Consider the following 52,005-nt stretch of genomic DNA (forward strand, 5'->3'; position numbering starts at 1 on the left):
AAGCCAATGACCGTCGAAGACAACGGTGGTTTGGAGTGTGCTAAGTGTCATTATTAATTGAAAAATCATCTCCTGGGACAACATGAAAGAAAATACTAAAATATATTGGAAGGGAATTGAGCAACTGAAGAACGACCCTGAGTTCGTTAAGAATGCTGACAAAGAATTTCCAGAATATCTCCCAATTAGTGAAAATGAAAATGGAAACTCACGTCGTGATTTCCTGAAATTGATGGGATTTGGAGTCGCCGCCGTTTCTTTGGCAGCTTGCGAGGCTCCGATAAGGAAGGCGATACCCTACCTTAACAAGCCAGTAGATGTCGACCCTAGTGTTGCCAACTACTATGCTTCTACTTACATCAATGGTAGCGACTACTGTAGTGTGGTAGTTAAAACAAGAGAGGGTAGGCCTATCAAAATTGAAGGCAACAAGCTTTCGAAATTCTCAGGCGGGGGAACAACTGCTCAGGTAGAAGCAAGTGTGCTTTCTCTTTACGACAAGCAAAGGCTGCAAAACCCGATGAAAGCTGGTGCAGCTGTCACGTGGGATGCGCTTGATGCTGAGGTAAAATCCAAACTAGGAGAGATTGCTGCGGCTGGCGGGCAAATTAAAATAGTTACACATAGTATCGTAAGCCCTTCAACAAAGAAGGCCATTGCTAAATTTATAGCAGCTTACCCAAGTACTCAGGTAATTACCTACGATGCGTCGTCTTATAGCGGAGCGTTGAATGCTAATCTTTCATCATTTGGTATTCGTGCGTTGCCGTCCTACAACTTTAATAAATCAAAGACCACTGTTTCCTTTGGAGCAGATTTCCTGGGAACATGGTTGAATCCGGTGGCTTTTTCGAAGCAATTTGCGGAGACCAGGAAACTTGGGCCTAAGAAGAAAGAAATGTCGAGGCTTTATAGCTTTGAATCAAATCTTTCCCTTACAGGAGCAAACGCTGACTACCGGTCGCCTATCCGTCCTTCAGAAGTTGGTCTTTACATAGGCAACCTTTACAACCTCATTGCCGCTAAGGCAGGGGCACCTGCTATTTCGGTAGCGAAGGTTGATGATACAGTTACTTTGACCAAAGCAGCCAACGATCTTTGGGCTAGCAAGGGAGCCTCGATTGTGGTGTCGGGCGAAAATGACATCAGTGTTCAGACTGTTGTCAACGCAATCAACAACCTACTTGGCAACTACGGAAGCACTCTTAGCTGGGATGCTCCCGTGATGACCAAACAGGGAGACGACGCTATGATGGATGTCTTCGTTACCGACCTGTCTCAGGGATTGGTGAGCGGCGTTATCTTCTTCAATTGTAACCCGGTATACGACCACCCTAAAGGTGCAGTAATTGGTTCGAGCCTTTCTAAGGCCAAGTTTACCCTGTCGACTTCCGATAGAGTAGACGAAACGACCTCTCAGGTGACTTATGTAGCTCCTGATAATCACTACCTGGAATCATGGAACGATGCTGAGCCAGCTAAAGGGCAGTATAGTCTTTCGCAGCCAGCCATTAGCAATATATTCAACACCCGTCAGGCACAACAGTCTTTCTTAACCTGGGGCAATGTATCCACTTCTTACTTTGATTTCATAAAGGAAAATTGGAAGGAGACACATTTTGCCAGCCAAACCGAGATTGGCGATTTCCAGACTTTCTGGGATCAGTGCCTATATAATGGCGTGTTTGAGGGTGATGCAACCTCTACAATGAGTGCTGTTGAGTTTTCAGGCGATGCCAATGCTGCTGCTACTAAAATAGCTGGCAAATACAAGAAAGGCACTGGTTTAGAGCTCGTAACTTATGAAAGTATAGCGATAGGTGCTGGCGAGCAGGCCAACAACCCGTGGTTGCAGGAGATGCCCGATCCACTTTCTAAGGTTTGTTGGGAAAACTACATCAGCATGTCTCAATCTACTGCCAACGAATTGGGCATAGAGATGAAGGAAGGTTTTACCACGAAGGTAAATGTGAAAGCTGGGATAGCCACGGTGACATTGCCAGTAGTGGTTCAGCCAGGCCAGGCAGCTGGCACTGTAGGGGTGGCCCTCGGCTATGGCCGTACGAAAGCAGGCAAAGTAGCTGATGGTGTTGGGGTGAATGCCTTTGCATTGTTGAGCTCAAATAGTGAAGGAATCGTTTATTCTGTGGCTGGCGTAACCATCGAGCCAACAGGAGAAAGCTATAGAATTGCGCAGACACAAACGCACCAGACTTTTATGGGGCGTGAGACAGTTATTCAGGAGGCTACTCTTGCTGAATACAAAGCTGATGCATCTGCCGGCCGTTACAAGCCAATGATATCGAGCTATTCAGGCCCTAAGAAACCTAATGCGGTATCTCTTTGGAAAGGCCATGAATACAACAACCACCATTGGGGCATGGTGATTGACCTCAACTCTTGTACTGGCTGTGCTGCTTGTTCAGTGGCTTGCCAGGTGGAGAACAATATTCCGGTTGTTGGAAAAGAAGAAGTCGTCAACCGTCGTGAAATGGCATGGTTGAGAATCGACAGGTACTACAGCAGCCAGGGAAACAAAGAGGACAAGTCGATGGAAGGCTTGAGCATGCTGGAAAAAGCATCTGAAAACCCTGAAGTAACCTTCCAGCCAATGATGTGTCAGCAGTGTAACAACGCTCCCTGTGAGACTGTTTGCCCGGTTGCTGCCACCACCCACAGCACAGAAGGTCTTAACCAAATGACCTATAACCGTTGTATCGGTACAAGATATTGCGCCAACAACTGTCCTTTCAAAGTACGTCGCTTTAACTGGTTCAAGTACCACGACAACCGTCAGTTCCCTGATAACACTTCCATGAACAATGAGCTTGGCAAGATGGTGTTGAACCCTGACGTGGTGGTTAGAGCACGTGGTGTAATGGAAAAATGTTCTTTCTGCGTGCAAAGAATTCAGACTGGTAAGCTAAATGCCAAAAAGCAAGGCCGACGCCCTGTTGATGGAGAGATTTCAACAGCTTGCGCTACTGCATGTCCTACGGAAGCCATCGTATTTGGTGATATGAAAGACTCTAACAGCAGAATTTCTCAGCTACTTCGTCTTTCTGCTACTGAAGAAGGAGACACTGAAGTGAAAGAAGAAAGAGCTTACAATGTGCTCGAGGAAATCGGCGTGAAACCAAATGTTTGGTATTTCACCAAGATTAGAAATAAAGAATTAACTGATAATCAAGCCTAAGATCGATACTATGCAAGCAGTAGCATCAGTAAGAAAACCTCTGGTAACCAATGGAAAGACCGTCCATGATGTTACCGAAGACATTTGCTCCAGGGTAGAGCAGAAGCCAACCAAAACGTGGATGGTGGCCTTTACGTTTGCTTTGGCACTTCTCATCGTTGGTGGATATGCTGTTTACCGCACCGTTTGGGATGGTATAGGCATGTGGGGTCTTAACAAGACCGTTGGTTGGGCTTGGGATATCACAAACTTCGTATGGTGGGTGGGTATTGGTCACGCAGGAACGCTGATTTCTGCCATCCTTTTGCTTTTCCGTCAGAAGTGGAGAATGTCGATCAACAGAGCGGCAGAGGCGATGACTATTTTCGCTGTAATCTGCGCCTTGATGTTCCCTATTTTGCACATGGGCCGTCCGTGGTTGGGAATGTACTGGGCTATTCCACTTCCGAACACTTTCGGATCGCTTTGGGTGAATTTTAACTCACCGCTACTATGGGACTTTTTCGCTATTAGTACATATTTCTCTGTATCCCTCGTTTTCTGGTACATAGGTCTAATTCCCGATTTTGCTACTATAAGAGACAGAGCAACAGGGCCAATAGCCAAAGCGGTTTACGGTGCCTTGAGTTTTGCCTGGGATGGCGCCGCCAAAACATGGTCCAGATATGAGTCTGTAGCACTGATCCTTGCGGGATTGGCTACACCACTGGTACTTTCGGTTCACACTATTGTATCGTTTGACTTTGCTACCTCCGTAATACCTGGCTGGCATACCACGATTTTTCCTCCCTACTTCGTTGCAGGGGCAATCTTCTCTGGTTTTGCTATGGTGTTAACACTTCTTTTGGTTACCAGAAAGGTGTACAAACTCGAGGATTATATTACCATTGAGCACATCGAGTTGATGAACATCGTTATTATCATCACGGGTTCTATTGTAGGTGTGGCATACATTACTGAACTTTTCATCGCCTGGTATTCAGGTGTTGAGTACGAGCAGTATGCGTTTATCAACAGGGTGTCTGGCCCTTACTGGTGGGCCTATGCTTCCATGATGACCTGTAACGTTATTTCTCCGCAGCTTTTCTGGTTCAAGAAGATTCGTACCAACCTGGCTTCCACATTTGTGCTTTCTATTGTTGTGAACATAGGTATGTGGTTCGAGCGGTTTGTCATCATCGTTACTTCTATCCATCGTGATTATCTACCATCTAGCTGGGCAATGTTTTACCCGACCAGATACGATGTGGGTATGTATATGTTCTCCTTTGGATTTTTCTTCACAGCGTTCTTATTGTTTGCTAAGTATTTCCCGGTGATCAACATTGCTGAAGTGAAGAGCATTATTATTTCTGATTCTGAAAAAGCAAAAAAATAATCCGATGTCATCAGATAGTAAATACATACTTGGGGTTTATGACAATGAGGTGACCCTGTTGAATGCGGTTAAAGCCGTGAGGAAGGGGGGAGTTAAAATCCACGAGGTTTTCACACCTTTTCCTGTACATGGGTTGGATATCGCCCTGGGCTATAGGATGTCAAGACTTCCGATAGCTGCTTTTCTTTTCGGTTTGTTGGGCACCAGCCTTGCCCTTACAATGCAGATCGGCATGATGACAGTTGATTGGCCAATGATCATTGGTGGTAAAGACTATCTTCCATTGCCATCCTTCATCCCGGTAACTTTTGAGCTTACAGTGCTTCTGGCTTCATTTGGCATGGTTGGGACTTTCTTTGTGGTAAGTAACCTCAAACCCTGGGGAAAGCCGAAGATATTTGATATCAGAAGTACAGACGATAAGCATATTATGGCCATCGATTTGTCAAAAAACAAGCTTTCAGAAGCTGATATTAAGAAAAGTCTGAAGGACAGTGGTGCTTCTGAGGTAAATGAGAAGGTATTTTAAAAAGACACAGGAGATGATAGGAAATAATCATATTGTTAAGAAACTATTTCAACTGTCTGGGTTGCTATTGTTGGCCGGATGTGCTGCTAAGGGAGATTACCCTGGTGTCGAATACGCCCCTCAGATGTATCATTCTGTGCCCTACGAGCAGTTATCGCAGATACAGGATGAAGAGGCCGGTAGATGGTTGACATCGCTCGACGAAGGTCCGGCTGAGTTTTATAATTCTAACCCGCTTAATCCGAGTGGCATGACAATGAGAATGCCTGTGGAAGGAACGGTTAAAAGAAACCCAAACGGCTACCTTCCTTACAGAATCCCTAAAGATTCATTTGAACTTGCTGGCAGGGTGATGAAGAATCCTTTGGATTCAACTGCTTCGGTTATTAGTGATGGCAAAGCACTTTTCCTTCGCTATTGCCGCCATTGTCATGGAGACACAGGGCAAGGTGATGGCCCTGTAGGGAAAGTGTACAAGGGGGTGCTTGCTTATAACTCTGCAGCGGTAAAAGATGCACCTGCGGGACGCATTTTCCACGTAATTACCCACGGAAAAGGAAGAATGTATGCGCACGGTTCTCAGGTAAGCGTGGAAGACAGGTGGAAAATAGTTAGGTATGTACAAACTCTTCAAAGACAATAATTAATTCTTTAAGCCAATATCCATGACTGAAGAAAGATACGAATTTACATCCACTGCTAAGAAGAGGCTAATTATTACCCTCGTTGTAGGGCTAGCAGTACTTGCGCTGGGCATCATTATGATGAGCTCGGGTGGGGGACATGATGCACACGGTGCAGAGACGGCTGAGGCAGCTGAAGGGGGGCATCACGCCTTTAACTGGATGCAAAGAATTTGGGCTAATTTGTGGATCAATAACGTCTTCTTTGGTGGACTTGCTCTCATTGGCGTTTTCTTTGTGGCGATTCAATATGCAGCGCAAGCAGGCTGGTCAGCTGGTATCGTAAGAATACCATTGGCATTTGGTGGCTGGTTGCCTATTGCATTTGTGTTGATGTTAGTTACCTACTTTTTAGGTGGACATGACATCTTCCATTGGGCTCACCACGATTTGTACGATCCAGCATCTCCTGATTTTGACCCTATTCTCGATGGCAAAAAGGGTTTCTTTTACTGGCCTATGAGTGAACACCCGTCGGTGCCAGTATTCTGGTTGTTTCGCCTCGTGTTTTTCTTTGGTGTTTGGTATTTTATTTTCACTAAGATTCGTTCTCTGATGTTTCAGGAGGACGAAATGGGTGGAGACTCCTACTGGTTCAGACTTCGCAAGCTTTCAGCCATATTTCTGGTATTCTTTGCTTTCTCTTCTTCAATTGCTGCGTGGGACTGGGTTATGTCTATTGACCCCCACTGGTTCAGTACGATGATGGGATGGTATGCATTTGCTAGCTGGTGGGTGAGTGGCCTGGCTCTTATCACCTTCGTTGTTGTATTGCTGAAAGATAAAGGGTACCTGAAGATAGTAGATGCCAATCATTTACATGACCTCGGTAAGTTTGTGTTTGCGTTCAGTATTTTCTGGACTTACATCTGGTTTTCGCAGTTCTTCCTGATTTACTACTCTAATATTCCTGAGGAATCGATATATTTTGTGGAAAGATGGAAAAGCGGTCACTACGCACCGTTCTTTTACTTCAATCTTGCGATCAACTTCTTCTTCCCATTTCTGGTGTTGATGACCAGGGACTCTAAGAGGCATTCGAGAATACTTAAGATAGTTTGCCCGGCAGTGGTTTTCGGTCACTGGATGGACTTCTATTTGATGGTTACTCCAGGGACACTGAAGGATAATGGTGGTTTTGGATTAGTGGAAGTAGGGATGCTGACCGTTTTCGTCGCTGCTTTCTTATATGTAGTTCTTTCAAACCTTTCTAAAGCACCATTAGTTGGTAAGAATCACCCTATGTTGCAGGAAAGCTTACATCATCATATTTAACTGGAAAGGTAAAAACATCTGCTATGTTCAATGCGGTAGTAATTATAGGTTTAATCTTAGTGGCAATCATCCTGTTCACATTGTTCAGGGTCAGCACACTTGTCGATGTGCTAAAAGGTAACTCTAAGAAAAAGGTTACAAAAAGTAACGGGGTAAATGCAGGGCTGGGTATCGTATTCCTGATTGGTGGGTTACTGCTGTTCTTCATTTATTCATATACGGAGTTCGACAGATACAATCTGCCGTTGGCGTCGGAACATGGCGCTGTAACAGATCAGCTTTTCTGGGTTACAATGGCGATAACAGGAATTGTTTTCGTTATCACCCAAATTTTACTTTTCGGTTTCGGCTGGAAGTACAGATATAAGGAGGGTAACCAGGCCTTGTTTTATCCGGATAATAATAAGCTGGAGATGATGTGGACTATTGTTCCCGCAATTGTTTTGACGCTTCTTATTTTTTCTGGCTGGAGAGCATGGGTGAGCATTACCGACAAGGCTCCCGACGAGGCAGAAGTTGTTGAAGTCATGGGGTATCAGTTTGCCTGGTCTGTTCGCTACCCTGGCAAAGACAAGCAGCTTGGGGATTTCGATTTCCGTCTTATAGATGCTGAAAATGCTATGGGAATGGATTTCAAGGACAAAGCATCTTTTGATGACTTTATTCCGAGAGAAATTCACGTTCCTAAAGGAAAGCCGGTGAAGTTTAATATCAGAGCGAGAGACGTGATACACAGTGTGTATGCTCCTCATTTCAGGCTACAGATGAACGCAGTACCCGGTATGCCGACTACTTTTTGGTTTACGCCAACAAAGAGCACTCAAGATATGAGGGAGGAAACTGGGAACCCGGAATTCAACTATGAGTTGGTTTGTAATAAAATTTGTGGAAAGGGTCACTTTGCGATGAGGTACCTCATCGTTGTTGACGAACCTGCCGATTACTATAAGTGGTATAATGAGCAGCAGGCGTGGCTGGCTAAAAATCCATCGTATCTCTCGAGCGTTCCTCAACACTTGAAAGAGGTGGCTATAATTTCTTCTGGAATGGAAAACAATCCAGAAGTACAGGCTGTTACTGGCCTTGAAGAAGAGGAAGAAATGGTAGGAGCATTTTAAATTAAATTTGTTATGTCAACAACAGCAGTACATACAAACGAACATATAGGTCACGACGACGCTCATGATCATGAGCACCACGAGCTAAATTTCGTAGAGAAATATATTTTCAGCACTGACCACAAGACAATCGCTAAACAGTTCCTTATCACCGGAATTATTTGGGCGCTTATTGGCGGTGGATTGTCTATCATATTCCGTTTACAATTAGGTTTTCCAGACATGAACCTGGAATGGCTAAGGCCAATTCTGGGCAAATGGATCACGTCAACTGGACAAATTGATTCCGAATTCTACCTGGCCCTTGTTACTATGCATGGCACCATCATGGTGTTCTTCGTGTTGACGGCGGGACTGAGCGGTACCTTTAGCAACTTCCTTATTCCGCTGCAAATTGGCGCAAGGGATATGGCTTCCGGCTTTTTGAACATGTTGTCGTACTGGTTCTTCTTTGTATCAGGGGTTGTCATGTTCATTTCCTTCTTTATTGAAACCGGACCGGCATCAGCTGGTTGGACTGTATACCCTCCTTTGAGTGCATTGCCAACGGCCATGCAGGGATCGGGACTGGGAATGACACTTTGGCTAGTGGCCATGGTTTTCTTCATAGTGTCATCATTGCTGGGCGGTATTAACTACGTTACTACAGTAATTAACCTCCGTACGCAGGGCATGTCGTTTTTCAGATTGCCGCTGACGATATGGGCTTTCTTTTTGACGGCCGTTATTGGGATACTTTCTTTTCCAGTGTTGTTTTCTGCGGCTTTGCTACTGGTATTCGATAGATCATTTGGAACTAGCTTTTATCTTTCTGACATCTACATAGGGGGAGAAGCTCTGCCAAACGTCGGTGGTAGCCCAATACTTTACCAACACTTGTTCTGGTTCCTGGGACATCCGGAGGTATATATTGTAATTCTTCCTGCTTTGGGAATCACCTCGGAAGTTATTGCTACAAATTCAAGAAAGCCTATTTTTGGCTATAAGGCGATGATTTTGTCGCTGCTTGGAATCACTATTCTTTCGTTTGTGGTTTGGGCACACCATATGTTTGTGTCAGGGCTAAGTCCATTCCTTGGATCTATCTTCATGTTCCTGACATTGATCATTGCGGTGCCAAGTGCTGTAAAAGCGTTCAACTACCTCACGACACTTTGGAGAGGAAATATAATATTTACGCCAGCTATGTTGTTCTCTATCGGCCTGGTTTCATTCTTTATCTCTGGTGGTTTAACGGGAATCTTCCTGGGTAACTCTGCAGTAGATATTAATTTGCACGACACTTACTTTGTAGTAGCTCACTTCCACCTTGTAATGGGTAGTGCGTCCTTCTTTGGAATGATGGCAGGTATCTACCATTGGTTCCCTAAGATGTTCGGTAGAATGATGAATGATAAGTTAGGGTACATACACTTCTGGTTGACCTTTGTTGGTGTTTATTTGGTGTTCTTCCCGCTACACTACATTGGTATGGCAGGCTTCCCTCGTCGTTATTATTCGTTTACCAACTTTGATGCATTCCAGGATTTCACTGACCTGAACACATTCGTGAGTGTGGCTGCCATCATTACTTTCTCGGCGCAGTTTATCTTCCTCTTTAATTTCTTCTACAATATATTCAGAGGCAGGAAAGCACCCGCTAACCCATGGGGAAGCAACACATTGGAGTGGACTACACCAAGAGTGCCGGGGCACGGTAACTGGGAAGGTGATATCCCTAAGGTTTATCGCTGGCCATACGATTATAGCAAGCCAGGTGCTCCAGAAGATTTTATACCGCAGCACATTCCTTTGACGGAAACACCAGAGTCGAACCTGCCACACGAAGTAGAGCAGTTGAAGGAAGAAGGGATAGAAGTGAAAGCTGCTAATGCAGGAAAAGCCTAAGTCTCTAAGGAGATACAAGCAACTTACTATAAGTACTATCATTGCCGTCTACCTTTTGATTTTGGTAGGCGGCATTGTTAGAAGTTCGGGTTCCGGCATGGGTTGCCCCGATTGGCCAAAATGTTTTGGCAACTGGGTGCCCCCAACCAGTGTTGATCAACTCCCGATCAATTACAAGGAAGTTTATTCCGAAAAGAGACATCAGAAGAATATCCGCCTGACAGGCTACCTCGAAAAGTTAGGTTTTTCCGATACAGCCGACAAGTTGAAGAACGATCCGTCGGTAAGGGAAGAGGCTGACTTCAATCCATTGAGAACATGGATAGAATATGTGAACCGGCTGGTGGGAGTGGTGATAGGGATGCTTATTTTCGCCACTTTTGTTTACTCCATTCGATTCAGAAAGACGCAGCCGAAAGTATTTATATTTTCGTTGCTGGCATTTGTAGGGGTAGTTTTTCAGGGTTGGGTAGGCTCAATTGTAGTTTCTACTAATTTGCTTCCAGGAGTGATCTCCTTTCACATGCTACTGGCACTGCTGATCGTTATGCTGCTTATATATACCTATTTTACGGTTGACCCACCCGTAGCCGACAAGGAAACAGACGGCGACTCGAAAAATGTAAAATGGCTATTGCTGGGATGTGCAGCGCTGTTTATTGTTCAATTGATTGTGGGTATCAACGTAAGAGAAGGGGTGGACTCCGGGCTGTCTGCCGGGATAGAGCGCAGCGCAGTACTTGAATGGATCGGCTTTAAGTTTTATTTCCACAGATCTTTTTCATGGGCGCTGCTTATCGGACATGTGCTACTGACGTACTTCTTGTGGACGTCTTCGTCGCTTTCATTTTCCGTTAAATTCTCGGCAGTTTTGACGCTGGTAGTATTTCTTGAGATTGTTTCGGGAGCAGCGATGGGTTATTTCTCCATTCCTGCCTTTATACAGCCGATTCATTTGCTTTTAGCAAGCGTAGTGTTCGGTTTTCAGGTATATTTGTTCCTCCGCATCAATAGAAAAGATGCGCTCAATATTAAACACTCGATTTGAATCAGACTTCTTACATATCGCCGGGTTTTATCGTCATTGGGAGGTTAAAGGCCTACTACGAGTTGCTTAAATTCAGGCTCTCTTTTTTGGTTGCTTTTTCGTGTGGCTTCGGCTACTTACTGGGAGCCAGAGGCGCCGTTGACTGGGCTACTTTGGGCTTTTTGTCGCTTGGAGGTTTTTTGATCTCAGGCGGCAGTATCACCATCAATCAGGTGATAGAGAAGGATCTCGACAAACTGATGAAGAGGACGATGGGTCGGCCCTTGCCTACCAATAGGGTAGGAGTTGGCGAGGCCGTTGTTTTTGCTGCTGTGGTAATAGCCATGGGGCTTGGGCTGATCCTTATTTACGCCAACCCTCTTACTGTGGTGCTGTCTGTGGTGTCAATGGTGTTGTATAGCTTTGTTTACACCCCTCTGAAGCGAGTAGGACCTATCGCTGTGTTTGTGGGAGCAATTCCCGGAGCACTTCCTCCTTTGCTGGGATGGGTAGCTGCTACGGGTGCTATCACACACGAAGCGTTGATCATCTTTGGCATCCAGTTTATCTGGCAGTTTCCGCATTTCTGGGCGATTGCCTGGGTAGCAGATGAAGATTATAAAAAGGCAGGATTTAAACTGTTGCCTTTCGGCGGAAAGAAGGATTTCACGACGGCTGTGAACATCATGATTTACACGCTTTTTTTGCTTCCGCTCGGGTTGTTGCCTGCTTACTTTGGCATCACTGGTATAAATTCTGCCGTGGTAGCTACTATTTGCGGTGTGTTGTTTCTAAGCCAAACCTTTATCCTGATAAGGGACTGCTCCCGGGAGGCAGCGCTGAAGCTGATGTTTGCTTCATTTATTTACCTGCCAGTTGTTCAAATAGCCTTTTTACTAGATAAATTATGATGAGCGCCAAAAAATCAGATATGGAAACTCCCGCTCAGGTGCTATCGATGCACCCTAGGAAGTTTTTGCTTTGGCTTTTTATAGTATCTATCGTAATGATATTTGCTTCACTCACCAGTGCGTATGTGGTGAAGCAATCAGAAGGAGCCTGGCTGATTTTTGACCTGCCTCAGGCCTTTATTTACTCCAGCATTGTTGTGCTGTTGAGCAGTGCCACTATGCAGTGGGCCTACTGGGCTGCTAAAAAAGACAATCTTTCTCAAATTAAGATAGCTGTTGGCGCTACGTTGGCGCTTTCTTTGGTTTTTCTGATTGTGCAGTACCTCGGCTGGGGGCAGCTAGTGGACCAGCAGGTTTTCTTTGTGGGTAACCCGGCAGGATCTTTTATCTACGTTTTGACAGGTTTACACGCCTTTCACCTGGCGGCAGGTATTGTTTTTTTGATTATTGTTTTAATTTCGACCCTGAGATTTAAGGTACACTCAAAAAGTATGACCCAGATTGAAATGTGTACAACATTCTGGCACTTCCTGAGTGGACTTTGGATATATTTGTACTTATTTTTATTATTAAATAATTAATCTGAACTAATCGTCTATGTCTAGCACTGCAGTAGTTGCATCCGATTCTGACAAGGACCTCTGGATGGGAGGTAATGAGCCCCTTAAAGCGAGCTATGGCAAGCTTATGATGTGGTTCTTCCTGCTTTCCGATGCCTTTTCTTTCTCTGGCCTTTTGATTGCCTACGGAATGATCCGTTTCAGCCACCCTGCTTTCCAGGGCAGCCCCGACGAATTCGTTTTCTCGCAGGAGTACTGGCCAATACCTGAAAAAGTATTTGAAGCTGTTCCTTTCCTTCACGGAATCTCATTGCCACTTGTGTTTGTGGGCATCATGACTTTCGTACTGATTTTGAGTAGTGTAACCATGGTGCTTGCTGTGGAAGCTGGTCAGCGTATGGACAGGAAGGGCGTGGAGAAATGGATGCTTTGGACGATCCTGGGCGGACTTGCTTTCCTAGGCTGCCAGGCTTGGGAGTGGACGCACTTTATAGTAGGTACAGAAGAGGGTGGTAGATTATTAGACGGTACTTTCATTCATGGCGCCAACCTTTCACAAAATCAATATGGCCCCCCTAACTTTGCGGCCTTGTTCTTCTTTATTACAGGTTTTCACGGCTTCCACGTATTTAGTGGTGTGTGCCTTAACTTCCTTATATTCTACCAGGCAACAGTTGGCAAGCTTGAGAAAGTGGGGCATTACGAAATGGTCGAAAAAGTCGGTTTGTACTGGCACTTTGTAGATCTTGTTTGGGTATTTGTATTTACCTTCTTCTATTTGGTTTAATTTTCCGTTCTATAAACAATTAGTAAAATGTCAGCAGAACATCACGAAGAATCAACAGTTGTAGTTCAGCCAGTCGACAAGGCGAAAGTCAGACTGTTCATGAAGGTAACACTGATCTTGTTCGTTATTACGATGATTGAGTTTGCCATAGCCTTTACTGTGGATGCAGGTATTTTGAGGACAGCGGTCTTCATTGCTTTGACTATCGTAAAAGCGTTTTACATAGTAAGCGAATTTATGCACCTTGGCCATGAAGTAAAGACCCTTATCTGGTCTATTTTGATTCCTTTGATATTTCTGGTATGGCTCATCATAGCATTGATTTATCAGGGCGGTCAAGTGCTGTTGGTGCGATAAGTTTAGCTACGTAAAAGATATTAGCATGCCGGTACACCTACCGGCATGTTTTGTTTGTACCCACATATCATTCATGAGCAAGCTGACAAAGGGAATTATTCTAATTGTAACGCTGGGACTGCCGGTGTCTATTTATCTCTTTCTTCAAGCTTTCGGTGAAAATATGTATGCGCTGCCGTTGTATCCGGAGACGTCATATACCTCAGCCGATTGCGGAACAATAACGGTTGATTACACTGTTAGCAAGCTTACCTGCGACAGCACCGATGTAGTGGTGCTGGGCGACCAGCAAACCTATCTCTTTCACTTTCCTGACCCTTCTAAAACGGATATAGCAGGTGAAATGAATGAAATGAGAAGGCTGGTGGAAGAAACCAAACCGCTGGATTATCGGTTAATCACCATGAGCAATGAGGAGCAAGTGGATAAGTGGGATAAGCTGGCTGCTTCGCAAGCGGAAACCAGGTATTGGGTGGTGACTTCAGCCTGTGCTGGCAGCATGGAACAGCTGATGAATTGTCAATTGCTGCTTTCTCAAGCTACCCTTGATACTGTGGGTTCGGAGAGCAGAATGGTGTTGGTAGATAAGGTTGGCCGGATCAGGGGTTTTTACGCCAGTGCTGAAAAGGGTGAGATGGATAGATTGTTAGTTGAGTTGGATGTTTTAATGCAGGAAAAATGAGTGCTGTTTCAAATACTACGCCTAATTATTTGCGCTGGATAAGCGTTGTTTCAGTGATCATTCCGGTGGCAGTGGCTGTATTGATATTCATGCCAACAAGACTAAATGCTGGTGAGTGGGTGAAATTTTTGCCCCATTTAAATGCAGTGATCAATAGTGCAACGGCGGCCTTGCTGTTGCTAGGTCTGTATTTCATTAAGAACAAAAAGGTGGATCACCACCGGGCAGTGATGCTGGGTGCATTTGCGTTGGGTGCTATTTTTCTTGTTTCGTACATTATTTACCATGCGTCTGTGCCGTCGGTGAAGTACGGCGACACCAATGCCGATGGGATGCTTTCGGAGGCGGAAATGGCGGCAACGGGCAATGGCAGAACGGTTTACCTGATTACCTTACTGTCACACATAGGACTTTCTATTGTTGTGGTTCCTTTTGTGCTTATGGCATTGTACTTTGCACTCACCGGACAGATCGAAAAACACAAAAAGGCCGTGAAGTTTGGATACCCGATCTGGCTTTATGTGTCAGTTACCGGAGTGATTGTCTATTTTATGATCAGGCCTTTTTACACATAAGAGAACTGAGGGAAGTCAAAGACTGTTAGTTAGCATATGAAAGTATTTATCAAAACCCTTTTTGTTGCTGTGGTGCTTCTTTTGACCAATGTGGATAGCCGGGCGCAATGTGCCATGTGCCGGTCAACGCTGGAGGCAAACATGAGCAATGGAGAGACGGCCAATTTTGCAGCGGGCCTTAACTTTGGCATACTCTACTTGTTTTTCACCCCTTATTTGTTGTTAGCAGTGATTGCCTTTTTTTGGTACAGAAACAGCAGGAAAAATGTCAAAAACCTCCGCCCTTCAGGCAATCGTTCATGGTAAGTGCCCCCGTTGCCGGTCTGGCAACATGTTTGTTGAGCCGAACTTCAGGTTAAAAAACTTTGATAAAATGCCGGTTAAGTGTGAGGTTTGTGGCCTTCGCTTCGAGCCGGAGCCCATGTTCTACAATGGGGCCATGTATGTAAGTTATGCTATTTCCGTGGCGCTGACCATCATAGTAGGGTTTTCAATCTATTTCATATTTGACAACCCTGACATGTGGGTTTACATGGCGGCAATCATCACTGTTGTGTTGCTTTTGTCGACAACTATGTTCAGATATTCCAGAATTCTTTATCTTCATGCATTTGGTGGCATAAAATATGATGCATCTTTTGGTGTGTCGACCGAAGACAAATAGGTAAGATAAAACTGTTCCATTTGGCCTCCCATGTAGTAAGCTATAAATATCTTTTCATTGCAGCCCTGTTCGGGGCTTCTGCGTTCTTCTATTGGTATTTTGTTGGTAAAAGCTCTAAGAGAGGTCAGGAAGCCTACGAGCAAATCAGTGAGCGGCTGGTCAGCCAGCTACAGCTCATTGAGAGCGATCTGGCCAATGCGAAAAGCAGCGGGAAGGTGCCAGGCACGCTGCAATCCAATTACCCTATACAGATTTACACGAATCGGTCGCTCACCGGGCTGAGCTCCAATGCTTTCGTGCCCGACTACAGGGTGATTGAGGGTGACTACCAAATTCAGTATTTGGAATGGGAGGGCAATAAATTCATAGCTCTGAAGGAATATACCGAAAGAGCAGGGGTTCGGAAGGAGTATGTGGGCGTGCTGCCCATCTATCGTAACTTTCCAATTGAGAATGAACTGATCAGAGGAGGGTACGATAAGGGTATTTTTGACGAACTGAGGGTTTTCGTTTACGACAAGGAGGTAGAAGGAAGCTTCGCCTTTAGCTATCATGATCAGGTAGTATGCTATTTCACCATTCAGTCGCCGCCAGCTGTTTCGTCCCGTTTTGACCGCTTCCTTATCTTCAGCTTGCTTTCTGTGGCGTTTGTGCTGGGTTTTTTCTTCTTCCAGCGATCCGCATCCAACCTGGCAGAAAACGGCAGACCTTATGCAGGCATAGCTTTATTGCTTGCAGGAGTAGTGTTTATCCGCTGGCTGCTGCTGGCTACCAATTTCCCGTCTTCGGTTTACCAGTTCGACCTGTTCAATTCTCGGTACCTCGTTATTTCTTCGCTCCACAAGTCATTGGGTGATCTGATTATCACCGCCTTTTTGCTTGCCTACTTTGTGTACTTTACTTCCAATGCCGTTTTTCGAAGCGACGCCTACGCTTATTTCTCCGGTGCCTCTCAAAAGGTAAAATGGTTGATCACTATTGTGGTCATACTGCTGGGGTATGGGTTTATGGGGTATACCTACCTGCTGTTGCAGGAGATATTTAAGAACTCCCAAATCCACCTCGACGTAAACCGTAGCATTCACCTCGATATGTTTCGGATGGGCACGCTGGTAGTATACTTTCTGTTTTGCTTCAGCTATTTTCTCGTTGCTCATGCTTCCTATATTCTGCTCAAGCACTTCAGAGGTACGTCGCCAGGGATTGTCTGGCTGGTTCATCTGGCCACGGCTGCCATTTTGTTCCTTGCGGCTCTTATCATAGATGGTGATTTAGCCATTGTACCTGTCCTGCATGCCGCTTACTTCTCCATTATTTTTTGGTTCAGTTTGCCTGAGTTTATTAGGCCGATCCAGTTTCAGGCCTTCCTTTATTTCTTTCTGGCGGCGGCGTTTTCGTCTATTTTGGGTAGCTATTCAATTTATAAATACAGCGAATTTGAGAGGAATGTGCAAAAGCAAAAATTTGCCAATAGCCTTCTGATAGAAAATGATATCCAGGGCGAGTTTCAGCTCGATGGCATTATGAAGTCGATCAAAAGCGACATCTTTATTTTGACCCGCATGATGAGCCCTGTGCTGGCCAAGGACATGATAAAGCAGCGGATTAAGAGGCTTTACATGAATAGCTACTTCGACAAGTACGATGTGCAGGTGTCGATGTATAACTCGAAAGGCGATCCTTTTCCCAACGAGCCTGGTGTCACTTTCTCAGCGATAAAGGAAACCTATGACAAGCCGATTTATAAAACCGACTATCAGAATATCTTTTTTGAGAGTAACTTTTCGCCGGGATCCACCAAGCGCTATGTGTGTTTTATTGGCCTGGAAAGGTATGAGAAGACAATAGGATATATTGTTTTGCAGCTTCGCCTGAAGAAGTATCTTCCCAGCACCGTATACCCACGCCTGCTGGTGGACGAGCGGTTTATGAATGAGCCGGCCGATGAAAACTACAGCTACGGTATTTATGAGGGCACAAATCTGCGGTATAAGTCGGGGACGTTCAACTATATCACCAATCTGTCTCAGGGTATTTTTGACAGGAGTAGCTTGTATACCACTGGCCTGGAAATCAATGGGTTCCATCATTTGGGGATAAAGGGATCAAGAGAGAAAAGAATCATTATCACCTCGCCGATGTACGAGGTGAGCTGGATGGTTTCCAATTTCTCGTTCCTATTCTTGGTACTTATTGGCGGCATTGCACTCACGGTGGTTTTTAATGCGCTTGAGGTGAGATTTGCTAACACCGGGCTTACGCTGGCTTCCAAGATCCAGATTTACCTCAGCATAGCTTTCTTTCTACCCCTGGTGGTGGTCACCGTGGCAACGCTCAGCGCTATCAACAATTCCTATAAGGAGGATATTGACAAGCAGTATATGAAGAAGGCCGAAAGTGTGAACGGCTACCTTGTGTCGCTGATGGATAATTACATTTCGAATGTGATCAACAAGGAGGTGCTGTCCAACGAGCTGACAGACATTGCCAGGTTTTCGCAGGCTGACATCAACTTGTTTAGCGTGAATGGGAAGCTGATGGCCTCCAGCCAGCAAACAATCTATGATGACAAGCTGCTGTCGGAGTACATTAACCCGGAGGCATTAAGACGCATCAGGGAGGATGATGGAGAAAGGATTATCCTTTCTGAAAGTCTGGGCACACTTAACTACAAGTCGACTTACCTGGCGATCAAGTCCTTTAATGATGCCAGCCTGTTGGGTATCATGAGTATGCCTTTTTTCGAGTCGAGGGCGCAACAGCAGAACCAGCAGATTGAGGTGTTCACCAACATCATCAATATTTTCACCTTCATCTTTATTTTCTCACTGGTGGTGTCGTTTATGGCATCGAGGGTGCTCACCAATCCGTTGAGGATCATTACCTCCAGGCTGCGGAAAACGACCTTCAACGAAACAAATGAGCCTATTCACTGGAATACCTCTGACGAAATCGGGTTGCTGGTAGCAGAATACAACTCAATGCTGGTGAAACTGGAAACCAGCCGGGCGGCATTGGTAAGGAGCGAGAAAGAGTCGGCATGGAAAGAGATTGCCCAGCAAGTGGCTCACGAGATCAAGAATCCTTTGACGCCCATGAAGCTTACGCTTCAGCACATGCGCAGGCTTGCAGATGACAAAGATGAGGGGCTGAAGAAGTCGATTGATAACCTACTGCGGCAAATTGATAACCTGAGCGATATAGTTACCTCATTCAGCACTTTTGCGAAGCTCCCTGCTCCGGACCCAAGCAGGTTTGATATTTCCGGCTTGCTTGGCCAGCTTGTGCAGCTGCATAGCAAACCCGGGGTGGATTTTGTATACGAATCGCCGATAGAGCCGGTGTTTGTTGTTGCTGATGAAAAGATGCTTTCTGGCATTTTCACCAACCTGATTATTAATGCCTGCCAGGCAATGGAAGGGAGACCAGGCCCCCGCCTGGAAATTGGCATAAGAGTGAAGGAGAAAGAGGCTGAGATTTCGTTCAAGGACAACGGCATTGGCATAGCAGAAGACATTCAGGACAAGGTTTTTGTGCCGTCGTTCAGTACCAAACAGGAAGGGTCGGGCATCGGGCTGGCACTGGCCAGAAGAGGTGTGGAGCAAGCCGGTGGAAGCATATGGTTTGAAACGGTACACGGGTATGGAACTACTTTTTATGTTTCACTACCTTTAGGCTAATGGGGCCACGCCAAAATGCTGCTTTTATCTTCACAGCCTTTCTGCGAAAGATCAGGGTTCCTCAGCTTATGGCTTTGGCTCTCATTTGTTCCCCGCTGTTGTCATTGGCGCAGGCAGGTAGCATCAGGTGCAGGTCAATACCCCAGGGCCGACTTCAATTTCAACTTGACTCACTTTCAGCCAACCCAGAGAGCATTAAGCTGCCGGATGGCATTGCGTACAGTTATGATTTGGCCACCGGGGAGCTGACCTTTGAAAGGCCTCTGGAAGACGCCATAGAGGTTTGCTATCAGGTGTTTCCTTTTACCCTTCATCAGCCTATTTACAAGTACGATATGTCGCTTTATTCACCAGAAGGGCCGAGGGAGAACTTGACGGAAAGCAGTCAGGCGGGAGCCAATGCACCACTGGTGAAAGAGGAGCTATTTGCCACCGAATCACTTTACAAAACGGGGAGCATCAGCCGGGGCATCACTGTGGGTAACACCAATAACCTGGGAGTCACATCAAGCCTCAACCTGCAGCTCGATGGCCAGCTGGCAGACGACCTGTTCATCAATGCGGTTATCACCGATCAGCAGGTGCCTTTTCAGCCGGAGGGCAACACCCAACAGATCCAGGACTTCGACAAGGTGCTGGTGAACCTTTACAACGATAAGTTCTCGCTGATGGCTGGCGATGTGGTGTTGCGAAATGACTCTACTTACTTTTTGAAATACTATAAGAACGTGCAGGGTGGCAGGGCGGCTTACAAATACCATCTCGGGAGCTGGAAAGCTTCCACGAGCGTCACAGCATCCATTGCCAAGGGAAAGTTCTCTTCGACGCTACTAGAGGCTGTGGAAGGGCTAAGTGGCCCCTACAGACTTCGGGGCCCGGATGGGGAGCGGTTCATCATTGTGATTGCCAATTCGGAGAAGATTTATTTGGATGGCAGGCTGCTGAAAAGAGGTTTCAACGAAGACTATGTGATTGATTATAACCTGGCCGAGATCACCTTCACGCCCAAAGTGTTGATTACCAAATTCTCCAGGATACGGGTCGACTTTGAATACACTGCGCAAAACTTCAGCCGTTCCATACTTTCTGCATCGCACAGACAGTCGAATGGTAAGACAACGGCTTATTTCGAGGTGTATCGAGAGAAGGATAATCCGTTCCGGCCGCTTAGTTATGACCTGACCGAAGCCGACCGGCTTGCCTTGTCTGGCATCGGGGACGATCTCTCGCAGGCAGCCATATCAGGTGCCGACAGTGTGGGTTATTCGGACAACAGAATCTTGTATGCAAGGGTCGACACGGTGGATGCGCAGGGGCGGGCCTACAGTATCTACCAGTATTCCAGCGACCCGGAAACGGCGGTGTACCAGGTCAGCTTTAGCCAGGTGTCGGCGGGCGACTACGTGCAGTTGCCACTTGGCCTGAATGGAAAAGTGTATGAGTGGGTGGCGCCTGTGAATGGGGTGTCTCAGGGCAACTACTCGCCTAGCATTCCAGTGGTAACGCCCAATAGCAGGCAGCTGGTAGTAGGAGGGGTCAGCTCCAAAATAACGCCGTATGAAACGGTATATACCGAGCTTTCGGCCAGCAATCAGGACAAAAACCTTTTCTCCAGCCTCGACCAGCAGGACAACCAGGGCTGGGCGCAAAAGTCGGGGATACGATCGGAGGGGAGGGAAGTAGGTTTTTTGAAAGACTACAAATGGCTGTCAGAGGCGTCGTACGAATGGAACCACCAGTACTTCAGGCCTATCGACAGGTACAGGTATATTGAGTACGACAGAGACTGGAGCTATACACCGATCTTTCAGTCGACCCAGGAGCCGGCTCCCATAGAAGACCATATTCTAATAGGAAGGCTTGGTATGACGAAGAGTGCAGCGAACAGATGGAATTACCAAGCCTCCTACAGAAATAAGGGAGCAGCGATAGATGGGTGGCAGCAGAAGGCGATGTTGCGGCAGCAGTTGGGCAAAGCCACCTTTAGCGGTGATTTTTTTGATATGAAGAGTGCACAGGGTGTCAATGAATCGACCTGGACAAGGGCGCAGCTGACGGCAGCCTACAAGCTGGGCAAGCTGATGCCTGGCTACACCTTTCAGAGCGACAGGAACGCTATTACCAACCAACCTGCCGACTCGGTGGTGGCGTCAGCGATGAACTACAGCCAGCACATGGTTTTTCTGCAATCGGCTGACACAGCGCAAAACGGCACCTCTTTCAGGCTAGATGCCAACCGGCGGATAGACGACAGACCTGTGGATGGCGTGCTGGAGCGCAGTGATATCAGCTATACGTCCAATGCATCTTTCACCACCCAATGGAAGGACAGGCATGTGGTGTCGGGTGTTTTCACTTACAGGCAGCTGGACGATATACTTGATACCAGCGACGAGAAAGAGGAAACCGTGCAGGGCAGGATCAACTGGCAGAGCACTTGGTGGGAGCGATCGATCCGGTCGGATCTATCTCTGGCTTTGCTAAACGGCAGGGAGCTGCGGCGGGAGTACGTGTTCATCGAGGTGATTCCGGGCCAGGGCACGCATACCTGGAGGGACGACAATGGCGATGGTGTGCAGGATTTGAACGAATTCTACGAAGCCGTCAATCCTGATGAGCGCACCTACGCCAAGATATTCGTACCTACCGACAGTTACATTTCTGCCTACCAGACCATCTTGAACTACAGCCTGGAGCTGACAGCCCCGGCAGAATGGAAATCTGCAGGTGGGTTTAAGTCGTTTCTTGGCCGATTCTCCAATGTATCGGCGGTGCTGGTAGACAGGAAGACGCAGGACAGCAACTGGGCTCAACGGTTTGACGTATGGAGCACACCGGGCACTTCTGAGGAAGAATTGGCTTATAAGAATGCTATTCGTAGCCGCTGGTTCTTCAACCGGGCCGACCCGAAGTACGGCCTCGATGTTGGCTATCAGTCTACCGCCGGGCGGCAGCTGCTGACGGGTGGCTGGGAAGCGAGAAACAAAAAGGTATGGCAGCTCAATACCCGCAACAACTTATCTGCCGACTGGGCTATTTTCCTGCAAAGTGAGGTAGGAGAGACGGAGTCGTCGAGTGATATCTTCAGCAACCGGAACTACCTGATCAGGCAGCGGCAGGTGAAGCCTCAGTTGCAATGGATGCCGTTGCAGTGGCTGAGAATCACCAGTAGCGTTCGCTATTCGCACAAGAGGGCTTTGCCGGTCTCAGAAGAGCAGGGGAGTGACCTGACAGAATACCAAATCGACTGGCAAATGAATAAGTCGCTACAGTCGACCATTTCCGGCTTTGTGAAGGTGATCAATATGAACTTCGAAGGTGATGAAGCCAGTCCGTTGGGCTATGAAATGCTGGAGGCATTGAGGCCTGGCACCAACTACACCTGGCGGCTGCAATGGCAACAAAGGCTGAAAAGCGGCCTGCGCTTGCAGATTAATTACGATGGGCGTAAGTCGCCCAGCAAGGCTGTGATTCACTTTGGTGGCTTGCAGGTGACGGCGTTGTTTTGACTTTAGCCTCACCCCGGCCCCCTCCCGTGGGGAGAGGGGGTGGATGCAAGCATCTCTTCCTTATTCGGATGGGGCTTCACCACCATCCTGTTGTTATGCCACTCCGTCCGGGCCCCTTCAGGGGCGTAGAATGAGCGCAGGTATTGGCATGCCGGAATGGCCATTGAGCAAGAGCCGTGAGATACCGGAATTGAAGCCTTGGGTGGTAACGGCGTTGGTTTGAGTATTTATGTTATTTGCTGGCAGTTAGCACGAGCTTTTGGTTGAGCAGGTCGATAGCTTTAGCGAGACCAAGCTTAACAGGTAAATAGTGCTCGGGAAGGTAGGCGGCCTGTTTGAGGGTGTAGGATCCACTAACAATGATTTTGTGATCATTGCTGGTGTCAACTGTGAATTCGATGGCGTAAGGGATGTTCGATAACTTGAAATTGTCCGGTGGTGATTCTACGAGGAATCCGTCTGGTATTTCCAGCTCAGAGTAGTAAGAGTTGGCTTGCGGATATGCCAAATCCAATGGGTAAGTTCTTTTGTCGGAGGCGAAGGCACCAGGCAACTCTAAATGTAGAGGGAACGGCGATATATAGATCTTTTCTGCAATCTTTTCCACCTGTTGCCAGCCCCGGTAATTGATTTGGTAGGGCTGGCTGGTGTCGTCATAGTTGTTGGTGCTGGGTGCTCCAAAAAGTTGGATGTACCCATTTTTGATATGCTCTGACAGTTTCGTTGGATTGTTCTCGAGCCTCTTTCGCAGATCAAACCCGTCATATCCATGCACGGTCTTAGCAGCAGTAATGATCACCGAGTCAACTGTGCTATTCAATTTCAGTTGAAATTTCTCTTCTGTTTCTATTACCTCGGGGTTGTTCAGCGACACCCATTTTTCGAATCCTTGTTTGGCGAGTAGTCCCTGATCGTTGAGACACCTAACCGGTAGCAGGCTGTACGGTATATCTGGTTCTGTTGCGTCGATAAAGATAGTGGAGTCGTCGAAGCTGACCATCACAACCACATAGTTGAAGTAGTGTTCAAATGGGTAGTCTTTATAGATTTTGCCATGACCTCTTGTGCTTAAAATGACTGGATTCGCTTCTATTTTCGCTGCCCGGAGCAGACCAATCAGAAATAGGTTGATGTCGGCGACATTACCAGTTTTGGATTTGTAAAAGTCTCCAAGTTCCTTAGAAGCCAAAGTTCCGTAGCGACCATTCCATTTGAATTTTGACGTAACAAACTGGGTAATCACCCTTGCTTTTTGCTCTTTCGTCATCCCATCAAGCCCAAGTTTGCGCAGGTCATATAGGTACATCCCACTAGCATCAGCATATTTCCAGAAGTTTGAATTGTCGGTGAGCTCTTCCACGAGGTTCTCCCATGTTGAAAGAATTTTCTCAACTGAGCCATCGGTTCGATGGACTGCTGAAAGCTGAAAGTCGAGCTTGATCTTGTAGTCATCAACAGCGCCCATGTTGTCTTCTTTTACAAAAGCAGGAATATCTTTCATGCTGAACCTGTAGACTTTTTCGCCAAAGTCAATGCCATTAAATGTCACGTTTCTTTTCTTTTCATAAGTGGTGTCTGGCTTAATAGTGGTGTCTGGTCCTTTCAAAATGTACACATACTCATAAAAAGGGATAAGTCTGACCTGGTAGGAACTAAAGAGTGTGGGAATCTCAGTCTGAAATTCCCAGTCATGAAGATTGAATTTGAAGGGGCTGATGATTTTGTACTTGTATTCGACAATGGAGCCGGGTCTGACGGCAGGCAGTGCAAACTTTTTTAAATACCAGGTGTTGGTCAACTTCTCCACGAAAGTTTGGGTGGAGTCAAATTCTGAACTTACTATAGCACCTTCTTCCAAATTGTAAGTCACAGCCGTGAGTCCCTTGACGACTTCTGTTTGAGATCCGCTGGCATAATAAGGGATCTGTTCATTAGCCCATTTTAGTCCTACATTGTTCAGGATCTTTATGCGTATACGGCGTTCCAGGACCAGGTTGAAGCTATAACCCGATTGAACAAAATAAGATTCGCCTACGTCAAACAAAACAATGGCCCCCTGAGATTTAGCTGACTCCTCATTTTCGGTACTCACAAAATCGCTGGGTGCTATGTCGCCATAGTTCCTGCCAACTGATTGCCCGAACACATCAAAGCCGTTCATGGCAAATGCTAAAAGGAAAATTCCAACAATGTATCTCATCAGTTTGCTTTTTTTAAGGTTAGCAGGTTACTGGCCTCAAGGTTTTTGACTTTTGCCAGTTGGTCATAAAAGCCTTCGTAACCTTTTCCACTATAGTTTCCAGACTGAACGATGTAGGAGCGTTTGATGTGGACTTCATTGCCTTCGGCGTAGCTCGATACCCGGTAGGCCCCTGCATCTGAATTGACCTGCATTTCTTCCGGAAGCTTGTCAACTACGAATTCCTGCGGAAATTTCACGGTGACAGTCTCTTCTTGACAAATGGGGTAATACAGCTCAAAAGGTAGTGATCTTTTGGCTGGAACCTCCGTCGACGGAATGTCCAGTGGCAGGTTTCTGACAACATAGTTGTCTCCATATTTCTTTACAAAGTTATTCGTCGTTAGTTCGGCTGTCAGAAATATTGATGCGGAGTCCCGGTGCTGTCGTTTAAGCTCCCAGTCGATGAGTGTGTATTCAGGCAAGTCGATCACTTTTCTGACATACTCTTCTTGTTCTGTGCGGGTGTACTCATTTAGCAGGTAGGTGAATGTTTCGAATTTATCGCCCCGAAACTCGATTCCCAGATTGATCAACGTTTTACCGGTTGGTGTTACCTCTGCCACAACTGTCCTTTTTTCCCTAACGTCGGGCAAGCTTAGAGCGGGCGTTTTAATGAGGCGGCTATTATCCTGGGACACAAAAAGCACTTCACGACTTTGAGTAAAGGTGCCGAGGTAGCCAAAGGGATTGTACTTACTGGTGCACTCCAGCCAAATGGTGTCGCCCTTGTTAGGAATGGTAACAATCACATGATTAAACTGCTGGCTTGGCAACTCTTCGATCAGGGGTACCACCTTGTCACCAGCAAAAATCTTTGTGTAGTTCGACGGAATGCCAGCATACTTGAGTGCAGCCATCATGTAATTTGTAAGGGCCTTGCAGTCGCCGTATTTGTTACTGGCTACATAAGAGGCTGGGTAGGGCTTTAAACCACCAATACCTTCTTTCACGAGAATATACCTCATGTGGTCTTGCAGGTAGTGATAAATCCTTCTTGCTTTTTCTCTTGTGTCGCTGGCGTCGGCGATCACTCTGTCGATATTGGCTTTTTCAAAGTCAGGCAGTTCGTCCAGCCCTTCATTGGTTTTGTATTGCCATGTGCCATAGTCCTCCCATGAAGTCATATTTCCCTGCAATCCATATCGAAATACTTTCGGGATGATTCTTACATTGGGTAGCATACTTTGTCTGTTGGGGCCGTAAGATTCTCTTGGCACAGGGGCCACGTCCGAGGCACGCCACGTATAGACTTTGTCGCCTTTGGTTGTTACTGTCTCCGTTCTGGTGATGTCTTTTTCGTAAAGCAAAAAATCGTACGTTGGTGGGACTTCCACAACCAGGCTGGCATTGTGCGCTGGGAGATTATAAAACGATGGATTCCAGTCGGCAATACTTAGAAATTGAGAAACGGTGTGCGAATAGGAGTAGTGCACCCGGTACGGGTAAACATTGTGTTTCATCTGAAACACTTTTACGAAGTCGTCTTCGTACAGCGCAGCATTAGACACGGCGCTCCGTATAGCTATCTCAGTCTTCTTTAGCTTTTTCACTGTTTTTCCGTGGCTATCGGTAATGGAAGCCTGGATATCGTCAATTTCATCGCCTTTACTGTATGGAATATATACGATGCCGTAGTCATCGCCTTCTCGTTTATTGATTTGCAGTGTTACATCCACCTCTGTGGTTAGTTTGCTTCCGTTGATGACGCACCGGGTGTCGTACCTTATTATTTCACAGTCCTGGGAAAAGGCAAAGGAGGTGCTAAGAAAACAATAGCTAGTGGCCAGGAAGATATATTTACTTTTCATACATGAGGTCGTAATGTAACCTGAGATGACGCAGGCGCCTATTCTACTGGCACAATGGCCAGTTTTTGGTTAAATAAGTCAATGGCCTTGTCATTCGCCATTTTAATAGGCATGTAGTGCTCGGGTTTGTAAACAGCGTGTTTTAGTTCAAACTTCCCAGTTATCTTGAGTGAATTAGGGCTCGTTTCTTCCACTTCAAATAGCAATGTGTAAAGAACATTGTCTAGTTTGTATCCTTTGGGAATAGCTTCCAACTTGTAGCCATCCGGAATAGTGACAATAGACACGTAGCTGATGTTTCTTGGATAAACCAGGTCCACTGGGTACCTACGGGAGGCTGATTTAAATTCCGATTCTTTGGGCGGTGCGTTCAGAAACGGAGAGAAGTAGACCTTGGAATTAACCACTTCCGGTCGCATCGACGCCGAATATTCTACCACGTATGGCTGCGATGGGTCTTTGTAGTTGGAGGTCGATATTTGGCCAATTTGTTGCCCGTCAGAGGAGTAGAGGTTATGTATTGTCTCTTTTTTGTTTTCAAGCCTTCGCCTCAGGTACATGGCTTCATGCCCTGCAGAAGAGTTCTTCGCCACAAACCGGATTGAATCGAGTGAAGGGGAGAAGCTGAGGGTAAGCTCGCTGGTTGTTGCTGACTGTGAATTGCTTATCACACTCACCCATTGAGGATCTCCATTTTTGACCAACAGTCCTTGATCATTGATGCACCTCACTGGAAGTTCATCGTATTGACTGTGGACTTCAGTGGCGTCCATCAGAATGTGTTGCTCGCCAACCTGAGCGTAGGCGATGACGTAGTTAAAGAAATGGTCGAAAGGATAGTCTTTGTACACCTTGCCATGCCCTCTGGTACTGATAATAACAGGATTGGCGTCTAACCCGAGTGTTCTGAGCAATGCTATAAGGAACAGATTGATATCTGCATCGCTCCCTGTTTTCTGCTCGACAAGCTCTTTTGGAGATTTGGTGGCAAACTTTCCATAATAGCCATCCCAGCTAAAGGTGTTTTTAACCAGGTCTACCGCCGTTTTTAGCTTCTCTATATCCGAAGCTCCTTTGATATCGGAAAAAGGAGGCTCCTTGCATATTTTCTCCGCCTTGTCCATGTACTTACCAAAGTCGAAATGCTTATCGAGAGCGGAGACTAGTTTCGGCCACGTGGTGATGATCTCTCGGCTGCCTCCGTCTGCTTGGGTCACTTTGGCAAGCTGGAAGTCGATCCTTTGTATGTAGTCATCTTCCGAAGAAAAGAAATCTTCGTCATCAAAAGAAGGTACATTTTTAGTGGCAAATTGATTGACAGCAATACTGTAGTCAGCACCGGCAAAGTGCTCTTTTCCTGGTTGGAGAAAGGATTTGTGCAGCGTCAACTTTGGATTGCCAATTAGAATAAAGACGTACTCGTAAAAAGGAATCATCCTGGCTTCATAGTAGCTGTATAACGTTGGGATTTTTGATTGAAAACGCCAGTCGTTGAGCCTGTAGACAAAAGGGCTGACTACGTTATATTTTATGTCAATAATGGATCCTTTTTGGACACCGGGCAAGGCAAACTTTTTCACCGTGACATTGTCCGATACCTTCTCGTCAAAAACAGTAGCCTTGTCAAGCTCTGTTCTTGCAAGCCTTCCATTTTCGAAATTAAAGGTAATGGCTTCCAGGGTTTGAAGGAGCTCGTTGTCAACACCGTCCTGATATAAGGTGATGGCATGTTCTGCCCAGCGTATGCCTGCATTGCTTAGAATTTTGATTCTCAGGTGGCGTTCAAATGACAGCTCAAATGCCTGTGTATTACCACGGACAAAAGACGAGGTGCCTTTGTCGAATAAAATGACAGCTTCTGCATCGGGCTCGGATTCAAATTTTGAAAACTCAAAATCCTCATTGGCTACCGTTCCGAAATCACGGACATATTCCTGCGCTGAGGCTTTATGAGAGTATAAAGCAAGTGTAGTAAATAGAAGTATTAGGCAGTATAGGTTTTTCATGTATTCTTTACTCAGTTTTTTTAAACAAGGCATAATAAAGCGTATTTGAGTATTAAATGAAATAGGAAGTAATAATTTGTTGCGCCGATTTTTCTATCACCTCACCCCGGCCCTCTCCCATGGGGAGAGGGGGTGGATGCAAGCATCTCTTCCTTATTCGGATGGGGCTTCACCGCCATCCTGTTTTTATGCCGCCCCTTCAGGGCTCTGATACAATGCAAGTGCCGTCAGACACCGGGTTGAGTTTCCTGAGGGCCCATCCTCAACCTTTTCGGCGGCTGACTGCCCCAATCCACGGCCCGTAGGGCCGTGCCGACGCCTTTGCTCACAGTGTCGTTGCCGTCCGTCCTCCGTTCCGGCGGGTGTCTCCACCGCCGACTGTGATTCGTTCCGGCAGGTGCCTTCACCGCCGGTTTCTAAATGCCAACACTTGCCCTTTGTTTTACCCCTTCCCAACCTCAAGCCCCTGGCGCCCCTAAAGGGAGCCAAAGGGCACCACCCACTGGCCGTACCGACGCCTTTCCTGGCAGCATTGTCGTCCGTCCTCCGTTCCGGCGGGTGTCTTCACCGCCGGTTCCACCACCCACCGCACTTTCCTTCCCTTTGTCCAGCTTCCGTTGATTTCCTTATGTTTCCGTCACATCTTATGCATTGGATTCAACCTATCTGCCTTATGAAAAAGACATTGCTTTCGTTCCTCTTTTCATTGCTTATGCTCAGCGGCTTCTCGCAAGCGCTCTACGAGCAAACCAGCGAAGTCAACAACCTTATGGTGCGCTACGACGCCGACTACGGCAGTCTGCACCGCTTCTACTATATGAACAGCTCTCCAGAGCGCATCGAGCGCCTCAAAACCCTCGATCAGGATTACCTCAGGCAGCTCGAAGCCATGGACTACGACGCCCTCGGCACAGGAGCCCGGGTCGACTATCTCCTCTTCAGGCGGGATGTGCAGGAAGACCTGCGCACCCTTACCCTCGAAGGCACCGAACTAGCGGCCGTGAAGCAATGGCTTCCATTTGCGCCTTATCTCTACGAAATCGAGAACCTCAGGCGACGGGGTAACCAGCTCCAATGGCAGGAGGTAGCCAAAAAGCTGACCGACAAAGGCGACGACATAGAGGCTATCACCGCCAAACTAAAAGCCGCCGAACCCTTCGATCAGAAGCTGACCAGGCGGGCCTCCGCCTCCATTAAAGGCATACAGGAAGGCATCAAAAGCATCCACAGTTTCTACAACGAATACGACCCCTTGTACACCTGGTGGGTCACCATGCCCATCACCCGGGTCGACAGCCTGCTAACCATTTACGAAAAGGTAATGACCAGCAAGGCCAAGCTTATTACCACCCAGGCAGACGATGGCAGCGGCATTGTGGGTAGCCCCATAGGTCGTGACGAGATCATCAAGCAACTGGAGTTTGAGATGATCCCCTACACGCCCGATCAGCTGATCGAGCTGGCCAACAAGGAGTTTGCCTGGTGCGATGCCGAGCTGCTCAAGGCGTCTCGTGAAATGGGCTTCGGCGACGACTGGAAGGCGGCGCAAGAGAAAGTGAAGAACTCCTATGTACCCATCGGCCAACAGCCCGAAGCCATGATGGAGCTCTACAACCAGTCGGTGGCTTTCCTCAAAGAGCACGACCTGGTCACCATTCCGCCCATTGCCGAAGAAAGCTGGCGCATGACCATGATGGCGGCCGAGCGGCAAAAGGTAAGCCCGTTCTTCCTGGGCGGGGAGAACTTCATCATCTCTTATCCCACCAACACCATGGAGTACGACGACCGCCTGATGAGCATGCGGGGCAACAACCCTCACTTCTCCCGGTCTACCGTGCACCACGAACTCATTGCCGGCCACCACCTCCAGGGCTTTATGAACAGGCGCTATAAAACCTACCGCCAGTTCCGCACCCCATTCTGGACAGAAGGCTGGGCGCTCTATTGGGAGCTGCTGTTGTGGGACATGGACTTTCCCCGCTCCCCCGAAGACCGCATCGGCATGCTCTTCTGGCGCATGCACCGCTGTGCCCGCATCATCTTCTCGCTCAACTACCACATGGGCAAGTGGAGTCCCCAGCAGTGCATCGGCTTCCTCGTCGACAGGGTAGGGCACGAGCGGGCCAACGCCCAAGGGGAGGTGAGGAGGTCGTTCACAGGCGGGTACGGGCCGTTGTACCAGGTGGCCTACCTCACAGGTGGCTTGCAGTTTTACGCCCTCAAAAAAGAACTGGTCGACGGTGGCAAAATGACCCTCAAGCAATACCACGACGCCGTGCTCCACGAAAACGCCATGCCGGTAGAAATGGTGCGTGCCATCCTCACCAACCAAACCCTGCCCAAGGACTTTAAGACAAAGTGGCGGTTTTACCATTAAAGAGGTTACTCTCTACGCTCCTGCAACAGAACCAAATTAAAGAGGTTACTCTCTCTGCGCCCTGCAAGTAGTAACCTCTTTAATCTTTCTGAAAACGTATCAATCAGGTAACTCTTTACGCTTCTGCAACAGGATCGAGTTAAAGAGGTTACTCTCTACTCATGCAAGTAGTAACTCTTTAATCTTTCTGAAAACGTATCAATCAGGTTACTCTTTACGCTTCTGCAACAGGATCGAGTTAAAGAGGTTACTCTCTGCGCCCTGCAAGTCGTAACCTCTTTAATCTTTCTGAAAACGAATCAATCAGGTTACTCTCTACGCTCCTGCAACAGAACCAAATTAAAGAGGTTACTCTCTGCGCCCCAGCAAATAGTAATCTCTTTAATCGTTGCTGAAAGCCAATCACCCCATCAATAAATATCTCAATGACTTGGGCGTGCCCCCTTTGCCGCCGGAGCGTTACCACTCAACCGACAACCCTCTTCGGCGGCAGGGGTCGGGCCTTCACCAGTCGCCGGCCAACGCACGAAATACCCAACAGCGGGCTCCAACAATGGCTCTGTCCCTCACGCAAAGAGGCATTGCTTGGGAAAGATGTTATAAGAGAAGTGATCGCATGGGCCGTTTCATGATCAACAATATTCCATATTACGATATGGAATAATCCGACTATGGCTTCGAAGCGGAATCCAATCGAAGCACCTAACCCAACTTTACTGGTGATTGCGAGAACTATAGGGAGGCGGCAACCTCATCATGGCAATAGCAATCTGCTCGCAGGGGCCATGTGAGCTTCCATTGCCTCCGGTTTCCGCCAGGGGGCGGACTTATGCAACGGGGGCGACCGAGATTTGCGCTTGCAGCGCATCAATCTTGTCTCAAGTTTCTAAATAGGATTTGGGAACATCGGCATCCTTATAAGGACATGAAAGGAAGTATGTATCCGCTCATTTAAATGGCGCTTAGAGGGCTTTCACAAACTTTCCCTGAACCGGGTCATAAGTCATGAAGTACGACTGCCCCATGTGCCCATCATCCACTTCAACCTCAAGGGCACGGGTGTCAACTCTTGGAGGTTCCCAGGCCCTGATGCTTTCAAAAATATCTGTAGATACATTCCCCACAGGCCAGTCATCCCTATCAAACTTAATTACGTGTTTGACGATCCTGGTCTTCTTGTCGATAACACGAAGCTCAGACATTCTGGCCCTAGTGTCATCTTTTCCCTTGTAATAAACAGCCAAAAAGTAGTCACTCTGAAACGAATCCCGCATTAGGATCTCGGTTGGTGGGTTGACAATTGCTTCATCAACATCTGTCAATAAACCTATTTGTGAAAGACTAACCTTGTGCATTTTTTGACTCGATTGCCAGGTACCGGTTAGGCTGTCTGCAGTCCATTGAAGAGTCAATTTGGCAAAGGCATCTCCATCGTGATACTCGGTTAACTCCAGTACGGCACTTTTAATGAGGTTCCCTTTCAATACCAAAGGATCATTCAATTTGTCATAGACATAAATCCCGGATACAGCAATAGTGTCCTTTGAAGCCCCGTTTTTATCAAAAAACTGAAGATACACGTGCACTTTGGCTCCAGCCACCTCGCCTTCATAGGTTCGGCAGTTATACCAGCCAGCCCATAGGATGGATGAATGGCATAGCGCAACTGTCAATAGTATCAAGTGCTTTCTCATATCCTTTTTTTATGCAAGACTATGTTACCTCTTCCTTTTCCCCCTCCAGCCGCCTTCCAGAAACTCCCGAAGCTTACTGAATGGTGAAAGGCTAAAGTAGGCCACAATGTAGAATACCACTCCTAAGAAAAGTAACAGATGGCCACCAAAACCCGTGGGCTGCAAAGTCTTGGAGTGGATACCTGTAGCCACCTTGTTGGTCACAATCATCCAAATGCCGTAGGCTGTTATGCAGGTTGCCACTAGAAGAAAGCCCCAAAAGCCTGAATTGTTGTTCTTTTTACCCATCCGTCAAAAAACTAGCTACTAAACACCCAATAACTTCAGCAATTCCTTAGATTTAGTTTGGCAATTTAGAGGGTTCATGCTTTTTGGTAGTTAAAACCTCTATTTAATTGTCATCTTTCGCAAACATTTAGTCGACTGGAAAAAAGAAGCTATAGAGCGCAAGGGCACATCTTATTATGGCCGATTCCAATTTTTTACACTTAGAAAAGGAGTTTCCCCTCCTCTTTAATATTGGGCAGGCAGCTGAATTCAACCTGCACACAGACCCCGTCACTTGTCTGTTCAAACTTCGACAGTTTGGAGAGAAGGTAACCGAATTACTTTTTGAAGCTCACCAACTTGAATTCCCCTACGATAACTCGTTTCATAATAGGTTAAAAACGCTGGAGTTTGAAGCGGTGCTCCCAGCCACTGTAAAAGACCTGCTCTTCAACATCAAGAACAAGGGCAACGTAGCCGTGCACGACAACAAAGGCACACCTGACGATGCCAAAGGCACCCTGCTGTCAGCGTTCAAAGTGGGCAAGTGGTACTATCAAACCTACTCTGAAGAAAACAAAGATATTTCGGAGGTAAGGTTCCATGTACCCGACAATAAAGATGCCCGGCACGCACTGCACGAATTAGAACGGAGCTTTAAGGAGCTTGAGCAGAAATTCCTCCGGCTCATGGAGGAACGCAACACCTCTGGCTTGCCAAAAGAAAAGGTGCAGGAGATACAGGAAAGATCCCAAACTGCTGCCCGCAAAATAGACATGTCGGAGGGCGAAACGAGAGACCTGATCGACGCACACCTGCGGCTGGCTGGCTGGGAAGCAGACACAAAAGAGCTCAACTACAAAAGCCGCAAAACACTACCACAGCGGGGAAGGAAAATGGCTATTGCCGAATGGCCCGCCCAGTCGAAATGGATCGACTATGCCTTATTTGTAGGCAATGAACTTTATGGAATAGTTGAAGCGAAAAAATACTCCACGGACATATCTACCGACCTTGGGCAATCCAAAGTATATGCGGAACTAGTTACTCAGGACAACGAGGCAAAACTCCTTGGCTCCTGGGACAGCTACAAAGTGCCTTTTCTTTTCTCAACCAACGGCCGACCCTACCTGGCACAAATAAAAACCAAGAGCGGCATCTGGTTTCTGGATATCCGGCAAAAGCATAACAACTCCAGGCCCCTGCAAGGTTGGTACAGCCCCGATGGTCTCGTCAAGCTTTACGAAAGAGACCTGAAGGAATCGGAAGAGAAACTCAAAAATGAAAGTGCCGACCACCTGGGCAATGAGACTGGGTTAAGGCTGAGGAAATACCAGCTTGAAGCCATAAGAGCTGTAGAGAATAAACTTATTCAACATCCCGAAGACAGAAGAGCGCTAATAGCCATGGCAACGGGCACTGGAAAAACCCGCACCATCATCGGGCTTTGCTATAGGCTCATTCAGTCGAACAGGTTCAAACGTATCCTCTTTTTGGTTGACCGCACGTTGTTGGGCAACCAGGCATCAAACCACTTCAAAGACAATAAGATTGTCGGTCTCAACACGTTCTCTGAAATTTACGACGTAAAGGAACTCAAGGACATAACCCCAGAAATGGATACCCGCCTCCACTTCTCCACCGTTCAGGGAATGGTGAAGCGGCTTTTTTACAACGATGGCGAAGGCGAGGTGCCTCCGGTAGATCAATATGATTGCATTATTATTGATGAGGCGCATAGGGGCTATTTGCTCGACAAAGAGATAGAGGAAGGGGATTTACATTTCAAAAACCAAAACGACTATGTAAGCAAATACCGCATGGTGCTGGAGTATTTCGATGCCTATGCTATTGCCCTTACCGCCACCCCCGCCTTGCACACCAAAGAGATCTTTGGTTCTCCCGTTTATGCCTACTCCTACAGGGAAGCTGTAATAGATGGCTTTTTGATTGACCACGACCCGCCTCATCTAATCAAGACCAAGTTAAGCGAAGAAGGCATAGTGTGGGAGAAAGGTCAAAAGCCAAAAGCCATAGACGCCGAAAAGAATGCAATTATTGAGCTGGAGGCATTGGAGGATGAATTGAAAATCGATATTACCGGCTTCAATAAAAGCGTAATCACCGAAAGCTTCAACAGGGTGGTGGTACAGCAACTGGTAAAAGCGCTCGACCCTGAAGGCGATGAAAAGACGCTGATATTTGCCGCCACCGACGAGCATGCCGACCTGGTGGTAGCCCTCTTAAAAGAAGAGTTCAGTAGCATAGGCATCGACGTGACCGACAATGCTATACAAAAGATCACCGGGAAATCTTATGATCCTCAGGAGCAATTAACCCGATTCAAGAATGAGAAGCACCCCAACATTGCTGTTACGGTTGACTTGCTAACCACAGGGATTGACGTGCCTGCCATTTGCAACCTTGTTTTCCTCAGGAGGGTAAAATCACGCATTCTCTACGAACAAATGCTCGGCCGTGCTACCCGCCGGTGCGATGAGATTGGCAAGGAGAGCTTTCAGATATATGATGCGGTGAAGATTTATGAGACGCTTCAGGACTACACACAAATGAAGCCAGTGGTGGCCAACCCTTCCACCACTTTTAAGCAGCTGTTTGACGAACTTCAGCATATCGATAGCGAGGAAAGAACAAAAAGACAGATAGAGCAGATTCTTGGAAAGCTGCAGCGAAAGAAGCGATACTTTACAGAAGAAAGCGAGGAGAAGTTCAAATACACCTCTAAGGGCATAGGCTCTGACGACTTTGTGAAGATGCTCAAAGAAAAACCCGGCAAAGAAACAGCCAAAGCTATTGCAGGACTTGGCGGCCTATGGAAGTTCCTCGATGAGTTTAAGCCAGCCCCCACCTTTATGCTGGTGTCCGATCATGAAGACACATACCAGGGCACCGAAAGAGGCTATGGCAAGGCCAAAAAGCCTGAAGACTATCTGGAGAACTTTACCCGCTTTATTAAAGAAAACCAGAATAAAATTTCGGCGCTTAATATCGTATGCACCCGCCCGGCCGATTTGGATAGAAAGTCGCTCAGGGAGCTGATGATAGCCCTTGACCAGGAAGGGTACAACTCCAAATCGCTGGTAGCAGCATGGAAGGATGCCAAAAACGAAGACATTGCCGCCGACATCATTTCATTTATCCGCACCATGGCCATCGGTAGCTCTCTTGTAAGCCACGAGGAGCGCATACAAAAAGCAGTGAATGACATCCGGCATATGAAGGAATGGAACAAAGTGCAGTTGAGGTGGATAGACCGGATAGAAAAACAGCTCTTGCAGGAAACTGTACTGCGGGTAGAAGACCTGAACGACTCTCCCTTCGACGACGCTGGAGGTTTCGACAGGCTGGACAAGATATTCGAGCACCAGCTGACTGATGTGATGGCCCGGCTAAATAATAACTTGTACACGGATATAGCATAGCCGCTATGAAAGATGACCGTATCTACAACCGACCGGTACTAAAAGGCTACAGAAAGCAACTCCGAAATAATTTAACGAGTGCAGAAGCCACATTATGGAACTACCTTAAGGGCAAACAACTGGAAGGTAGAAAATTCAGGAGGCAGTTCAGTGTCGAAAACTATATCATCGACTTTTATTGTCCCTCAGAAAGACTGGCGGTAGAATTGGACGGTGCAGGCCATTTTACAGAAGAAGGATTGGTGTACGATGAGGAAAGGACAAAAGTGCTGAATGCTCATGAGATAAGAGTAATTAGGTTTGAGAACAAGGAGGTGTTCGAAGCAATAGAGCATGTTTTACATGCCATTAAAAGTAACTTCACCCAACCTCCTCACCCCTGATATGCGCAGCGAACTACCCGCTAGCAGCTCAGCTGCTCCCCTTAGTAAGGGGAGCTGTCCGCAGGACTGAGGGGTTTGTCTACCTGTCCGCAGGACAGGTGTCAAACCCAGCAGCCGTGGTTTAAAAAACAAACCACCCCGGCCGCTGGCCACCCCTCCTCACAAGGAGGGGAGTGGCATCCGACTCCGGAAGGTGGTTCAGTGGTGAAATTGAATTGAGAGTACTGATTAACAAATAGAAAGAGATTATATGAATGACTAGTCAATACCTAAAACCTTTATCAACTGAAGTAGCGCATCTATCTACCCCCGATCTGCGCAGCGAATTATCCGCTAGCAGCTCAGCTGCTCCCCTTAGTAAGGGGAGCTGTCCGCAGGACTGAGGGGTTTGTCTAACCAGACCGAAGGGCTGGTCTCAAAATCCGGCTCCGGAAGGTGGTTACGTGATAAAAAAAGTAAGTGAGTTTCAAATGAACGAAAATAAATGAGCGCTGAACAAATAGCCAAGAAACTGTGGGACCTGTGTAACGTACTGCGTGACGACGGGGTCACCTACCACCAGTACCTCAACGAACTTACCTACATCCTCTTTCTCCGCCTCTCCGAGGTGAAGAAGTTTGACCAGGACATACCTGAAGCCTATCGCTGGTCGAAGTTGAAAGGACTAACAGACAACAAGGAGCTGTTTGACACCTACCGTGACCTGCTGGCCAACATCAGCAAGCTGTCTACCAACGCCGCCATTACCGAGATTTACACCAACGCTTCTACCACCCTTCGTAAGCCGGTGAATCTGCGCACCCTCATCACCAGTATTGACCAGATCGACTGGTTTGAAGACAGGGAGAAAGACAAAATAGCCACCATTTATGAAGAGTTGCTGGAAAAGAACGCCGGCGAAAAGAAAAGCGGCGCCGGGCAGTACTTTACTCCCCGGCCCCTGATTAATGTGATGGTAGACCTGATGGCCCCTAAGGTAGGCGAGCGCTGGAACGACCCTGCCGCCGGCACCTTTGGCTTTATGATTGCCGCCAACGAATACCTGCGGGAAAAAACTGACGACTACTACGACCTGAGCCAAAAGGAAAGAGACTTTCAGGTAAACGAAGCCTTTAGCGGCTGCGAGCTGGTGCAGGACGCCCACCGCCTGGCGCTCATGAATGCCAAGCTACACGGCCTGGAAAGCCCCATAGTAATGGGCGACTCCATGTCGGAGCTGGGCAAAACCTTTAAAAACTACGATGGCGTGCTGGCCAACCCTCCCTTTGGCACCAAGCAAGGCGGGGAGCGCCCCAGCCGTGACGACTTTACCATCCGCACCAGCAACAAGCAGCTCAACTTCCTGCAGCATATTTACCGCTCACTGCGCAAAGACACCGGCACCGCCAGGGCCGCCGTGGTGCTGCCCGACAACGTGCTGTTTGAAGACAACGACGGGCAGAAGATACGCCGTGACCTCATGGACAAATGCGACCTCCACACGATTTTACGATTGCCCACCGGCATCTTTTATGCGGCAGGGGTAAAAAACCAACGTGCTCTTCTTTACCCGGGCCAAAACAGAAACCGGCAACACCAAGAGAGTGTGGTTTTACGACATGCGCACCAATGCCCCAAGCTATGGCAAGCGTACGCTCTTTGGCCGGGAGGCCTTTGATGGTTTTGTGAAGGCATACACCGGAGGCATAGAATTGAACAAGGTGGCGACCGACTACGACGGCGGCATTGACGAAGAAAAGCGCAAAGCCGTAAAAGACCCCCGCTGGCAATGCTTTACCCGGGACCAGATAGCCGTTAAGAACGACTCGCTGGACATTGGATTGATTGAGGACGAAAGCCTGAACAAAAATGGGAGACTGGGAGACCCGTTAGATATTGCTAAGGAGGCTTTAGAAGAGCTTTCTGATATTCAACAGGAATTGAGGAAAATTATTGAGCTATTAGCATGATGGAAAACCTACCATTAGGATGGACAGAAGTATCTCTGGCTGATGTTGCCGTGTGGGGATCTGGAGGTACTCCCAACCGCTCTAGGTCTGAATATTATGGAGGTGACATACCTTGGATTAAAACTGGAGACTTAAACGATTCGGTAATAAATGAATCAAGCGAGTTTATAACACTAGAGGGCTTGAAGAACTCAAGTGCAAAGTTGTTTCCAAAAGGATGTGTGGTAATTGCTATGTATGGTGCTACGATAGGAAAAACGGCCATTTTGGGGATCGATGCCACTACAAATCAGGCTTGTGCAGTTGCAATGCCTACGGAAGCTACTACCAATGACTTTTTGCACTACTACCTAAAGCAACAAAGGCAAAATTTTATAGACAAGGGAAAAGGTGGAGCTCAGCCAAATATTTCCCAGACTATCATTAAGGGGCACCCAATAAATTTACCTCCACTCGCCGAGCAGCAGCGCATTGTGGCTAAGCTGGATGCGCTGTTTGGTCACCTGGAGGCCCTGCGCACCCGCCTCGACCGCATCCCCCAACTACTCAAAAACTTCCGCCAGCAGGTCCTCACCCAGGCCGTGACGGGGAAGTTGACGGAGGAGTGGAGGAAAGAGATCGTATTAGATTTAGGTTTCATCGAGACTATTAACCTTAAACATTACCAGAAATTAAAACCTGTTCAAGCTAGAGGTCAGAAAGGATTTGATGAAAATTCAGTTTTATACACGCTGCCTGAAAGCTGGCACTGGGTTCCTCAGTTAAAACTTACAAAAGATGGTTCGAATTCCATAAGTGCTGGCCCATTTGGGACAATTTTCAAAGCTAAAGATTTCAGATCCGACGGTGTCCCAATTATCTTTCTTAGGCATGTGAAGCCAGAAGGCTTCAATCAAGCAAAGCCCACTTTTATGGATGAGAATGTTTGGAAAAAATACCATCAAGAGTACTCTGTTACAGGAGGCGAACTACTCGTTACGAAGCTAGGTGATCCTCCAGGAGATGCAACAATTTATCCTAGGAATTTAGGCACTGCAATGGTAACTCCTGATGTAATGAAATCCGATTTGGATGATTCATTGATAGTAGTAGACTACGTAAAGTATTTCTTCAATTCGAATATATGCAAGGACCTAATTGCAAAAATCTCTTTTGGAATGACTCGGCTTAGAATTGATTTGACGATGTTTAAATCATTTCCAATTCCCGTACCGACACTTGACGAACAGCGAGAAATTGTATCTCGTGTGGAATCTCTTTTCTCCATCGCCGACAAAATTGAAGCCCAATACCAATCCCTCAAAGCCAAAATAGACGCCCTGCCCCAGGCTATTCTTGCCAAAGCTTTCAAAGGCGAGCTCGTGCCGCAAGATCCCAATGATGAACCGGCGAGTGTGTTACTGGAGAGAATTAAAGGAGAAAAGACAGGAGCCATAAAGAAGGGAAGGAAGGTGGTGGAAGTTGATACAGGGTGAATGTGTACTTTCTTAAACAGAGCAATATGGAATCACTACACCACCACTACACCACTATTTCACTGACTTTCCATGGCCATGTTACAGAAATATGACAGAAATGATACGCTTTTTGAACAAAAACGTAAACCTATAGGTTGATATCATGCGTATATCCCGTATCTTTCCGGTCATCGAAGGGAAATTGTATCAGGTGGAGTACGAGGAATCTGGTGTAAGAGCTTTTGATGAACTGCGATATCAATGGAAGGATACAGAATGGCTTTATAAGTTTTTTAGGCAATATAAAAAGGACTTGGATGCGCTGACAGAGCCCTTGAAACTGGCGGGAGCTGTAAAACTGGCGATGAAGGACGCAAATGAGTTGTTCGAAAACTTACTGGACTATGGTGGCACCAATCTCTCAGAATTATTTCGACCTCTTTTCGGCCGTGAAGGGGAAATCAAAGACAATCAACCGCAGAAGACCCGGGTGGAGCGGCCAAAAACCTGGCTGAGAATTTATGCCGTTCATTACGACGGCAAATATATTATCACGGGTGGGGCTATCAAGCTTACACAAACAATGAACACCAGGCCTCATCTCAAAACGGAACTTTATAAACTTGAGCTTTTAAGGAAAAAACTGGAATCGGACATTTCGGATGATTCATTAGGATATTTGGAACTATGAGCGACAAACCAAAAACAACTGCTTTCGAAAGGCTATTATCTAACGAGCCAGAGTCCAACTGGAGAGAAGAGGTGGCCCAAAGACGAAGGGACAAAGCCTGGCTAAGCCTTTCGGCAGACATTGCACTTCGGGTATTGGAAGTGCTTGATGAAAAAAACATGTCGCAGGCCGCCCTCGCCAGGGAAATGGCGGTATCTCCTCAGCAGGTTAGCAAAATCGTTAAGGGCGGTGAAAACCTGACGCTTGAAACAATCTGCAAGCTGGAGGAAGCCTTGAATATCAAGCTGGTGGCTTCTTTAAGCGGCGATGAGATCATTGTAGAAAACAATGTAGAGTCTTTGAAGGTCACCCTTGCTAAAGTGATGTTAAAGCAAACAGTGAAAGTGAAAATGAGCGAGGGTTTCAAGGCGACTATAGAAGAGAAAGTGGTAGCGGAAAAGGCATTCCAGTTTAAGCCTGGTGGTTACACAAGTGTGCCGCCGGCCATTCAGGCCGGTGCAGGTGAGTCAGATTATCCAGCTGCAGCTTAGTTATGGCAGAAGCACCTATACCTTTTCAGATAAAATCCATCGCAACCAGGCAATTCGCCACCATGGAAAGCGCCTACAAAGAAGGTGACGAGGCAGAGTTTACCAGCACGTTCAACTTTGGCGTAGGTAAAGAAGATCATCTGGTTGTCACATTGCTGGATGTGAGTTTTTCCTTCAATGGATCGCCGTTTATCATACTTAAAATTAAAATGGATTTTGATGTACAGCCGGAGGCATTCGACAGGTTTAAGAGTAAAGACGGTGCTATTGTAGTACCAAAAGCATTTCTGACTCACCTTGCCGCCATGAGCATCAGTACAGCACGGGGCATACTGCATGCAGAGCTGAAAGGCACAGAGTTTAACCACGTTGTTTTGCCAGTACTTAATGTTTCGGAGGTGCTTCAGGAGGACGTGAGGTTTGAGTAGCGGCAGCCAATGAAAGGTGGCGTACTCATCATCGGCTCCCTATTTTGGCAGGATCACCTGAATGAGGTAGGAGACGACATTAGGAAGGATTGGCGGTCTCAAAGACTCAAAATGGGAGCGGCCATTAATGTAAGGGTACCAATCCGCTACGGCAGATTCTCCGGGGATCCAAAGAGTGGGAATCAAATCTACACCATGGTATTCGATAACACGCTTCCCGGGAGTCAATTCGGTACCGGGAAGTTCGTGCCATTTCAAAGGGATGGATTGGACGCAATGGGCATTATCACAGAAGTCGAGTCTCTTTCAAGAGCTGAGGGAGCGGGGACGCAATTTATCAAAGGCTCCAGGGAAGACAATGCAGCCTGGTGCGTTTGCTGCATTGCTTTCAACCCAGCCAAAGTAGAGGCTGAACAAAAACAACCCCACATTAATATTTGGCGAGAAAAATTGACAGTTAACAAGGTCGGATATGAGGTTTTCCAGAAGGATCCATCGTTTTATAGCCTTACAGCAGATGGCGAGCTTGATATAAAATGGCCAGATGAGTTGAGGGAGTTTGATTTCTTGGTGGCCACGTCAACCAGGTCGACTACCGAAGCAATTGTTGAACCAGCGGAAATTGCAAGATCGGTAAAAAACAGACCTTACTTCGAGCCAAATGTTCAAAATGGCATTCATACTTTTCAGAACAACGAGATTTCCAAAGAGTTGAGAAAATTATAAATGAGTGATTCAAATATGCTACCTTGGTGTAGCATATTTTTTGAATCGACATGGAATTTCTTGAACTCGCTCGAAAGGTGCTGATTGAAAACAATCGGCCAATGACTGCCTCAGAAGTGTGGGACTATGCAGTCAGTAAGGCGTACGACCAAAAATTAGTTACTAAGGGCAAAACCCCCAAGGCGACCCTAGGAGCCAGAATGTACACTGCCGCAAATGACCCTGGGAACAACAATTTCAGAACCATTGGCGAGCGTCCAAAAAGATTTTATCTCCCTGATATTACTCCCGCCAGCACACTTGTGATCAATGAGAGCCAACCGGCCGATAGCGAGGAGGCTCCGAAAGTGTCAAAGTATAAGGAGAAGGATTTACATCAGGTATTGGCTTACCATGTCAGAAACCACCTCGGTGCTTTTCCGAAAACAATCAGTCATTCTAAATCTAACAAGAAGGAATACGGAGAATGGGTTCACCCAGACATGGTAGCTTGCTACTTTCCGCAGGATCATTGAAAAAATGATGTATACGACCTAAGCCAGATAATGGGAGACGCTCAAATCAGCTTATTTTCTTTTGAGATTAAGATAAAGCTATCTTTCTCTAATCTACGGGAGAGTTTTTTCCAGGCTGTCTCTAATTCATCCTGGGCGCATCAAGGCTACCTTGTGACAGCGAATGTGAGGGAAGACCGGGATTTTCTCATCGAACTGGAAAGGTTGTCCAGATCATTTGGCATTGGCGTACTTCTACTGGACTTGGAGGATCCCGATAGTACTGACGAATTGTTTCCACCGGAAGAAAATGAGGTGGTAGATTGGGATACAGTCGATAAGTTGATGATGAATCCTGATTTCAGAGAGTTTATATCCAGAGTCAAGAGAGATGTCAACTCAAAGGAGGTACGAGAAGAGTGGTATGATCAGATCAATGAAGCGGAAGAAATTATAGAGTTTTTTAAGAATCGGCTGTAGTGTATTTGTCAAATGGCGGAGGTACTAGCAATATGGATAAAAGTGAATTCTTTCGATGGTTAAGTAGGGAGAGCCATGAATCTAATCCAAGCCAAGGTATTGTCTTTGTTGATGAAATCGTTGTCAAGCCGATTGATTGTAAGTTTAAATCTCTGACGCTTATCGGTATTGAGTTTAGAGGAGGGCTGTTGTTTGAAAATGGGTGTGATCTTGGCGTTGGTGTTAAGTTTATTAATTGCACGGGTAAAAACTTAGGATTTTCAGGATCGAAAACTTGGGGTTATAATAGAAGCTTTGATCCAAATAATGCTGGAATTATACTAGACACCTGTCAGTTCCGCGACCTGATCGTGGGTAATGGCTGTTCCTTTGAACGGGGGATTACTATCAGAAATGAGTCGGTAATAGGGCGAGTGGTAGTGGTTCATTCTGAATTTAAAGAAGGGGGAATTTCTGTCAGCCACTCAACAATAGAGACACTATTTGATATCAATGACATAGAGGCTAGGGACGGCTATGGAATCCATTTAGACTATTGTCAAATGAAAGCCAAGCCAAGAATCGAGTTCATAAGGAATGGCACGATTTCTATTTTGAAAACTCACTTTTACCGAGATGCTTTTGTGATTGGATGTAATCTGTCAAACCTGACATTTAATGAGTCTGAATTTGATGACGATTTTAAAATTCAAGCGTGCAAGATAGGCACTTTCACGTCCTATTCTGACTCTTTTAAAAGAAGGCTTGTTGTGGATATTAGGAATAACAGTGTCGAGAATATGAGGGGTTCATTAAAAGAGATTCATATAATGGACTCGCACACCGGGGAGGGCTTCGAATTTAATGGATTTGAAACTTCTGTTGATCTAATTAGAATTCCCTTTAGCAATTCGAGCTTCGGGCTGTTTTCATTTTCTTCTTTTAATGAGATACATCGTCTTGAGCTATCTGGGCAAAACACACAAGCAAATGTAACCTTTACATCATGTTGGTTTCAGAGAATATTAATTGAAAACCTCGTCAATAAAGCATCGCTAATCTTCTCGTCCTGTAGTTCGCAGCCGGTCGAATCTGCATTTGAAATTGTAAGCTCATCATTAGGAAATACCTTGTTTCTCAACGTAGGCTTCACCTCATTTGAAAGGGTAGATATTTACAATTCTATCTTAACGAAAATAGAGTTCTCTGGCGGAGATATTTTCAATGAAGAGCAGCTTTTCAGTTTAAGCAAGCACTCCAACTTTAGTAGAGCCAAAGAGAACAACAGCCGCCTGCCAACCGAATTTATTGATTCAATTAATTCGAAGGCAAAACAACAGCTACAAAATCTTAATGCTCGAAAGAAGGAAATATATCGCCAATTGCGTGTTGCAGCTGACAACCAGGGAGATAGAATCCTTTCGACCGACTACAAGTCCCTGGAACTTAAATATTATCGAAAGGAGCTAAGAAACAGCAAACGTTGGTACAACAAAGACCGCATAGTGTTGGGCTTAAGCACCACGAACGATATGGGGCTCAACTGGTCTAAGCCGTTGGGTATATTGATTCTGCTGACCTTATTTATGTATTTCCCAATTGTAATTTCAGCATCATCCGATTTGTCAATGGCCAATGTTTATCCATTAAACGAAATTGATTTTGGGAAGTCCTTTGATACCTATTGTCAGTATAGCTACTTCCTGCCCCAGATGCTGAACCCTGCAAGGGTTCTGGAACGGTCATTTGATTATATTGACCATAAATTTGGAGCCTTTACCTGGGATGCACTGCATAGAATAGGCCTAGCTTTCCTAATCTTTCAGATGGTCTCTGCGTTTAGGAAGTATATCAAATAAGTGATAGCTGTGTTCTCTTAACCCATTATATTTGAAACCTATTAGCTACTTATTCCCTTATATCTAAGTATGCAACAGTTACCCTCAGTATTCATTTCTTATAATCCCGGCGTAGAGTTTGAAGAAACACTGGCCATCAGGCTTCACACTATTGGGGCGGTGCATGGTTTCAATATGTTATTGCCGGATAGGTCTGCTTTCAGAGGGCCATTGGTATCGTCGGAAACAGCCAACCGCATTCGTTTGGCAGATTACTTTATTATTTTTTCTACTTCGCTGTTGAGCGATGCAGTACAAAAAGAAATAGAAGTTGCCTTCGAGCACCTGCACGATAAAGCAAAGATCATTATTGTGTATGATTCTAAGGTAGGTAAGAATTTACAAGGCGGAGAAATGTGCACTGAGATTTTTATCGATTCATCAAAGCCAACTCAGCAAATACTGCAGACCATTCTTAACAAGATAGAGTCGCAAAATGGGTCAAAGAAAAACCCGCAACCCCAGGGGAATGATGTATTGGGAGGCATTCTTTTAGCAGGTTTGGGCTTGTTGCTATTAGGCGCTTTACTGGGAGATGGAAAAGGCAAATAGGAGAGTAAATCAACCCATAATTATTGATACCTCGAGTCTTATCTACTACACTCACATACAAGCACGATATCCCATTTGGGATAAATTGAGATCCCTTTTTCCGCATCTTCTGATCCCTACAGAAATTAAAAACGAGTTTGCCAGAGGCGCACATCGGCACACCGACCGAAACTACGTGCTGGAACGGCTGAAGCCTGACTATGGCTTTTACCGGCTTTGCACCAAATTTGACACTCTCGCTAAGGTAGTATTAGAAACAACTCCTGGTATCGACAAAGGTGAAGCGGAAGCGATAGCGCAACAAAAGAGTGTCAGCTCTTCCTATTTTTTAGCGGATGACAAAACCTTCCATACTGCCATAAGAAAGGTGGACTCCACAGTGAGTGTTATAAGTAGCCTTCATCTGGCGGCTATGATTGATATTCAAAGGCTTGATGCAGTTCCCAACCATTTCATCAGGGAGCTATATAGTGTTTGGAAGTTCAGTAGTGCTGAGTTCAGAGAGGCTTATACACAAGTTGTCGGCTGGTATAGTTTAAGTATGTCAAAAAGGGAAATCAGCAAGAAGACTTCATTAAAGACTATATTGGAGGTCTAGGTGCTTTCCATCTCCCTAAAACACCCTCACCTTCACCAAACCATTGTACTGGCTCACAGCATCACGGGCATGTTTACGGCCTCTTCGGTCGAGCCAGGCCGTAATACCGACAGAGAGTAAACCTGTGCCTAAAACAGTGTAGAGCATTGGTTTGCCCACCCGATCCTGCTCAATCACCAAACCAGTTACACCAAACCCTACCTGAGCTCCCGCCAGCACTGCCAGTGCCGATGCCAGCCTGTTAACCTTTTGGTGCTTGTAATATACACTCATCAATTCAGGGTCGCTGAGCTGCTCAAACTCCGGGTACATGGTCTCGAGGCGATTGAACACTAAATTGTTGTATTCAAAGTAGTAGCCAATGCGACTTTCTTCCATTGTAAGGGAGGAAGAAAGCATGGATTGTGCATGGAGGGTGGCGCTCAGTACGACCATACCCATTAGCGGGAAAATCTTTTTAATCATAGTAAGATGCAAGTCATTGATAACAAATGCGACACTATCGGTTAATTGTGATTTGTTAATATATAAAAATGAGGCCATCCAGTACACCATATAGTTAAATAATTGCCTCTTGTACGATGCCGATAAACATTGAGGCTCCTATTGAAGAAAATATCTGTGTGCAGCAGATTGGTTATTTCCTTGGGATATGCCCCATTCAATTGTGTCATTGTCGAGTTGCCGGATTTGGTCATTTTTATCATGCTTCAGGGCATTGCCCAACCTCCACTACAGGTGCAGGGCAATCCCGGCTATCACAGCAGCGCAACACCGGGTGGGTGCATTGCGCAAGGGCGACAGGGCAGTTGCCCAACACCGGCGCCGGTGTTGCCCAATGGCGGCTTCGGGGTTGCGCAATACCAGGGGGTCAGGTTGCGCAATACTGGGGGTAGAGGTTGCCCAATACAGGGGGTCGGGGTTGCCCAACCCAGGGGGTAGAGGTTGCTCAACCCAGGGGGTGGGCCTTGCGCAACCCGAAAAAGAGCGACGATTGGAGGTAGCTCCATTAGTAAAACAACACAAAAAGAACAGCATATTGCTGAATGTCTATCAGCTAAAGTCGACTTCAAATAGTGCTATCCAGTAAAGTAGTATCCGGATTTTCAAATGCCATACGTCTATGCCTCATTTCTTTCAATAAAACTTTCATTCGCTTACACAGTTTCAATCGATTGATATTGAATAAATAGCCTATAATGAAGCAAATCATCAAACGAATTGAGAGCGTTTTGGTTGGGCTTTTGGCGAGAAAAAAAGAGTGAACAACTTATTTTCTCTTTCTCAAAAAAATAATAGAAATATTTTTAAAAAATTGGACCTCTTTTTCAGTTTTTGGCATCAATATTGGTTTTGATATTAACAACAAGCAAGGAGTAAAAATCACTTCCGCTGAGGCCTCAAACGAATCACGTTTCGCTCCCAATTGTCAGTTGGCAACACCCCGGCCGGGACTCCAACTTTCGTTACCGTTTCACTTAGTAAAGATCATGCAGTCTGCTCGTTGGGCGCCCACGTATCGGGGTGCCTTCGGAGACCAGGTTTTCGAACCCACCCTCCTGACAATGCGATGAGCATGCGCCTGACAATAAGCAGAAAACTCTTCGGAGGGCATGGGCTTGCCCGGTGAAACACCTTAAATAAATGGTTAAATCTTCTAAATTTTAAAGTTATGTCTGTAATGTATAAAATCATCCGCAGAGCCGAACCCGGAGTGGTTGGCGGCGGGCAGATCAAGTTCTACGCTGGAATCTACAGAGAGCGTGAAGCAACGTTGAGAGAGCTTGTAAAAGAGATCTCCTCCCGGAGCACCGTAACCACGGCAGATGCCATGGCAGTAATCGAGAACTTCCTTGAATTGATTCCCAAGTTCCTGCGCAATGGTCGCACGGTGAACCTGGGGCAGCTGGGCCGATTCTCGGTAAACATCAGTAGCAAAGGCTACGAAACACCTGAAGAGGTGGGCAACTACAGTATCGTTAAAAGCAAAGTGTTGTTTACGCCCAGCGATGAGATGCGTGACGAGCTGAAAACGATCAAGTACAGCAGGGCGCCGCTGGATTTTAATGGCACCGGTGCCGATTGGGGAACTAACCAGGAGGATGTATGATACATCAACCCCGGACTCAGTTCCTAACCTAGAATCCCGCAGGCAGCTGCGGGATTTTTTTTGCCCAATTAAAGAGGTTACTCTGTGCGCTCCTGCAAGTAGTAACCTCTTTAATCCCAACGTGAAGCATTAAAGAGGTTACTCTATACACTCCTGCACGGAATAACCTCTTTAATCGGCCGGATCGAAGTGAAGGGATCGTGGAGGGCGTGGCTGCTAGCAACTTAGCTTTACTCTTTGCCTGGCGATATTTTTTTATATGCCGTACCTACGGCACTCGCTCTGCTTTACTCTTGGGCACAGTTGGCGTTACCGCCATGTCGTCCCTAACGGGACTGGTGGTGCCGCAACGACTGGCTACTATCAAGCCCTGAAAGGGTCCGTACGGAGTGAGATACCCATGCGACGGGTGACAGCCCTTCGCACCAAAGTCACGCCCGACGTGGTTTCTATATGCCGTACCTACGGCACTCGCTCTGCTTTACTCTTGGGCACAGTTAGCGTTACCGCCATGTCGTCCCTAACGGGACTGGTGGTGCGGCAGGTCGCATTCGAGCCCTGAAGGGGCCCGGACGGAGTGGTATATCACTGCGATGGGTAATAGCCCTTCGCACCGAAGCACCATCACCCAAAACTCCACCTGCCGTTCTTTGCACTACCTTCTTCCTCAAAAACCAACCCCTATTTGCAAATAAAAAATAAGTACGTATTTTAATATCTCATTAGAGTATTTCAGCCTATTGCCTATTTTTAGCCGTATGGAGTCAGTTTTACAAGAGGTTTCATATAAATCATTTTTTAAAATAGCGGAATACTATCTATTAATTTCATCTCCGCTGGCATGATATCAAAGGTATATAGTCCTGTATTCTGCCTGATTTTATGGGTGCTTCTGTTGGTAATTGTTCCAGAAAGCCATGCCCAGCGGCCTTCCGTCTCTCCACAAGAAGGCGACACCCTCGACAATATCACCATATCGGAAGCCGAAGCCCGCAACATCATGAAGGGTCTGTTTGACCTGCCCCGGCTGACGCATTCTCTGGCACTGGGTCGCATTGCCAAAGACGAGCGCCTCACCGCCTTTACCGACGGCTTCATGCAGCGCAACAATATCCAGGTGCTCACCATCGGCTACATCGACAGCGATGAGTTCTGGCCCCGCATCTTCAAGCAGCAACGCCTCGGTAAAATCAACAAAGCGGATGCTGATAACCTGCTGGCCGCCAAAATCATCTTTGTGCCTGCTTCCACCGAAGGGCCACCCACCGGCTACACCACCCGGCTGGAGCTCACAGGCAAAACGTCACAGGTCTACGAGCTGCTCAGCATCAGTCAGGCCGAGGTAGATTCCATTGCTGCCTCCACCAGCCAGCAGCAGCTGGGCAACACCACCTTCGCCACGCCCAACGAGGCCAAAGAAACGGTAGTGAGTGCGCTGATAGCGGCTTTGCAGCGAGTAGAGCTCAAAGCCTCTCCGCAGGACGCCGTGGCCCTGGTAACTTTTCAGGCAGCGCCACCCGATAATACCAGTCTGCCAACCTACGGCTTCGACCAAATGGTGTACGAGCAGCTGGGAGCTGATTACCCCACAGCGACAATTGCTGGCCAAACGGTGCGCACTGCCTGGAAGTCGCTGAAAAGCAATGCACCCGATAAGGTAACGGCCGTGGCAGGCGGCGATGCCTCTCCCGTCTTCGAAATGAACGGTGTAGCCCTTACCGCCACACCCGGCAATGCCAGTACCTATAAAGTATCGCTGATGGGCGGCAGTGACGGCACCACCAGCGAAGTGCTGGCACTCACCTCCACCGACAATGGCCTGACCATGGGTCTGCTTAATACCATTAGCTACGATGAGGAGATCATTAACGTAAAGATCGTTCCCATTAACGGAGCGGGTACCAATTTCAACCTGCTTAGCTTGCAGCAAAAGCTCAACACCATTTACCAGCCTGCAGTTGCTTCATGGCAGGTGCAGGTGCTGGCCAGTGTGACCCTACCTGACACATGGAATAGTACGGCCGAAGGTCTGGCCGATATTGAAACAGGCATGCTGTCCAACTACACCGCCGAGATGAACGACCTCATCAAAGCCTACCTGCAGGGGCATGACAGGGACAAGGATGCGTATTACATCTTTTTGGTTGACAAAGCGGAAACGCTGGGCAAGAAGGGGTATATGCCCCGCAAAAAGCAGTGGGGCTTTGCGTTTACCGACGTGCACGGCACCAGCGACGATGCCCTGGCCAAAACCATTGCCCACGAGCTGGGCCATGGCGTATTCAGGTTGGAGCACACCTTCAGCGAGAAGGGCTTGCCCCAAAGCCAGACCAACAACCTGATGGACTACACCCCCAAGGGTACCGCCCTCTACAAATACCAGTGGGACTACGTGCACGACCCGGTGAATGTGGTGACGTTGTTTGATGGGGATGAGGAGGGGGCGATGAGCGCTCTTTATTACGATGGCGGTAAGTTGATAAAATTCTTGAATAAAATTCGCAAAAACAACAGGGAGGCAGCACCTATAGACCTGAAGTTAACCAGTGGCGTTGTTTCGAACAAAGATCTTAATGACCAAGCGCTTATCTCAAAATACCTAGGGGAATTCGAGTCCGAAAATAATTCTTTCTTAAACAGTATTTTAAGGGCATACCCTAGTGATGAAAGCATACGCTCCGTTTTGAGTGATCACATCGCAGATACACTATATAACCCATTAGAGTCTCCCTATAATCAAGAACCAATCCTTTTGGCTTTTCGAGTTCCTGTGGTATTGGATGATAATATTCTTGTTACACCGGGCCAAAATTTCACAATCACGATGCATGGGTATTCTGTGACAAATTCTATTATAACTCACTATGCTGAGAGGAAGCGAAACTTAAATGAAACGACCTACATATTTTACAATGGGAAGTCGCCTGAAAAGGGTGGATATTCCAGTTCGAAATAGGCCACCCATATCAGTTTATCTATGCCAATCATAACGGTTCAAAACGTGCCATTGGTTCGTTTCTGATTTCGTTTCGATTTAGGCCATTTCACTAGATTTGATCGTTACATATTTCGGTT

Annotated in this window: 43 protein-coding genes (1 of these 43 cut by a window edge); 37 read left to right on the plus strand and 6 right to left on the minus strand. The window is 46.7% G+C overall.

Annotated features, from left to right (window positions below; all coding sequences use genetic code 11):
• The 19 genes from RIF36_RS16945 to RIF36_RS17035 form a co-directional block, all read left to right on the plus strand.
• On the plus strand, positions 1-57 hold the 3' portion of the coding sequence (locus tag RIF36_RS16945) for a c-type cytochrome (RefSeq protein ID WP_350125583.1). 1,260 nt of this gene lie to the left of the window's left edge; 57 of the gene's 1,317 nt are visible here — the last part of the coding sequence; its start codon lies off the left edge, out of view; the stop codon is at positions 55-57.
• A 25-nt stretch (positions 58-82) separates the two neighbouring features.
• Entirely contained in the window at positions 83-3,196 is a 3,114-nt protein-coding gene (locus RIF36_RS16950) for a TAT-variant-translocated molybdopterin oxidoreductase (RefSeq protein WP_350125586.1), read from the plus strand.
• A gap of 10 nt (positions 3,197-3,206) precedes the next feature.
• Positions 3,207-4,574, plus strand: a complete 1,368-nt coding sequence (gene nrfD / locus RIF36_RS16955; protein ID WP_151997358.1) for an NrfD/PsrC family molybdoenzyme membrane anchor subunit — start codon at positions 3,207-3,209, stop codon at positions 4,572-4,574.
• 4 nt (positions 4,575-4,578) lie between these two features.
• Positions 4,579-5,103, plus strand: a complete 525-nt coding sequence (locus RIF36_RS16960; protein ID WP_151997357.1) for a DUF3341 domain-containing protein — start codon at positions 4,579-4,581, stop codon at positions 5,101-5,103.
• Positions 5,104-5,116: 13 nt separating this feature from the next.
• Positions 5,117-5,746 carry a c-type cytochrome gene (locus RIF36_RS16965; protein WP_350075721.1) on the plus strand — a complete coding sequence of 210 codons (630 nt, stop codon included), beginning with the start codon at positions 5,117-5,119 and terminating at the stop codon, positions 5,744-5,746.
• 22 nt (positions 5,747-5,768) lie between these two features.
• Positions 5,769-7,061: a quinol:cytochrome C oxidoreductase gene (locus RIF36_RS16970; protein WP_350075719.1), complete on the plus strand. Its 1,293-nt coding sequence runs from the start codon at positions 5,769-5,771 to the stop codon at positions 7,059-7,061.
• A 23-nt stretch (positions 7,062-7,084) separates the two neighbouring features.
• Entirely contained in the window at positions 7,085-8,179 is a 1,095-nt protein-coding gene (locus RIF36_RS16975; RefSeq protein WP_151997354.1) for a cytochrome c oxidase subunit II, read from the plus strand.
• A 12-nt stretch (positions 8,180-8,191) separates the two neighbouring features.
• Positions 8,192-10,066, plus strand: coding sequence for a cytochrome c oxidase subunit I (locus RIF36_RS16980; RefSeq protein WP_350075717.1), 1,875 nt, complete (start codon positions 8,192-8,194; stop codon positions 10,064-10,066).
• Positions 10,050-11,114: a COX15/CtaA family protein gene (locus tag RIF36_RS16985; RefSeq protein ID WP_350125589.1), complete on the plus strand. Its 1,065-nt coding sequence runs from the start codon at positions 10,050-10,052 to the stop codon at positions 11,112-11,114. Before RIF36_RS16980 ends, RIF36_RS16985 begins: the two co-directional genes overlap by 17 nt.
• The gene (gene cyoE, locus RIF36_RS16990; protein ID WP_350075713.1) at positions 11,111-12,004 is read left to right on the plus strand and encodes a heme o synthase; all 894 of its coding nucleotides are present in this window, start codon (positions 11,111-11,113) and stop codon (positions 12,002-12,004) included. The genes RIF36_RS16985 and cyoE overlap by 4 nt, the downstream gene beginning before the upstream one ends.
• Positions 12,004-12,585, plus strand: a complete 582-nt coding sequence (locus RIF36_RS16995) for a cytochrome c oxidase subunit 3 (RefSeq protein WP_502880035.1) — start codon at positions 12,004-12,006, stop codon at positions 12,583-12,585. Before cyoE ends, RIF36_RS16995 begins: the two co-directional genes overlap by 1 nt.
• 16 nt (positions 12,586-12,601) lie before the next feature.
• Entirely contained in the window at positions 12,602-13,351 is a 750-nt protein-coding gene (locus RIF36_RS17000; RefSeq protein WP_317492252.1) for a cytochrome c oxidase subunit 3, read from the plus strand.
• 27 nt (positions 13,352-13,378) lie between these two features.
• The gene (locus RIF36_RS17005) at positions 13,379-13,708 is read left to right on the plus strand and encodes a cytochrome C oxidase subunit IV family protein (RefSeq protein ID WP_151997349.1); all 330 of its coding nucleotides are present in this window, start codon (positions 13,379-13,381) and stop codon (positions 13,706-13,708) included.
• 73 nt (positions 13,709-13,781) lie between these two features.
• Entirely contained in the window at positions 13,782-14,390 is a 609-nt protein-coding gene (locus tag RIF36_RS17010; protein WP_350075709.1) for a hypothetical protein, read from the plus strand.
• Positions 14,387-14,965, plus strand: coding sequence for a DUF420 domain-containing protein (locus RIF36_RS17015; RefSeq protein ID WP_350125592.1), 579 nt, complete (start codon positions 14,387-14,389; stop codon positions 14,963-14,965). Before RIF36_RS17010 ends, RIF36_RS17015 begins: the two co-directional genes overlap by 4 nt.
• Before the next feature lie 36 nt (positions 14,966-15,001).
• Positions 15,002-15,271, plus strand: coding sequence for a CAMCR motif-containing small membrane protein (locus tag RIF36_RS17020; protein WP_350075705.1), 270 nt, complete (start codon positions 15,002-15,004; stop codon positions 15,269-15,271).
• A gap of 67 nt (positions 15,272-15,338) precedes the next feature.
• Positions 15,339-15,629: a DUF983 domain-containing protein gene (locus RIF36_RS17025; RefSeq protein ID WP_350075703.1), complete on the plus strand. Its 291-nt coding sequence runs from the start codon at positions 15,339-15,341 to the stop codon at positions 15,627-15,629.
• A 20-nt stretch (positions 15,630-15,649) separates the two neighbouring features.
• Positions 15,650-19,309, plus strand: coding sequence for an ATP-binding protein (locus tag RIF36_RS17030; protein ID WP_350125595.1), 3,660 nt, complete (start codon positions 15,650-15,652; stop codon positions 19,307-19,309).
• Complete coding sequence (locus RIF36_RS17035) at positions 19,309-22,818, plus strand: DUF8818 domain-containing protein (RefSeq protein ID WP_350125598.1); 3,510 nt, start codon at positions 19,309-19,311, stop codon at positions 22,816-22,818. The genes RIF36_RS17030 and RIF36_RS17035 overlap by 1 nt, the downstream gene beginning before the upstream one ends.
• Before the next feature lie 232 nt (positions 22,819-23,050).
• On the opposite strand, the gene RIF36_RS17040 is transcribed toward RIF36_RS17035, so the two are convergent.
• Genes RIF36_RS17040 through RIF36_RS17050 form a run of 3 tightly spaced genes read right to left on the minus strand, consistent with a single transcriptional unit; the run spans position 23,051 to position 28,874 of the window.
• The gene (locus RIF36_RS17040; RefSeq protein ID WP_350125601.1) at positions 23,051-25,018 is read right to left on the minus strand and encodes a DUF3858 domain-containing protein; all 1,968 of its coding nucleotides are present in this window, start codon (positions 25,016-25,018) and stop codon (positions 23,051-23,053) included.
• Positions 25,018-26,868 carry a DUF3857 domain-containing protein gene (locus RIF36_RS17045; RefSeq protein WP_350125604.1) on the minus strand — a complete coding sequence of 617 codons (1,851 nt, stop codon included), beginning with the start codon at positions 26,866-26,868 and terminating at the stop codon, positions 25,018-25,020. The genes RIF36_RS17040 and RIF36_RS17045 overlap by 1 nt, the downstream gene beginning before the upstream one ends.
• A gap of 38 nt (positions 26,869-26,906) precedes the next feature.
• A complete protein-coding gene (locus tag RIF36_RS17050) occupies positions 26,907-28,874 on the minus strand; it encodes a DUF3858 domain-containing protein (protein ID WP_350125607.1) in 1,968 nt (655 codons plus the stop codon).
• A 673-nt stretch (positions 28,875-29,547) separates the two neighbouring features.
• On the opposite strand from RIF36_RS17050, the gene RIF36_RS17055 reads away from it, so the two are divergent.
• Positions 29,548-31,251 carry a DUF885 family protein gene (locus RIF36_RS17055; protein WP_350125610.1) on the plus strand — a complete coding sequence of 568 codons (1,704 nt, stop codon included), beginning with the start codon at positions 29,548-29,550 and terminating at the stop codon, positions 31,249-31,251.
• 962 nt (positions 31,252-32,213) lie between these two features.
• Here the strand turns inward: RIF36_RS17055 and RIF36_RS17060 are convergent.
• Entirely contained in the window at positions 32,214-32,945 is a 732-nt protein-coding gene (locus tag RIF36_RS17060; RefSeq protein ID WP_350125613.1) for a hypothetical protein, read from the minus strand.
• A gap of 24 nt (positions 32,946-32,969) precedes the next feature.
• Positions 32,970-33,233: a hypothetical protein gene (locus RIF36_RS17065; RefSeq protein WP_350125616.1), complete on the minus strand. Its 264-nt coding sequence runs from the start codon at positions 33,231-33,233 to the stop codon at positions 32,970-32,972.
• A gap of 176 nt (positions 33,234-33,409) precedes the next feature.
• On the opposite strand from RIF36_RS17065, the gene hsdR reads away from it, so the two are divergent.
• From hsdR to RIF36_RS17135, 14 genes are all read left to right on the plus strand, one after another.
• The gene (hsdR, locus tag RIF36_RS17070) at positions 33,410-36,655 is read left to right on the plus strand and encodes a type I restriction-modification system endonuclease (RefSeq protein ID WP_350125619.1); all 3,246 of its coding nucleotides are present in this window, start codon (positions 33,410-33,412) and stop codon (positions 36,653-36,655) included.
• A gap of 5 nt (positions 36,656-36,660) precedes the next feature.
• Positions 36,661-37,038 (plus strand): endonuclease domain-containing protein, encoded by a 378-nt coding sequence (locus RIF36_RS17075; protein ID WP_350125622.1) that lies wholly within the window; start codon positions 36,661-36,663, stop codon positions 37,036-37,038.
• Positions 37,039-37,522: 484 nt separating this feature from the next.
• On the plus strand, positions 37,523-38,695 hold the full coding sequence (locus tag RIF36_RS17080) for a class I SAM-dependent DNA methyltransferase (RefSeq protein ID WP_350149436.1): 1,173 nt from the start codon (positions 37,523-37,525) through the stop codon (positions 38,693-38,695).
• Positions 38,622-38,987, plus strand: coding sequence for a hypothetical protein (locus RIF36_RS17085; protein ID WP_350127982.1), 366 nt, complete (start codon positions 38,622-38,624; stop codon positions 38,985-38,987). Before RIF36_RS17080 ends, RIF36_RS17085 begins: the two co-directional genes overlap by 74 nt.
• Positions 38,984-40,462, plus strand: coding sequence for a restriction endonuclease subunit S (locus tag RIF36_RS17090; protein WP_350127979.1), 1,479 nt, complete (start codon positions 38,984-38,986; stop codon positions 40,460-40,462). The genes RIF36_RS17085 and RIF36_RS17090 overlap by 4 nt, the downstream gene beginning before the upstream one ends.
• A gap of 145 nt (positions 40,463-40,607) precedes the next feature.
• Positions 40,608-41,135, plus strand: coding sequence for a hypothetical protein (locus RIF36_RS17095; protein WP_350127976.1), 528 nt, complete (start codon positions 40,608-40,610; stop codon positions 41,133-41,135).
• Complete coding sequence (locus RIF36_RS17100; protein WP_350127973.1) at positions 41,132-41,665, plus strand: helix-turn-helix transcriptional regulator; 534 nt, start codon at positions 41,132-41,134, stop codon at positions 41,663-41,665. Before RIF36_RS17095 ends, RIF36_RS17100 begins: the two co-directional genes overlap by 4 nt.
• Positions 41,666-41,667: 2 nt before the next feature.
• Positions 41,668-42,093, plus strand: a complete 426-nt coding sequence (locus tag RIF36_RS17105; protein ID WP_350127970.1) for a hypothetical protein — start codon at positions 41,668-41,670, stop codon at positions 42,091-42,093.
• A gap of 9 nt (positions 42,094-42,102) precedes the next feature.
• The gene (locus tag RIF36_RS17110) at positions 42,103-42,819 is read left to right on the plus strand and encodes a hypothetical protein (RefSeq protein WP_350127967.1); all 717 of its coding nucleotides are present in this window, start codon (positions 42,103-42,105) and stop codon (positions 42,817-42,819) included.
• A 50-nt stretch (positions 42,820-42,869) separates the two neighbouring features.
• Positions 42,870-43,334, plus strand: a complete 465-nt coding sequence (locus RIF36_RS17115) for an HTH domain-containing protein (protein WP_350127964.1) — start codon at positions 42,870-42,872, stop codon at positions 43,332-43,334.
• A 30-nt stretch (positions 43,335-43,364) separates the two neighbouring features.
• Positions 43,365-43,793, plus strand: coding sequence for a hypothetical protein (locus RIF36_RS17120; protein WP_350127961.1), 429 nt, complete (start codon positions 43,365-43,367; stop codon positions 43,791-43,793).
• Positions 43,794-43,825: 32 nt separating this feature from the next.
• Complete coding sequence (locus tag RIF36_RS17125) at positions 43,826-45,631, plus strand: hypothetical protein (protein ID WP_350127958.1); 1,806 nt, start codon at positions 43,826-43,828, stop codon at positions 45,629-45,631.
• Positions 45,632-45,700: 69 nt separating this feature from the next.
• Positions 45,701-46,222 (plus strand): toll/interleukin-1 receptor domain-containing protein, encoded by a 522-nt coding sequence (locus RIF36_RS17130; protein WP_350127955.1) that lies wholly within the window; start codon positions 45,701-45,703, stop codon positions 46,220-46,222.
• Positions 46,206-46,820 carry a PIN domain-containing protein gene (locus RIF36_RS17135; protein WP_502880858.1) on the plus strand — a complete coding sequence of 205 codons (615 nt, stop codon included), beginning with the start codon at positions 46,206-46,208 and terminating at the stop codon, positions 46,818-46,820. The genes RIF36_RS17130 and RIF36_RS17135 overlap by 17 nt, the downstream gene beginning before the upstream one ends.
• 15 nt (positions 46,821-46,835) lie before the next feature.
• On the opposite strand, the gene RIF36_RS17140 is transcribed toward RIF36_RS17135, so the two are convergent.
• On the minus strand, positions 46,836-47,285 hold the full coding sequence (locus RIF36_RS17140; protein ID WP_350127949.1) for a hypothetical protein: 450 nt from the start codon (positions 47,283-47,285) through the stop codon (positions 46,836-46,838).
• A 141-nt stretch (positions 47,286-47,426) separates the two neighbouring features.
• Between RIF36_RS17140 and RIF36_RS17145 the strand changes: the two genes are divergently transcribed.
• From RIF36_RS17145 to RIF36_RS17155, 3 genes are all read left to right on the plus strand, one after another.
• Positions 47,427-47,762: a hypothetical protein gene (locus RIF36_RS17145; protein WP_350127946.1), complete on the plus strand. Its 336-nt coding sequence runs from the start codon at positions 47,427-47,429 to the stop codon at positions 47,760-47,762.
• A gap of 730 nt (positions 47,763-48,492) precedes the next feature.
• The gene (locus tag RIF36_RS17150) at positions 48,493-48,930 is read left to right on the plus strand and encodes an HU family DNA-binding protein (RefSeq protein ID WP_350127943.1); all 438 of its coding nucleotides are present in this window, start codon (positions 48,493-48,495) and stop codon (positions 48,928-48,930) included.
• Positions 48,931-49,771: 841 nt separating this feature from the next.
• Positions 49,772-51,886: a hypothetical protein gene (locus tag RIF36_RS17155; RefSeq protein ID WP_350149440.1), complete on the plus strand. Its 2,115-nt coding sequence runs from the start codon at positions 49,772-49,774 to the stop codon at positions 51,884-51,886.
• The last annotated feature ends 119 nt before the right edge of the window (positions 51,887-52,005 follow it).

Source organism: Imperialibacter sp., assembly GCF_040222815.1.
Lineage (GTDB): Bacteria > Bacteroidota > Bacteroidia > Cytophagales > Cyclobacteriaceae > Imperialibacter.

Excerpts from the sequence above, each read along its gene's own strand:
- RIF36_RS17075 (WP_350125622.1), top strand. The coding sequence starts at position 36,661 with ATGAAAGATGACCGTATCTACAACCGACCGGTACTAAAAGGCTACAGA.
- RIF36_RS17125 (WP_350127958.1), top strand. The coding sequence starts at position 43,826 with ATGGATAAAAGTGAATTCTTTCGATGGTTAAGTAGGGAGAGCCATGAA.
- RIF36_RS17140 (WP_350127949.1), bottom strand. The coding sequence starts at position 47,285 with ATGATTAAAAAGATTTTCCCGCTAATGGGTATGGTCGTACTGAGCGCC.
- RIF36_RS17020 (WP_350075705.1), top strand. The coding sequence starts at position 15,002 with ATGAAAGTATTTATCAAAACCCTTTTTGTTGCTGTGGTGCTTCTTTTG.
- RIF36_RS17000 (WP_317492252.1), top strand. The coding sequence starts at position 12,602 with ATGTCTAGCACTGCAGTAGTTGCATCCGATTCTGACAAGGACCTCTGG.
- RIF36_RS17100 (WP_350127973.1), top strand. The coding sequence starts at position 41,132 with ATGAGCGACAAACCAAAAACAACTGCTTTCGAAAGGCTATTATCTAAC.
- RIF36_RS17060 (WP_350125613.1), bottom strand. The coding sequence starts at position 32,945 with ATGAGAAAGCACTTGATACTATTGACAGTTGCGCTATGCCATTCATCC.
- RIF36_RS17135 (WP_502880858.1), top strand. The coding sequence starts at position 46,206 with ATGGAAAAGGCAAATAGGAGAGTAAATCAACCCATAATTATTGATACC.
- RIF36_RS17110 (WP_350127967.1), top strand. The coding sequence starts at position 42,103 with ATGAAAGGTGGCGTACTCATCATCGGCTCCCTATTTTGGCAGGATCAC.
- RIF36_RS17035 (WP_350125598.1), top strand. The coding sequence starts at position 19,309 with ATGGGGCCACGCCAAAATGCTGCTTTTATCTTCACAGCCTTTCTGCGA.
- RIF36_RS16970 (WP_350075719.1), top strand. The coding sequence starts at position 5,769 with ATGACTGAAGAAAGATACGAATTTACATCCACTGCTAAGAAGAGGCTA.
- RIF36_RS17115 (WP_350127964.1), top strand. The coding sequence starts at position 42,870 with ATGGAATTTCTTGAACTCGCTCGAAAGGTGCTGATTGAAAACAATCGG.
- RIF36_RS17005 (WP_151997349.1), top strand. The coding sequence starts at position 13,379 with ATGTCAGCAGAACATCACGAAGAATCAACAGTTGTAGTTCAGCCAGTC.
- RIF36_RS17130 (WP_350127955.1), top strand. The coding sequence starts at position 45,701 with ATGCAACAGTTACCCTCAGTATTCATTTCTTATAATCCCGGCGTAGAG.
- RIF36_RS17090 (WP_350127979.1), top strand. The coding sequence starts at position 38,984 with ATGATGGAAAACCTACCATTAGGATGGACAGAAGTATCTCTGGCTGAT.
- RIF36_RS16985 (WP_350125589.1), top strand. The coding sequence starts at position 10,050 with ATGCAGGAAAAGCCTAAGTCTCTAAGGAGATACAAGCAACTTACTATA.
- RIF36_RS16980 (WP_350075717.1), top strand. The coding sequence starts at position 8,192 with ATGTCAACAACAGCAGTACATACAAACGAACATATAGGTCACGACGAC.
- nrfD (WP_151997358.1), top strand. The coding sequence starts at position 3,207 with ATGCAAGCAGTAGCATCAGTAAGAAAACCTCTGGTAACCAATGGAAAG.
- RIF36_RS17015 (WP_350125592.1), top strand. The coding sequence starts at position 14,387 with ATGAGTGCTGTTTCAAATACTACGCCTAATTATTTGCGCTGGATAAGC.
- RIF36_RS17050 (WP_350125607.1), bottom strand. The coding sequence starts at position 28,874 with ATGAAAAACCTATACTGCCTAATACTTCTATTTACTACACTTGCTTTA.
- RIF36_RS17065 (WP_350125616.1), bottom strand. The coding sequence starts at position 33,233 with ATGGGTAAAAAGAACAACAATTCAGGCTTTTGGGGCTTTCTTCTAGTG.
- RIF36_RS16960 (WP_151997357.1), top strand. The coding sequence starts at position 4,579 with ATGTCATCAGATAGTAAATACATACTTGGGGTTTATGACAATGAGGTG.
- RIF36_RS17025 (WP_350075703.1), top strand. The coding sequence starts at position 15,339 with ATGCCGGTTAAGTGTGAGGTTTGTGGCCTTCGCTTCGAGCCGGAGCCC.
- RIF36_RS16950 (WP_350125586.1), top strand. The coding sequence starts at position 83 with ATGAAAGAAAATACTAAAATATATTGGAAGGGAATTGAGCAACTGAAG.
- RIF36_RS16975 (WP_151997354.1), top strand. The coding sequence starts at position 7,085 with ATGTTCAATGCGGTAGTAATTATAGGTTTAATCTTAGTGGCAATCATC.
- RIF36_RS17105 (WP_350127970.1), top strand. The coding sequence starts at position 41,668 with ATGGCAGAAGCACCTATACCTTTTCAGATAAAATCCATCGCAACCAGG.
- RIF36_RS17080 (WP_350149436.1), top strand. The coding sequence starts at position 37,523 with ATGAGCGCTGAACAAATAGCCAAGAAACTGTGGGACCTGTGTAACGTA.
- RIF36_RS17055 (WP_350125610.1), top strand. The coding sequence starts at position 29,548 with ATGAAAAAGACATTGCTTTCGTTCCTCTTTTCATTGCTTATGCTCAGC.
- hsdR (WP_350125619.1), top strand. The coding sequence starts at position 33,410 with ATGGCCGATTCCAATTTTTTACACTTAGAAAAGGAGTTTCCCCTCCTC.
- RIF36_RS17045 (WP_350125604.1), bottom strand. The coding sequence starts at position 26,868 with ATGAAAAGTAAATATATCTTCCTGGCCACTAGCTATTGTTTTCTTAGC.
- RIF36_RS17095 (WP_350127976.1), top strand. The coding sequence starts at position 40,608 with ATGCGTATATCCCGTATCTTTCCGGTCATCGAAGGGAAATTGTATCAG.
- RIF36_RS16995 (WP_502880035.1), top strand. The coding sequence starts at position 12,004 with ATGAGCGCCAAAAAATCAGATATGGAAACTCCCGCTCAGGTGCTATCG.
- RIF36_RS17150 (WP_350127943.1), top strand. The coding sequence starts at position 48,493 with ATGTCTGTAATGTATAAAATCATCCGCAGAGCCGAACCCGGAGTGGTT.
- RIF36_RS17010 (WP_350075709.1), top strand. The coding sequence starts at position 13,782 with ATGAGCAAGCTGACAAAGGGAATTATTCTAATTGTAACGCTGGGACTG.
- RIF36_RS17040 (WP_350125601.1), bottom strand. The coding sequence starts at position 25,018 with ATGAGATACATTGTTGGAATTTTCCTTTTAGCATTTGCCATGAACGGC.
- RIF36_RS16965 (WP_350075721.1), top strand. The coding sequence starts at position 5,117 with ATGATAGGAAATAATCATATTGTTAAGAAACTATTTCAACTGTCTGGG.
- RIF36_RS17120 (WP_350127961.1), top strand. The coding sequence starts at position 43,365 with ATGGGAGACGCTCAAATCAGCTTATTTTCTTTTGAGATTAAGATAAAG.
- RIF36_RS17155 (WP_350149440.1), top strand. The coding sequence starts at position 49,772 with ATGATATCAAAGGTATATAGTCCTGTATTCTGCCTGATTTTATGGGTG.